The 55,830-nt window shown below is 70.8% G+C and carries 53 protein-coding genes (2 of these 53 running past the window's edge); 11 read left to right on the forward strand and 42 right to left on the reverse strand.

The genetic code is table 11. From position 1 onward, the window contains the following. Positions 1-1,035 carry the 5' portion of an alkene reductase gene (locus KV396_RS03540; RefSeq protein WP_247956837.1) on the reverse strand. It extends 54 nt beyond the left edge of the window, so 1,035 of the gene's 1,089 nt are visible here — the first part of the coding sequence; its start codon is at positions 1,033-1,035; the stop codon falls past the left edge of the window. A gap of 185 nt (positions 1,036-1,220) precedes the next feature. On the opposite strand from KV396_RS03540, the gene KV396_RS03545 reads away from it, so the two are divergent. The 5 genes from KV396_RS03545 to KV396_RS03565 are packed head-to-tail and all read left to right on the forward strand — an operon-like array spanning position 1,221 to position 5,132. Continuing rightward, on the forward strand, positions 1,221-2,000 hold the full coding sequence (locus tag KV396_RS03545) for a glycosyltransferase (protein ID WP_247956838.1): 780 nt from the start codon (positions 1,221-1,223) through the stop codon (positions 1,998-2,000). Beyond that, positions 1,997-2,857 carry an endonuclease/exonuclease/phosphatase family protein gene (locus KV396_RS03550; RefSeq protein ID WP_247956839.1) on the forward strand — a complete coding sequence of 287 codons (861 nt, stop codon included), beginning with the start codon at positions 1,997-1,999 and terminating at the stop codon, positions 2,855-2,857. The genes KV396_RS03545 and KV396_RS03550 overlap by 4 nt, the downstream gene beginning before the upstream one ends. Next, entirely contained in the window at positions 2,854-3,480 is a 627-nt protein-coding gene (locus KV396_RS03555) for a hypothetical protein (RefSeq protein ID WP_247633919.1), read from the forward strand. Before KV396_RS03550 ends, KV396_RS03555 begins: the two co-directional genes overlap by 4 nt. Beyond that, positions 3,477-3,950, forward strand: a complete 474-nt coding sequence (locus KV396_RS03560) for a DEAD/DEAH box helicase (protein WP_247956840.1) — start codon at positions 3,477-3,479, stop codon at positions 3,948-3,950. Before KV396_RS03555 ends, KV396_RS03560 begins: the two co-directional genes overlap by 4 nt. 24 nt (positions 3,951-3,974) lie before the next feature. After that, the gene (locus KV396_RS03565; RefSeq protein WP_247956841.1) at positions 3,975-5,132 is read left to right on the forward strand and encodes a DUF3553 domain-containing protein; all 1,158 of its coding nucleotides are present in this window, start codon (positions 3,975-3,977) and stop codon (positions 5,130-5,132) included. Between the two features lie 74 nt (positions 5,133-5,206). Here the strand turns inward: KV396_RS03565 and KV396_RS03570 are convergent, their stop codons facing one another. The 10 genes from KV396_RS03570 to KV396_RS03615 form a co-directional block, all read right to left on the reverse strand. Further along, the gene (locus KV396_RS03570; protein ID WP_247956842.1) at positions 5,207-9,376 is read right to left on the reverse strand and encodes a PQQ-dependent sugar dehydrogenase; all 4,170 of its coding nucleotides are present in this window, start codon (positions 9,374-9,376) and stop codon (positions 5,207-5,209) included. Between the two features lie 197 nt (positions 9,377-9,573). Next, complete coding sequence (locus KV396_RS03575) at positions 9,574-10,701, reverse strand: glycerate kinase (protein WP_247956843.1); 1,128 nt, start codon at positions 10,699-10,701, stop codon at positions 9,574-9,576. 10 nt (positions 10,702-10,711) lie between these two features. After that, the gene (locus tag KV396_RS03580) at positions 10,712-11,659 is read right to left on the reverse strand and encodes a sugar phosphate isomerase/epimerase family protein (protein WP_247956844.1); all 948 of its coding nucleotides are present in this window, start codon (positions 11,657-11,659) and stop codon (positions 10,712-10,714) included. A gap of 13 nt (positions 11,660-11,672) precedes the next feature. After that, the gene (locus KV396_RS03585) at positions 11,673-12,875 is read right to left on the reverse strand and encodes a dihydrodipicolinate synthase family protein (protein ID WP_247956845.1); all 1,203 of its coding nucleotides are present in this window, start codon (positions 12,873-12,875) and stop codon (positions 11,673-11,675) included. Positions 12,876-12,880: 5 nt separating this feature from the next. Then, complete coding sequence (locus tag KV396_RS03590; protein WP_247956846.1) at positions 12,881-14,083, reverse strand: Gfo/Idh/MocA family protein; 1,203 nt, start codon at positions 14,081-14,083, stop codon at positions 12,881-12,883. A gap of 38 nt (positions 14,084-14,121) precedes the next feature. Next, entirely contained in the window at positions 14,122-14,871 is a 750-nt protein-coding gene (locus tag KV396_RS03595; protein ID WP_247624612.1) for an ABC transporter ATP-binding protein, read from the reverse strand. Beyond that, positions 14,861-15,613, reverse strand: coding sequence for an ABC transporter ATP-binding protein (locus KV396_RS03600; protein WP_247633911.1), 753 nt, complete (start codon positions 15,611-15,613; stop codon positions 14,861-14,863). Before KV396_RS03600 ends, KV396_RS03595 begins: the two co-directional genes overlap by 11 nt. Next, on the reverse strand, positions 15,610-16,728 hold the full coding sequence (locus KV396_RS03605; protein ID WP_247633910.1) for a branched-chain amino acid ABC transporter permease: 1,119 nt from the start codon (positions 16,726-16,728) through the stop codon (positions 15,610-15,612). Before KV396_RS03605 ends, KV396_RS03600 begins: the two co-directional genes overlap by 4 nt. After that, entirely contained in the window at positions 16,712-17,596 is an 885-nt protein-coding gene (locus KV396_RS03610) for a branched-chain amino acid ABC transporter permease (protein ID WP_247624609.1), read from the reverse strand. The genes KV396_RS03605 and KV396_RS03610 overlap by 17 nt, the downstream gene beginning before the upstream one ends. A gap of 10 nt (positions 17,597-17,606) precedes the next feature. Continuing rightward, positions 17,607-18,842: an amino acid ABC transporter substrate-binding protein gene (locus KV396_RS03615; RefSeq protein ID WP_247956847.1), complete on the reverse strand. Its 1,236-nt coding sequence runs from the start codon at positions 18,840-18,842 to the stop codon at positions 17,607-17,609. 128 nt (positions 18,843-18,970) lie between these two features. Between KV396_RS03615 and KV396_RS03620 the strand changes: the two genes are divergently transcribed. After that, complete coding sequence (locus KV396_RS03620; RefSeq protein WP_247624607.1) at positions 18,971-19,999, forward strand: LacI family DNA-binding transcriptional regulator; 1,029 nt, start codon at positions 18,971-18,973, stop codon at positions 19,997-19,999. Positions 20,000-20,078: 79 nt separating this feature from the next. Here KV396_RS03620 and KV396_RS03625 read toward each other — a convergent pair whose 3' ends face one another. The 5 genes from KV396_RS03625 to KV396_RS03645 form a co-directional block, all read right to left on the reverse strand. Beyond that, on the reverse strand, positions 20,079-20,864 hold the full coding sequence (locus KV396_RS03625) for an ABC transporter ATP-binding protein (protein WP_247956848.1): 786 nt from the start codon (positions 20,862-20,864) through the stop codon (positions 20,079-20,081). Continuing rightward, positions 20,861-21,913, reverse strand: a complete 1,053-nt coding sequence (locus KV396_RS03630) for a FecCD family ABC transporter permease (RefSeq protein WP_247956849.1) — start codon at positions 21,911-21,913, stop codon at positions 20,861-20,863. The genes KV396_RS03625 and KV396_RS03630 overlap by 4 nt, the downstream gene beginning before the upstream one ends. Positions 21,914-21,917: 4 nt before the next feature. Next, positions 21,918-23,021, reverse strand: a complete 1,104-nt coding sequence (locus KV396_RS03635) for an iron chelate uptake ABC transporter family permease subunit (protein ID WP_247956850.1) — start codon at positions 23,019-23,021, stop codon at positions 21,918-21,920. Positions 23,022-23,028: 7 nt separating this feature from the next. After that, a complete protein-coding gene (locus KV396_RS03640; protein ID WP_247956851.1) occupies positions 23,029-23,985 on the reverse strand; it encodes an ABC transporter substrate-binding protein in 957 nt (318 codons plus the stop codon). A gap of 72 nt (positions 23,986-24,057) precedes the next feature. After that, positions 24,058-24,450, reverse strand: a complete 393-nt coding sequence (locus KV396_RS03645; protein WP_247956852.1) for a thiol-disulfide oxidoreductase DCC family protein — start codon at positions 24,448-24,450, stop codon at positions 24,058-24,060. Positions 24,451-24,526: 76 nt separating this feature from the next. Between KV396_RS03645 and KV396_RS03650 the strand changes: the two genes are divergently transcribed. Beyond that, on the forward strand, positions 24,527-24,733 hold the full coding sequence (locus KV396_RS03650) for a hypothetical protein (RefSeq protein ID WP_247956853.1): 207 nt from the start codon (positions 24,527-24,529) through the stop codon (positions 24,731-24,733). Between the two features lie 125 nt (positions 24,734-24,858). Here the strand turns inward: KV396_RS03650 and KV396_RS03655 are convergent, their stop codons facing one another. The 16 genes from KV396_RS03655 to KV396_RS03730 all read right to left on the reverse strand — a co-directional run bounded on the left by KV396_RS03655 (position 24,859) and on the right by KV396_RS03730 (position 38,793). Then, complete coding sequence (locus tag KV396_RS03655; RefSeq protein ID WP_247956854.1) at positions 24,859-25,785, reverse strand: PDR/VanB family oxidoreductase; 927 nt, start codon at positions 25,783-25,785, stop codon at positions 24,859-24,861. An 18-nt stretch (positions 25,786-25,803) separates the two neighbouring features. Further along, positions 25,804-26,430 carry an MSMEG_1061 family FMN-dependent PPOX-type flavoprotein gene (locus KV396_RS03660; RefSeq protein ID WP_247624599.1) on the reverse strand — a complete coding sequence of 209 codons (627 nt, stop codon included), beginning with the start codon at positions 26,428-26,430 and terminating at the stop codon, positions 25,804-25,806. A gap of 104 nt (positions 26,431-26,534) precedes the next feature. Beyond that, positions 26,535-27,044, reverse strand: coding sequence for a MarR family winged helix-turn-helix transcriptional regulator (locus KV396_RS03665; protein WP_247956855.1), 510 nt, complete (start codon positions 27,042-27,044; stop codon positions 26,535-26,537). A 66-nt stretch (positions 27,045-27,110) separates the two neighbouring features. Then, positions 27,111-27,566: a MarR family winged helix-turn-helix transcriptional regulator gene (locus KV396_RS03670; protein ID WP_247624597.1), complete on the reverse strand. Its 456-nt coding sequence runs from the start codon at positions 27,564-27,566 to the stop codon at positions 27,111-27,113. 1 nt (position 27,567) lies between these two features. Further along, positions 27,568-29,220 carry a DHA2 family efflux MFS transporter permease subunit gene (locus KV396_RS03675; RefSeq protein ID WP_407665592.1) on the reverse strand — a complete coding sequence of 551 codons (1,653 nt, stop codon included), beginning with the start codon at positions 29,218-29,220 and terminating at the stop codon, positions 27,568-27,570. Between the two features lie 183 nt (positions 29,221-29,403). After that, the gene (locus KV396_RS03680) at positions 29,404-30,132 is read right to left on the reverse strand and encodes a helix-turn-helix transcriptional regulator (RefSeq protein WP_247956857.1); all 729 of its coding nucleotides are present in this window, start codon (positions 30,130-30,132) and stop codon (positions 29,404-29,406) included. Then, positions 30,129-30,662 carry a gluconokinase gene (locus KV396_RS03685; protein WP_247956858.1) on the reverse strand — a complete coding sequence of 178 codons (534 nt, stop codon included), beginning with the start codon at positions 30,660-30,662 and terminating at the stop codon, positions 30,129-30,131. The genes KV396_RS03680 and KV396_RS03685 overlap by 4 nt, the downstream gene beginning before the upstream one ends. Then, the gene (locus KV396_RS03690) at positions 30,662-31,699 is read right to left on the reverse strand and encodes a zinc-binding dehydrogenase (protein WP_247956859.1); all 1,038 of its coding nucleotides are present in this window, start codon (positions 31,697-31,699) and stop codon (positions 30,662-30,664) included. The genes KV396_RS03685 and KV396_RS03690 overlap by 1 nt, the downstream gene beginning before the upstream one ends. Continuing rightward, complete coding sequence (locus KV396_RS03695; protein WP_247956860.1) at positions 31,699-32,466, reverse strand: glucose 1-dehydrogenase; 768 nt, start codon at positions 32,464-32,466, stop codon at positions 31,699-31,701. The genes KV396_RS03690 and KV396_RS03695 overlap by 1 nt, the downstream gene beginning before the upstream one ends. A 16-nt stretch (positions 32,467-32,482) precedes the next feature. Beyond that, complete coding sequence (locus tag KV396_RS03700) at positions 32,483-33,547, reverse strand: D-2-hydroxyacid dehydrogenase (RefSeq protein ID WP_247624591.1); 1,065 nt, start codon at positions 33,545-33,547, stop codon at positions 32,483-32,485. After that, on the reverse strand, positions 33,544-34,776 hold the full coding sequence (locus tag KV396_RS03705) for an aspartate transaminase (RefSeq protein ID WP_247956861.1): 1,233 nt from the start codon (positions 34,774-34,776) through the stop codon (positions 33,544-33,546). The genes KV396_RS03700 and KV396_RS03705 overlap by 4 nt, the downstream gene beginning before the upstream one ends. Further along, complete coding sequence (locus tag KV396_RS03710) at positions 34,773-35,459, reverse strand: 4-carboxy-4-hydroxy-2-oxoadipate aldolase/oxaloacetate decarboxylase (protein WP_247633893.1); 687 nt, start codon at positions 35,457-35,459, stop codon at positions 34,773-34,775. The genes KV396_RS03705 and KV396_RS03710 overlap by 4 nt, the downstream gene beginning before the upstream one ends. Positions 35,460-35,490: 31 nt before the next feature. Beyond that, a complete protein-coding gene (locus tag KV396_RS03715; RefSeq protein WP_247956862.1) occupies positions 35,491-36,282 on the reverse strand; it encodes an SDR family oxidoreductase in 792 nt (263 codons plus the stop codon). Then, a complete protein-coding gene (locus tag KV396_RS03720) occupies positions 36,279-37,307 on the reverse strand; it encodes a 5-oxoprolinase subunit C family protein (RefSeq protein WP_247956863.1) in 1,029 nt (342 codons plus the stop codon). The genes KV396_RS03715 and KV396_RS03720 overlap by 4 nt, the downstream gene beginning before the upstream one ends. Beyond that, positions 37,304-38,026 (reverse strand): 5-oxoprolinase subunit B family protein, encoded by a 723-nt coding sequence (locus KV396_RS03725; RefSeq protein ID WP_247956864.1) that lies wholly within the window; start codon positions 38,024-38,026, stop codon positions 37,304-37,306. Before KV396_RS03725 ends, KV396_RS03720 begins: the two co-directional genes overlap by 4 nt. Next, positions 38,023-38,793 (reverse strand): LamB/YcsF family protein, encoded by a 771-nt coding sequence (locus KV396_RS03730; RefSeq protein WP_247956865.1) that lies wholly within the window; start codon positions 38,791-38,793, stop codon positions 38,023-38,025. The genes KV396_RS03725 and KV396_RS03730 overlap by 4 nt, the downstream gene beginning before the upstream one ends. A gap of 198 nt (positions 38,794-38,991) precedes the next feature. On the opposite strand from KV396_RS03730, the gene KV396_RS03735 reads away from it, so the two are divergent. Beyond that, complete coding sequence (locus KV396_RS03735) at positions 38,992-40,017, forward strand: LacI family DNA-binding transcriptional regulator (RefSeq protein ID WP_247956866.1); 1,026 nt, start codon at positions 38,992-38,994, stop codon at positions 40,015-40,017. Between the two features lie 100 nt (positions 40,018-40,117). Here KV396_RS03735 and KV396_RS03740 read toward each other — a convergent pair whose 3' ends face one another. After that, on the reverse strand, positions 40,118-41,470 hold the full coding sequence (locus KV396_RS03740) for an MFS transporter (RefSeq protein ID WP_247633887.1): 1,353 nt from the start codon (positions 41,468-41,470) through the stop codon (positions 40,118-40,120). A 335-nt stretch (positions 41,471-41,805) separates the two neighbouring features. Between KV396_RS03740 and KV396_RS03745 the strand changes: the two genes are divergently transcribed. Next, positions 41,806-42,672: a DUF2510 domain-containing protein gene (locus tag KV396_RS03745; protein ID WP_247956867.1), complete on the forward strand. Its 867-nt coding sequence runs from the start codon at positions 41,806-41,808 to the stop codon at positions 42,670-42,672. A 25-nt stretch (positions 42,673-42,697) separates the two neighbouring features. Here KV396_RS03745 and KV396_RS03750 read toward each other — a convergent pair whose 3' ends face one another. Both KV396_RS03750 and KV396_RS03755 read right to left on the reverse strand, forming a co-directional pair. After that, entirely contained in the window at positions 42,698-43,735 is a 1,038-nt protein-coding gene (locus KV396_RS03750) for a methionine synthase (RefSeq protein WP_247956868.1), read from the reverse strand. A 20-nt stretch (positions 43,736-43,755) separates the two neighbouring features. Then, positions 43,756-44,748 carry a DUF1852 domain-containing protein gene (locus tag KV396_RS03755; protein ID WP_247956869.1) on the reverse strand — a complete coding sequence of 331 codons (993 nt, stop codon included), beginning with the start codon at positions 44,746-44,748 and terminating at the stop codon, positions 43,756-43,758. A 120-nt stretch (positions 44,749-44,868) separates the two neighbouring features. On the opposite strand from KV396_RS03755, the gene KV396_RS03760 reads away from it, so the two are divergent. Then, the gene (locus KV396_RS03760; protein WP_247633883.1) at positions 44,869-45,810 is read left to right on the forward strand and encodes a LysR family transcriptional regulator; all 942 of its coding nucleotides are present in this window, start codon (positions 44,869-44,871) and stop codon (positions 45,808-45,810) included. 83 nt (positions 45,811-45,893) lie between these two features. Here the strand turns inward: KV396_RS03760 and KV396_RS03765 are convergent, their stop codons facing one another. Then, complete coding sequence (locus tag KV396_RS03765) at positions 45,894-47,267, reverse strand: APC family permease (protein WP_323131839.1); 1,374 nt, start codon at positions 47,265-47,267, stop codon at positions 45,894-45,896. Between the two features lie 133 nt (positions 47,268-47,400). Further along, entirely contained in the window at positions 47,401-48,498 is a 1,098-nt protein-coding gene (locus KV396_RS03770) for an alcohol dehydrogenase catalytic domain-containing protein (protein ID WP_247956871.1), read from the reverse strand. A gap of 116 nt (positions 48,499-48,614) precedes the next feature. Here KV396_RS03770 and KV396_RS03775 point away from each other — a divergent pair, with 116 nt between their 5' ends. Next, positions 48,615-50,003 (forward strand): helix-turn-helix domain-containing protein, encoded by a 1,389-nt coding sequence (locus tag KV396_RS03775; protein ID WP_247956872.1) that lies wholly within the window; start codon positions 48,615-48,617, stop codon positions 50,001-50,003. 14 nt (positions 50,004-50,017) lie between these two features. Here the strand turns inward: KV396_RS03775 and KV396_RS03780 are convergent, their stop codons facing one another. The 5 genes from KV396_RS03780 to KV396_RS03800 all read right to left on the reverse strand — a co-directional run. Beyond that, on the reverse strand, positions 50,018-51,028 hold the full coding sequence (locus tag KV396_RS03780) for an alpha/beta fold hydrolase (protein WP_247956873.1): 1,011 nt from the start codon (positions 51,026-51,028) through the stop codon (positions 50,018-50,020). 33 nt (positions 51,029-51,061) lie between these two features. After that, positions 51,062-52,609 carry a GMC family oxidoreductase gene (locus tag KV396_RS03785; protein ID WP_247956874.1) on the reverse strand — a complete coding sequence of 516 codons (1,548 nt, stop codon included), beginning with the start codon at positions 52,607-52,609 and terminating at the stop codon, positions 51,062-51,064. Next, complete coding sequence (locus KV396_RS03790) at positions 52,606-53,991, reverse strand: alpha/beta fold hydrolase (protein ID WP_247956875.1); 1,386 nt, start codon at positions 53,989-53,991, stop codon at positions 52,606-52,608. The genes KV396_RS03785 and KV396_RS03790 overlap by 4 nt, the downstream gene beginning before the upstream one ends. Further along, positions 53,988-54,887 carry an SDR family oxidoreductase gene (locus KV396_RS03795; protein ID WP_247633875.1) on the reverse strand — a complete coding sequence of 300 codons (900 nt, stop codon included), beginning with the start codon at positions 54,885-54,887 and terminating at the stop codon, positions 53,988-53,990. The genes KV396_RS03790 and KV396_RS03795 overlap by 4 nt, the downstream gene beginning before the upstream one ends. A gap of 76 nt (positions 54,888-54,963) precedes the next feature. Next, positions 54,964-55,830, reverse strand: the 3' portion of a protein-coding gene (locus tag KV396_RS03800) for a glycosyltransferase family 2 protein (RefSeq protein ID WP_247956876.1). The gene runs 432 nt beyond the window's last position; only the last 867 of its 1,299 coding nucleotides appear in the window; its start codon lies beyond the right edge, outside the window; its stop codon occupies positions 54,964-54,966.

Below are 55,830 nucleotides of genomic sequence, written 5' to 3' on the forward strand. Positions count from 1 at the left end.
GGTCGAACCGTAGAACAGCTCGGGACGGGGCTCGTTGAGCTCGGCCCGCGTGCGCCAACGCTCGACGAGGTCGGGGTTGGCGATCACGGGGCGCCCGGCGGCGACGGCATCCGCCCAACCCTCGTCGACGAGCTCCACGGCCTCCTCACGGGTGGTCGGGGTCGCGAAACCGGAGTTGACGATGAGCGGGGCCTTCGACGCCGCCCGGATCGCCTGCACCAGATCGGCGCGCGGGTCGGCGTTGAGCACGTCGACGAACGCGAGTCCGAGGGCGGCGAGACCGTTCGCGACGGCGGTGTAGGTCGCCCGCACGTCGGCATCGTCCTCTTCGAGCACGCCCTGGATGTTGTGCTGGGGAGAGAGACGGATGCCGGTGCGCTCCGCGCCCACCGCCGCCGCGACGGCGCGGGTCACCTCGACGGCGAAGCGCGCACGGTTCTCGGGGGATCCACCGTAGGAGTCGTCGCGGACGTTCGACACCGGCGAGAGGAACTCGTGCACGAGGTAGCCGTTGGCGCCGTGCACCTCGACCCCGTCGAAGCCGGCCGCGATCGCGTTGCGCGCCGCCTGGGCGAACTGCTCGATCACCACGGGGATCTCGTCGAGGGTCAGCGCGTGCGCGACGGGCAGGTCGACCTTGCCCTCGGGCGTGCGGGTCTGGCCCGGAGCGGCGAGTGCACTGGGGCCGACGACACGGTCCTCGCCCGAGATGAGCGGGTGCGAGACGCGTCCTCCGTGCATGAGCTGCATGACGATCGTCCCCCCGGCCGCGTGCACGGCGTCGGCGACCCGACGCCAGCCCTCGATCTGGGCGGGGGTGACGATGCCCGGCTGACCGGGGTACGACTTGCCCTCGGCCGCGGGCCACACACCCTCACTGATGATCAGGCCCTGGCCCGCGCGCTGGCGGTAGTACTCCACCATCGTGTCGGTGGGCACGCCGGCGTCGTCTGCGCGCGTGCGGGTCAGCGGCGCCATGACGACGCGGTTGGACAGGTTCAGGGCACCGAAGACGGCGGGATCGAAAAGACTCACACCGGGAGTCAAGAGGCGTCGGTCCTTCCGTATTCCCGATGGCGGTTCCCGATGGCGGTGCCCGATAGCGGCGGGATCGGCGGGCGTCAACCCGATGCGCCACTCCGCGCCGCCCGCCTACCGTGGGACGAGACGATCACGCCGAGGATCTCGACGACGATCGGCACCACGGGAGACGGGAACCGATGCAACCGCCGCGCACGCTGACCACCTCGATCGTGATCCCGGTTAAGGACGACGCGGATCTCCTCGCCCTCTGCCTCGCCGCGCTCGCCGGTCAGACGACGCCGGCGGACGAGATCGTCGTGGTCGACAACGCATCCAGCGACGCATCCGCCGTCGTCGCCCGCGCGGCCGGTGCCCGCGTGATCACCTGCGCCGACCCCGGCATCGGCGCCGCCGCGGCCGCCGGGTACGATGCGGCGCACGGCGATCTGATCCTTCGCCTGGATGCCGACTGCGTCCCGGGCGCGGGATGGGTGGACGAGGTCTCGCGCGCTTTCGCCGCCGCGCACGACGTCGCCGCGTTCACCGGTCGGGCGCACTTCACCGACGGCCCGAGCGCTCTCCGCGCTCCCCTGGCCGCGCTGTACCTCGGCGCCTACGCGGCCGTGACCGGGCTGGCGCTCGGACACCGCCCCCTGTTCGGTTCGAACCTCGCATTCCGCCGCGACGCCTGGCTCGCGGTGCGCGACGAGGTGCACCGCCAGGACCCCGAGGTGCACGATGACCTCGACCTCGCCTTCCACCTCGGCGAGAGACACCGCATCCGCGCGCTCCCCGGACTGTCGATGGGCATGTCGATGCGCCCGTTCACCGGCGGCCACTTCGGCCGGCGCGTGCACCGCGGCATGCGCAGCGTGCTCGTGCACTGGCCGCACGACTTCCCGCCGCTGCGGTGGGCACGGATGCTCGCCCATCGCACCCGCCGACGCACGTCGTCGCCCCGCGGGAGCCGCCGATGAACGCCGACGCGACGCTCATCGGCCCGACCGCCCCGCCGGAGCTGCACGTGATGACGCTCAACGTGCGCCGCGCGATGGAGGGGCCGCTGATCGCGCGCGCCGATCGCTGGAGCACGCGTGCTCCCGCCGTGCATGCGCTCCTCACCTCGGAGCGCCCGACGCTGCTGGGGGTGCAGGAGGCGCTGCCCCGCGTGATGCCGTCGATCCGGAGAGCGCTCGGCGACGGCTACCGGTCGCTGGGACGCGGACGCGGGCGCGGGGGAACGGGAGAGGGCACGCCGCTGCTCTACGACGGCACGCGCCTGCAGCTCGTCGACGGCGGCCAGCGGGCGCTGTCCGACCGCCCCGACGTGCCGGGTTCGACCGGGTGGGGCAACGCCATCCCGCGCATCGCCGTGTGGGCCGAGTTCGTCGACCGCTCGACCGGAGCGCGCCTGCTCGCCGTGAACACGCACCTCGACCCGTTCTCGCGGCGATCGCGGCGCCGATCGGCCGCGGACATCGCCGCATTCGTCCGGGAGCGGGGCATCCCCGCCGTCGTGACGGGCGATCTCAACGCCGATGTCCGCTCGGCCTCGGTGCGCGCGCTGTTCGACGGAGAACGGCTGACCGATGCCCGGGCCGTCGCCGACGTGCACCTCTCCCCGCACTGGGGGACCTACACGCATTACCGACGCCCCCGGGTCGGGGACCGCCGCATCGACGCGATCGCGGTCACTCCCGGCGTGCAGGTGCGCGCGGTGGGGGCGAATGCGCGCACCTTCGACGGGGTGCATCCGTCCGACCACCTCGCGGTGCAGGCGGTGATCCGCGTCGGCGCCGTCGACGCGAGCAGTGCGAGGAGAACGACACGATGAAGGAAGACTTCCTGCGCCCGCCGCGCACCGCGGCGGAATGGGCGGCCGACGGCCTGCGCGTCGTGGGGGTGCTGGCGGTGATCGCCGCGGCGGTGTGGCTGAAGCCCACCGATGCGGGCATCGCCGCCCTCGCGCTGCCCGCGCTCATGCTGCCGCGGATGCTGGGACTGCGAGCGTGGTTCGACGTCGTCGCGTGCGCCACCGTGCTCGTCGCGGCCTGGAGCAACGTCTTCGACCTCTACCGGACGATCACCGGGTGGGATCTGCTGCTGCACGGCGTGTGCACGGGGGTGCTCGCGGTCATCGCCGCCGTCGTGCTCGAGCGCTGCGGCGTCGTGGCCCTCACCCTCGACACCGGTGCCCGACCGCGCACGCCGCTCGTGCTGCTCCCCCTCATCGCCCTCGCGATCAGCGCGGTGTGGGAGATGATCGAGTGGCTCGGCTGGGCGTTCCTGAGCGACGAGATCTTCGTGACCTACCAGGACACGATCGGCGACATGGTGTTCGGCGGGCTCGGCGGCATCCTCGCCGGGGTCCTGCTGGCCCGCGTGCGACTGGCGCGCCGTCCCTCGCCCGAAACCGCGGGCGCCCTGCCAGCCACGAACGGAGGATCCCACCCGTGAGCTGCACCCTCACCCTCGCCGAGACACGGCAGACCGCCCGCGAGGCGTTCGGTTGGTCCGCCCTCCTGCCGGGTCAGGCCGAGGCCATCCAGGCCGTCGTCGGCGGACGCGACACGCTCGTCGTTTTCCCGACCGGCGCCGGCAAGTCGGCGGTCTACCAGATCGCCGGACTCGAGCTCGGGGGCGTCACACTGGTGATCTCTCCTCTTCTCGCCTTGCAGCGCGACCAGGTCGCATCGATCGACCACGCCCCGGATGCCCCGGCCGCCGTCGCGATCAACTCGCGCACCTCGGCCCGGGCCGTGCGCGAGGCCTGGGCGGCGGTGGAGAGCGGTGAGCCGGTGTACCTGTTCCTCGCGCCCGAGCAGCTCGCCCGATCCGAGGTGCGCGACCGTCTCCTCGCCGCCAGCGTGGGGCTGGTCGTCGTCGACGAGGCCCACTGCGTGTCGGCGTGGGGGCACGACTTCTGACCCGACTACGCGCGCATCGGCGACATGGTCGACGCCCTCGGGCATCCGCCGGTGCTCGCCCTCACCGCTACCGCCTCCTCGCCCGTGCGCGACGACATCGTCGAGCGTCTGGGCATGCGCGATCCGCACCTCGAGATCCGCGGAATGGACCGCCCCGAGATCCATCTCGCGGTGCGCCGCTACGAGGACGACGCGCAGAAGCGCCGAGCCGTCGTCGACGATGCCGCGGACGAGGCCGGTGCCACGCTCGTCTACGTCGCGACCCATAAGGAGACGCGCGAGTACACCGAGGCGTTGACCGAGCGCGGACGGCGGGCCGCGGCGTACCACGGCGGCATGTCCGCGCGGGATCGGGAGGCGGTGCACGCCGCGTGGAGCGCCGGGCGGCTCGACGTCGTGGTCGCCACGTCGGCCTTCGGCATGGGGATCGACAAGCCCGACGTGCGCCGCGTCGTGCACGCCGACGTCACCGAGTCGCTGGACTCCTACGCCCAGGAGATCGGCCGGGCCGCGCGCGATGGAGAGCCGGCGCACGCCGTGCTGCACTACCGTCCCGAGGACTTCTCCGTGCGGTCGTTCTTCGCCGGGGGACGCACCCGACCCGCCGAGGTGAGAGCGGTCTGGGCCGCCCTTCGGCGTGCCGACGGACCCGCGCGCACCACGGCGATCGGCGATGAGGCGGGCCTGACGGCGCGGGCAGCCGGACGCGTGCTCGGATCGCTCGTCGAGATCGGTGCCGCGGCATCCGCTGCGCAGGGATTCACCGCGGCGGATCGCCGCACGCCCGCCGCGATCGTGACGGCCGTGCGCGAGCACGAGGAGGCGCAGAGACGGATCCGCGAATCGCGCATCGCGATCATGCGCGGCTACGCCGAGGCGGTGCGCTGCCGCCGCATCGCCCTGCTGGAGTACTTCGGTGTCGAGGCCCCGGAGGCGTGCGGGGCGTGCGACCGCTGCGACGCGGGAGAGACGAGCTCCTCTCCCCGATCGACATCGGGGGATGCGAGGAACGACCGGGATGCCGGCGACATCCGCCCCGACGACGCCGTGCAGCACCGCGAGTGGGGCGTCGGCACGGTCGTCAGCGTCGAGGACGATCGGATGACGGTTTTCTTCGCGGAGCAGGGCTACCGCGTCGTCGCCCGTGAGGCGCTGGAGCGCGGGATCCTCGACGTCGCCTGATGCGCGCCGAGACCCACCACCCCCGACGTGTGGGGTGATGGGTCTCGGCGGTGGTGATGGGTCTCGCCGCAGGATCACGGCACGAGCGTGAACCTCACCTCCGTCGCGTTGCCGGCCACGTCGAGCACGACGAGGGTGTTCTCCCCGGCGACGGCACCGAAGCGCCCGGCCTTCACCGCGTTCAGATCCGACCACGCGTTGTCGGTCAGGTCGGTCGTCACACCGTTCAGCACCACGCGGTCGACCTTCAGCGCGTCGTACAGCTTGAACGACACCACTTTGTACGCCCGCTCCTGGCCCGCGCCCTTCGACTCGGGCTTGGCCGTGACGGTGGGCGGCGTGACGTCGAGCGTGAAGGTCACCGTCGTCTCGTTGCCCGCCGCGTCGCGCACGACCAGGGTGTTCGCGCCCTCCACCGCGCCGAAAACCCCGGGCTTCACACCATTGAGGTCGGACCAGACGGCATCCGTCACGTCCTTCTCGACGCCGTTGAGCGCGAGGCCTGCGACCAGCCCCTCGTCGTGCAGCTTGAACGAGACCTTCGAGTAGACGCCGTCACGGCCCACCGTCGCCCCGGCATCCGTCTTGACCGTCACGGCCGGAGCCGTGGCGTCGGTCGCAGCCGCCGTGACCGTCAGGTCGCGCAGGCGCCCGAAGTTGTCGAACGAGCCGAAGCCCACCCGCCCCTCGGGGAACGTGGTGTCGGTCGCGGTGAGCAGCGGGGTGTCGAGTCCGTCGAGATAGACGGCCACCTCACCCGTGTCGCAGCGCACCACACGCACGTCGTGCCACTCCTCGTCGGTGATCGCCGGCGGGGCGCCGACCGTGCCGTCCCACTGATCGTCGACCCGCACGCGGTCGGCGTTGTTCACGGTGAAGATGCCGTTGTGCGGGTAGATCGTGTTGTCCTTCGACAGGTGCACGTACGAGTACTCGGTGTCGGACTTCCACCCGAACACGATGATGACGTCGCGGTTGTTGACCGACGCCTTCTCATCGATGCGCACCTGGGCCGAGAGATCGAACGACCCGAGCTCGGGACCCTCGTTCAGCACGGCGTACTCGAAGGGACGACGGATGCCGTCGTTCGGGTTCGTGCCCGCCTCGGTGAGCACGATCTGATCGCCGGGGAAGTCCCACTTCGCCGGCGTGCGCGGTGCCCAGTTCTCCTCACCCATCACGTCGGTGATCACCTGCCCGTCGGGCGTGCAGGCGGCCGGGGCCGGCGGCTCGACGGGCGGAACCGCGTAGAGCGCGTACTGCGCCGCGATCTGCTCGGCGGTCGGCACCGTGTCGAGCAGCATCACGTCGTCCATGCGGCCGTGGAACGGGTTGGCCTCGCGCGTGTTCTGCGGGAAGCTGCCGCCGATCTTGATGCCCGCGGGCGTGGTGTCGCTCGTCGCGCCCCCACCCCACGGGTTCGCCGCGGTGTACCGCCCGGCGAGTTCCTCGCCGTTCATGTACAGCTTCATCTCGCCGCCGGCGAAGTCGAAGGTGGCGGCGAGATGCACCCACTGCCCCTTCTTCAGGATCTCGTCCCACGGCAGGTCGGCCGCGAACGTCCACGACCCCGCCCCGTCGACCCGGCGACCGAGCGCGACGAGCTTGAGCTCGCCGTCGACCGTGATGACCTCGAGCAGCGCGCGCACCGCATGGCCGTCGGAAGTGCCGGTGAGCACGCCCGCGAGACCGATCGCGTTGTAGACGTCGTCGGGGTTGGCGGTGCCGGAGTTCAGCGCCGGATGATCGCCGGTGGGCTTGAACCAGCCCATCACCGAGATCTCCTCGGCACCGGCGAAGTCACCGAGCGAGTCGACGCCCGCGGCGTCGTAGACCCCCGCCTTCCAGTCGTCGTTCGAGGCCGTCGTCGGGCTCATCTGCTGCGTCTGCAGCGCCTTGCCCGCCCCCGGGTACGCCCGGTCGGCGACCCGCTGCTCGACGCCGCCGTTGATCAGCGCGATGTCGGTGCCCGAGCGCCCCTGGTCGACCTCGACCGTCGGGTCGGCGCCCGGGTGGTCGAAGTCGTGGTGGGTGACGACGTTCGGTGCCAGCTCGGGCAGCACGAACGGCGACGACGGGCCCGCCTCGCGGGCGCCCGTCACCTTCCAGATCTTGCCGTTCGCCTTCGAGACGAGGTACAGCTCGCCGTCGGCATCCGATCCGAAGCGCAGGTCGACGCGCGTGTCGCCCACCAGCTCCTGGAAGGTGGTCTCCTCGCCGTCCTCGAACACCCGCAGCTGCTCGATCGTGGCGAGATCGTCGATGTCGCCCGCGTTGCGGACCATCTCGTCGGCCTGCGTCGAGAGCACCCATCCGCGCACCAGATCGGTGAAGAGGTACCGGCCCTGCAGCGCCTCGATGTCACCGCGGTAGACGAAGCCGCCGTTCACGGCCACGCCCGCGTCACCGGTCTGGCCGGGGTCGCGGTTGTGGTCGTAGGCGGCGACCGGGTAGGTGAAGCCGAACTCGGCGTCGTTTTCGGGCAGCGGGAAGATCTGCCGGTTCTCGGCGAGGAACGAGCCCTCGCGCACCGACCAGCCGAAGTTGTCGCCCGGCTCGACGGCGTAGATCGACTCGACCTGCCACTCGCCGATGTGGGCGAGGTACATGGTGTGGTCGCCCTCGGGATCCCAGCTGATGCGGTGCGGGTCGCGCAGACCCACCGCGTAGATCTCGGGCAGCGCGTCCGCGTCGTCGAGGAACGGATTGTCGGCGGGGATGCCGTACGCGCCGTTCTCGCTGTCGTCACCGGTCGGGTCGATGCGCAGCACCTTGCCCTGCGGGGTGGCGAGATCCTGCGGGTTGCCGTTGCCGACGCCGTTACCGCCGTCGCCGACGAGGATGTACAGGATGCCGTGCTCGGCGGTGCCTTCGGCAGCCGTCGGGTTGAACGCGATCTGCTGCACCGTGTGCACGCGTCCGCCGAAGGGGATGCGCATGACCTCGCGGTGCGTGCCGGAGAACGTCTCCGCCGAGGGGTCGGATGCCGTCCACTCGGTGATCACGCTGTGGAACTGCGTGTTGCCGTAGGCCGGGAAGTCCGGGGTGTCCTCGGTGAGGGCCGTGCCGCCCTCGGTGTGCACGGTGTAGAAGAGCCCGTTCTCGGCGAAGTCCGGGTGGAACTCGGCCGCGCCGAGTCCCGTGCCCAGCCCTGCGCTGTTGTGGAAGTTATCGACGAACTCGTCGCGCACGTTGAGATACGGAACGTACTCGCCCGACTCCTTGTCGACGAGGTACAGGATCGCGTTGTTGTCGGGCACCATCAGGCGGCCCGAGTCGTCGGGGACCTCGTCGAGGTGCGTGATGCGGTTGTGCCGCACCAGACGCGGGTCCTGCGTGGCCGGGGTCGTCGTCGACTCGGGCAGCTGGGCGAGCTCGGTGACCTCGATGCCCAGGCTCGAGAGCTCGGGGTCGGGCAGCGGGTTCAGCAGCGGCTCGGTGGGGGTCTCCCCGGGAGCACAGTCGCCCTCGTTGCCGGTGGCGATCGCGAGGTTCTCGCCCGTCGTGTCGACCGCGACGTCGTCGAGCAGCAGACGCCCGGTGCTGGTGGCGCCGTTCTTCCAGAAGAAGCGGTCGAGGTCGCCGTTCACGGCCTGACGGAAGCCGAACTGCTGCTCGGTGCCCTCGGGCAGGCGGGTGATCTCGTCGTAGGCGCCGCCCTGGCTGTAGACGGCGACCTTGTCGGTGGCGTTGTCGGCGACGATCCAGACGCACTGCCAGGCGTCGCGCGACCAGACGCCGGCGGACTTGAACGCGTTGCCGTCGCGGACGCGCAGCACGTCGTCGTTCTGGTTGTTCACGTATGCGCGGCTGTGCGTGTAGTCGTTCGGGGCGTCGACGTCGGTCAGGCCGAACGAGGTGTCGACGCTGCCCGTGCGCAGGAAGCGGAAGAACAGCGTGCCGGTCGTTCCCTCGGCGATCGCCGGGATCTCGCGGAACGCCTGCTGCCCGCCGCCGACCGACTCGACGACCTGGTTGTTGCCGTTGAGCGGATCGGCGACGACGCGGGGAGCAGCGGATGCCGTCCACCCGTCCTGCCCGTTCAGCGCCGAGCGCTCGTAGCCCTCGAAGTCGATCACCTCGGGGAACGTGGCATCGGCCGTCGCGGGGGTGGCGGCGAGCAGGGTGCCGATCATGGCCGCGGCGATGGCGGCCGCCCCGGCTCTGCGGTGGCGCCTCCCGCCCGGTGGCACGGCATCCGTTCGCCGGTGCGCGCTCGTCGACCGTGTGTTTCGCTTCTGCATCAGAGACCTCTCAACGTCATCGTCGTGTGGTGTCGTGCCGGTGTGGTGTCGCGCTCCTCCCCGGGGCGGCACTGCAGAGGGGAGGGCGATCAGCGGTACGGAAGCGCATGCGTAAGCGCTTTCGCAACCGCTTTCGTCGAGGCTAGCGTGGAGGGTGGAGTGAGGCAAGGGTCATCTGCCGGAGACTGCGGCCGCGGTCAGCCCAGCGAGCGCGCGAGCACTGCCCCGGCATCCCGCAGCCAGCGCGCCGGGTCCTGCATCGCGGCCTCGCCCGATCCCGCGAGCTCGGTCAACGAGGCATGCGCGGCGAACGCCGAGGTGTCGGCATCCGCATCGATCCGCCCGGCCACGAGGAGAGCATCGACCCCGGCGTCGACCGCAATCGCCGCGACGTACGAGGGCACCTTGCCGGCGCCCGACTGCCCGTCGAACGCGCCCTCGCCGGTGATCACGACGGTCGGACCGACAGCGGATGCCTCGGCCAGCGCACCCGGGAGCCCCACGAGTTCGCCGACCTCGGCCGAACCGGCCACGAGTCGCGCACCCCAGGCCAGCAGGCCGAAACCGGTGCCTCCGGCCGCGCCGGCACCCGGGGTCTCGGAATCAGCCGGCAGCAGAGCGGCGAGCCGCGCGAGCGCCGCATCAGCGCGCTCGATTGCATCGCCCGCGAGCCCCTTCTGCGGGCCGAACACCGCCGCCGCCCCGAGCGATCCCACCAGTGGATTCGTCACGTCGCTGAGCACGAGAACGCCACCCGGGGGCAGAGCGCGCAGCCCGGTCAGATCGACGGACGCGAGCTCGGCGAGCCCGCGGGCACCGACCGCGATCGGCGCCCCGGACGCGTCCAGGAACCGCGCGCCCAGCGCCGTCAGCATCCCGGTCCCGCCGTCGGTCGACGCACTCGACCCGATCCCGAGCACGAGGCGCGAGACCCCGGCGTCGAGGGCGGCGGCGATCGCCTGTCCGAAGCCGAGCGTGTGCGCCTCCTCCCCGATGCGCCGCTCGCCGAGCAGTTCGATGCCGCTCGTCGAGGCGAGCTCGACGACACCCGTGCCGCCCGGGGCGTCGGGCGTCGCCGGCAGCCTCAGCCACGCGGCATCCGTGGGCGCACCGTCCGGACCCGTCACCCGTACCGGCACGCGCACCGCACCGTCGACCGCGGCGGCGAAGGCATCGACCGTGCCCTCTCCCCCGTCGGCCATCGGCCGCAGCACCACACGATCGCCGGGGCGCACCGAGCCCCACCCCGCGGCGAGCGCGGCGGCGACCTCGGCGGCACCGATCGTGCCCTTGAAGCTGTCGGGGGCGAAGACGACGGTGTGCACGCTCTCGACCCTATGCCGGTCGAGAAGGGGCCGGTCGAGAAGGGGCCGGTCGAGAAGGGGCCGGTCGAGAAGGGGCGGCGCGAGAGTCCGCCGGCGCGAGGAACGGCGAGACGCTGCGCCCGAAGGTCTCGGCCGTGCGCCGCACGACGGCGGCCGGATCGTCGGCCCAGATGTCGGCGTGGAAGATCTCGACCTCGACGTCGCGGTCGTACCCGGTGGCGACCACGGCCTCGGTGAGGGTGCGCAGGTCGATCACGCCCTCGCCCGGATAGTGCCGGCTGAGCAGCACGTCGGCGGGCAGCGGGGTCTTCCAGTCGCACACCTGATAGGTCGCGATGCGCCCCTCGCGTCCGGCGCGGGCGATCTGGGCGAGCACGTCGGGGTCCCAGAAGATGTGGAACGTGTCGACGGCGGCACCCACCACCTGCGGGTCGAAGTCGGCGGCGATGTCGAGCGCCTGCCCGAGGGTCGAGACGACGCAGCGGTCGGTCGCGAACATCGGATGCAGCGGCTCGATCGCGAGCGTCACCCCCGCTTCTGCGGCGTAGGGCGCGAGATCGCCGATCGCATCGCGCACCCGCTCGCGGGCTCCAGCGATGTCGCGCGAGCCCTCGGGCAGCCCGCCGGCGACGAGCACCAGCACGGCGGTCGATCCGGCAGCACCGGCGGCGGCGAGCGCCGCCGTCTCGTCGATCGCGACGCGGTTGTCGTCGAGCGATGCATGCCGGGCGTCGCCGTCGGGCACCGTGAAGAATCCGCCGCGGCAGTGGGTCGTGAAACGCAGTCCCGAGTCGGCGAGCATCGCCGCCGCGGTCTCGAGCCCCACGGCCTGCACGGGCTCGCGCCACAGACCGATCGCCTCGATGCCGGCGTCGCGCGTGACGTCGAGGGCGGTGCGGAGGTCGGCGTGCTTGATGGTGGCCTGGTTGATCGACAGACGGGGATCGGGCGCGGTCATGCGAGCACTCCATTCATGCGAGAACACCGTTCAGCTTCAGCAGCGCGTGCCAGCGGCCGGCCGCGAGGTCGGGGTTCTCCAGCGCGCGCGCCTCGTTGGCGAGCTCGACGATGCGCGACAGGTGCGGCAGGCTGCGCGCGGAGTGCAGGCCGCCGACCATCTGAAACGCGGGCTGGTGACCGTTCAACCACGACACGAACGCGACGCCCGTCTTGTAGTAGAAGGTCGGCGCCGCGAAGATCTGCCGGCTCAGCGCCTCGGTCGGGCCGAGGATCTCGAGGTAGCGGCCGGGGTCGCCGGCATCCAGCGCCTGGATCGCCGCCGAGGCCGACGTCGTCAGTGCCGCGAAGGCTCCGAGCAGCGCGTCGGAGTGCCGACGCGGCTCGGCCGCCTCGCTCACGGGCTGCGCGGCGTCCGGCACGTCCGCTCCACCGATGAGGCCGACGTAATTGAAGTCGTCGCCGGTGAACATGCGCACGCCCTCCGGCAGGCGGTCGCGCACAGCGACCTCGGATGCCGCGTCGAGCAGGCTCATCTTGACGCCCGACACCTTGTCGGGATTCTCGCCGATGATCTCGATCAGCACATCGGATGCCGCGCGCCAGTCGTCCGACCCGAAATACCCCTGCAGCACGGGGTCGAAGGCGGTGCCGAGCCAGTGCAGCACGACCGGGGTCGTCGCCGCCCCCAGCACCTCGCGGTACACCCGACGGTAGTCGTCGGCCGACCGGGCGGCGCGTGCCAGGTGGCGCGACGCCATGATCACGGGGCCGGCACCCTGCTCCTCGGTGAAGTGCAGCTGCGTCTTGTAGGCGTCGATCACGGCATCCACCGTGATCTGCTCGTCGTCGACGTGGTCGGTGTTGACCCCGACGACGACCGCACCGCCCTCCTCGCGGGCGACCGCGGCCGAGCGCGAGATCAGCTCGCGGGTGGCCGCGGCATCCAGTCCCATGTTTCGCTGGGCGGTGTCCATCGCGTCGGCCACGCCCAACCCCCACGCGTAGGCGTGGCGGCGGAAGGCGAGCGTCGCATCCCAGTCGATCTCGGCGGGACGCCCCGGGGTGTTGTCTCCCGCGACCTTCGGCACGACGTGCGCCGCGGCGTAGGCCACGCGGCTCCGCAACGGGCCGTCGGGGCGGGTGTAGGCGGGCGCCTCGGACAGCTCGACCTGCGAGGTCGAGCCGTCCGGGGCGAGCAGGGTGAGCGCGCCCATGGTCGTCACCCCTCGGCGAGCGGGGTCAGTTCGATCTTGCGCCCCTCGCGCGACGACGCGAGTCCTGCCTCGGCGAGCTGCACGCCGCGGGCACCCGCGAGCAGGTCGAACGCGTAGTCGGTGCCGAGAACGTACGACTCCAGGAACTCCTCCCACTGCTGCCGGAAACCGTTCTGGAAGACCTCGTTCGTCGGCACGCCGGCCCAGTCAGCCGCGTAGTCGTGGTCGTCGGCGAGGTCGGGGTTCCACACCGGCTTCGGGGTGGCGTTGCGGTGCTGGATCTTGGCACCGAAGAGCCCGACGACCGCCGAGCCGAGCGTGCCGTCGACGTGGAACTCGACGAGCTCGTCGCGGTTGACGCGCACGGTCCACGAGGAGTTGATCTGCGCGATCGCCCCGCCCTCGAGCTCGAAGATGCCGTACGCGGCGTCCTCCGCGGTGGCGACGTAGCGCTCGCCGTGCTCGTCCCAGCGGTCGGGGATGTGCACGGCCGCCTGCGCGTAGACGCTCTCGACCGTGCCGAACAGGTTCTCGAGCACGTAGTTCCAGTGCGGGAACATGTCGACGATGATGCCGCCGCCGTCCTCGGTGCGGTAGTTCCAGCTCGGGCGCTGCGCGGGCTGCCAGTCGCCCTCGAAGACCCAGTAGCCGAACTCGCCGCGCACCGAGAGGATGCGCCCGAAGAAGCCCGAGTCGATCAGTCGCTTGAGCTTCTGCAGACCGGGGAGGTAGAGCTTGTCGTGCACGACACCGGTCTTGACGCCGGCCTCACGGGCGAGGCGGGCGAGTTCGAGCGACTCCTCGAGCGACTCGGCGGTCGGCTTCTCGGTGTAGATCGTCTTGCCGGCCGCGATCGCCTTGCGCAGCGCCGTGGCGCGCGCCTTCGTCACGAGGAAGTCGGCGTAGATCTCCCACTGGGGATCGGCGAGCGCCGCATCGAGATCCGTCGTGTAGTCGGCGATGCCGTGGCGCTCCGCGAGCTCGGCGAGCTTCGTCTCGCTGCGGCCGACGAGGAGCGGCCGCACCGTCACCCTCGTGCCGTCGGAGAGTTCGATGCCGCCCTCGTCGCGGATCGCGAGGATCGAGCGCACGAGGTGCTGGCGGTAGCCCATGCGTCCCGAGACGCCGTTCATGATGATGCCGATCTCGCGCGTCTTCGCGGGAGCGGATGCGGGAGCCTCGGGAGAGGCGGTGGTGGTGAGTGACATCTCGTTCCGTTCTTCCGTCAGGGTGCTGTTCATGCGAGTCAGTTGCCGGCCGCGGCGGGCTTGCCGCCGAGGTAGAGCGCGGCGAGGGTGGGGTCGGCGAGCAGTTCGGATGCCGGGCCAGAGATGTGCACGCGACCGAGGTCGAGCACGCAGCCGATGTCGGCGGTCTCGAGCGCCCGTCGCGCGTTCTGCTCGACGAGCAGCACCGCGGTTCCGGCATCGCGCATGCGCACGATCTGCTCGAACACCTTCTCGGTGGTCTTGGGGTCGAGGCCCATCGACGGCTCGTCGAGGAGCACGACCTTGGGGCTCACCATGAGCGACCGGGCGAACTCGACCTGCTTCTGCTGGCCGCCCGAGAGGAGCCCGGCGAGCTGCTTCCACCGCTCCCCCACGATGGGGAAGAGGTTCTGCACGAACTCCACGCGCTCGTGGATCACCTTCTGGTCCTTGAGGGTGAAGGCACCGAGCATCACGTTCTCGCCGACCGTCATCTCGCGGAAGACGCTGTGGCCCTGCAGCACGTGGGCGAGGCCGTGGCGCAGCATCGACTGCGGGCCCTCACCGGTGATGTCGCGGCCGTCGACCTCGATCTTCCCCGAGCGCGGCTTGAGCATGCCGCTCGCGACCTTCAGCACGGTCGACTTGCCGGCGCCGTTCGGCCCCACGAGGCAGACCACCGATCCCGGCGGCACCTCGACGGTGAGACCGCGCAGCACGAGCGCCGCCCGGCCGTACCCGGCCTCGATGTCGCGCAGCTCGAGCAGGTTCTTCGCTTCAGACTCCAAGGTAGGCCTCCAGGACTCGCGGGTCTTGCTGGATGATCTCGGGGGTGCCCGCGGCGATCGGACGCCCGCGGTCGAACACGATCACGTGGTCGCACAGGCTCATGACCATCTCCATGTTGTGCTCGACGATGATGAAGGTCTTGCCCTCCTCGTTGAGCTCGCGCACGAGGGTGGCGATGCGCCCGATGAGGGCGGGGTTCACGCCACCGGCGGGCTCGTCGAGCATGATCGTGTCGGGCTCGCCCATGAGCACTCCCGCCAGCTCCAGAAGCTTCTGCTGGCCGTAGCTGAGGTTGCGGGCCTCGGCGTGCTCGAGGTGATCGATGCCGACGCGACGCAGCCAGCCGCGGGCCCGCTCCAGCTCCTCCGGATCGTGCGCCGAGCGCAGCTGCTGGCGGATGCTCGTGCTGCGCACCGCGACCAGCAGGTTCTCCATCACCGTCATGCGCGGGAACACCCGGCACAGCTGGAAGCTGCGGCCGATGCCCGCACGGGCGATGCGGTCGGGCGACTTGCGGGTGATCGCCTGCCCCCGGTACCGCACCTCGCCGGAGTCCGGCTTGATCATGCCGGTCACGCAGTTGAAGAAGGTCGTCTTGCCCGAGCCGTTCGGCCCGATCAGGCCGTTGACCTTACCCTCCTGGAAGGTGACGGTGGCGGCGTCGACCGCGGTCACGCCGCCGAACCTCTTGGTCATCGAGGCCGTGCTGAGGCTGTCGAGCGTGGTGGTGGCGGCGTTCATGCTGACGTCTCCTTCGCCGCGGCATCCGCTGTTCGCTTCTCGTTCTGCTCGAGGAGCTCGCCGGCGGTCACCTCGCGGATCGAGGCCTGGTCGGATTTGCGGGTGACGAGGTTGCGCACCGCGGGGATGACGCCGTCGGGCATGAAGAGCACGACGATGCCGAGCAGGATGCCGGTGGCGATGAGGTGGAACTGCGTGTCACCGAACTCGAGCTTGAAGTACTCGAGGGCGACACCCACGACGACTGCTCCGAGGAGCGGGCCGAAGAGGTTGCGCACCCCGCCGAGCAGCGCCATGAGCACCATGTACGAACCGATGAGGATCGAGAACTGGAAGATCGGGTCGAGGTCGCCGAACCACAGGGCGTAGAGCCCGCCGCCCAGCGACACGAACAGCGCCGAGAGGATGTAGGCGATGAGCTTGTAGCGGGTGGTCGGCACACCCAGCGACTGCGCCTTGTCCTCGTCCTCGCGGATGGACTTGAGCGCGGTGCCGAACTTGGACCGGTCGATGATCCACCACACCAGCAGAGCGAACGCGAGCAGGGCGACGAACAGGTAGAAGAACACGCGGTGGTGCTCGGGGCGCAGCATGCCGGGGAACGGACGGGGGACGTTGAGTCCCTCGGAGCCGCCGGTCACCTCGCGCCAGCTCTGGAAGACCAGCAGCATGATGAGCACGAAGGCGATCGAGACGATCACGAACGACGCTCCGCGCACCCGGAGGGCGGCGATGCCGATCGGGATCGCGATGACCGCGACGAGCAGAGCGGCGAGGATCCAGGCGACGAAGCCCGGCAGCGCCAGGTACTTGATCAGGAGCGCGGTGCCGTAGGCCCCGAGTCCGAAGTACGCGGCGTGCCCCAGCGAGATGTACCCCGTGAACCCGCCCATGAAGTTCCACCCCGTCGACAGCACGGCGTAGTTGAGGATGACGACGCCCGCCGACAGGATGTACGGGTTCGGGGCGATGGTCGGGAACGAGAGGATGAGCGCCGCGCCGATGACGAGAGCGGCGAGCTTGATCCACGTCGTCGAACGACGACGGGTGGGAGCGGGCGGAGCGATGACGACCGTCTCGGTCGCGATCGGTTCGCGGCTAGAAACGCTGGGCAAGACGACCTCCGAAGAATCCTTGCGGGCGGAACATCAGCGTGGCGAACAGGGCGACGTAGAAGATCGTCTGCGCCCACGTGGGTCCGAGGGGGAGCTGCAGCAGGCTCTGCGCGACTCCGAGGACGAGCGCCGCGATGGCCGCGCCCGGGATGCTGCCGAGACCGCCGACGACGATGATCGCCATGAGCGGTCCGATCCAGTGCCAGTGCAGCGACGGGTAGATCGTGGCGTCGAGCGAGAGCGCGGTGCCGCCGATCGCGGCGGTCGCGAGGCCGAGGCCGAAGCCGTAGCCCGCGACGCGGTCGGTGTTGATACCGACCAGGCGCGCCGCCTCCGGGTGCTGGATCGTGGCGCGCAGCGCCTGCCCGAACCGCGTGTACTTCAGCAGCACGAAGAGGCCGGCGAGCGCCACGGCCGCGAGACCGAACGCGATGAGCTTGACGACCGGCACCTGGGCGCCGAAGAAGTCGAGGCTCGCGCTGGCGTACGGCAACGGGATGCGCCGCTGGGTGCCCGAGAAGAAGAACCCGAGCGCCCCCTCGATGATCAGCGCCACCGCGAAGGTGAGCAGCACCGACATCATGGTGAGCGTCAGCGGCTTGAGCCGTGACACCAGCAGACGCTGCATCACGACGCCGGTCACGAAGAACAGCGGCACGGTGACGACCAGCGAGATGAGCGGGTCGAGCCCGGTCTCGCGGTTGAACCACCAGGCGAGGTACGCGGCGAGGATGAGGAACGCGGAGTGCGCGATCATCACGACGCGCATGATGCCGAAGTAGAGGGTGAGGCCTGCGGCCAGGAGGGCGTAGAGCCCTCCCAGCAGCACGCCGAGGATCAGGCTTTGAAGTAGCAGTGCTCCACTCACGATGTGCGGATCACCACGTCGGCTTCGGGAAGAGGAAGTCGGTCTCCTTGACGTCCTCGGGGAGGACGATGCGGATCTCGCCGCCGACCCACTGCTGGATGAGGTGGGCGCCGGTGGGCTTGCCCGTCTCGTCCCAGCTCAGGGGGCCGACCACGGTCTCCACCTCGTTGTCACGGAGCCAGTCGATGAGCTGCTGCTGGCACTCGCCCTGCTCGGCGCAGCCGACGGCCTCGACGGCCGCGGCCACGACCTGGCCGGTCGTGTAGGCGTTCGCCTCGTCCTCGGCGGGCGGGTTGCCGTGCATCTCGGTGTACTTCTCGACGAACTCGATGTTGCTGGGGAACTGCGAGTCGGGCGAGTAGCCGGTGGGAGCGAGGATGCCCTCGGTCGCCCCGCCGATCGCCGCGGCGAACTCGGGGTTGGTCGGAGCGGTCGAGAACGCGGCGAGCTCGGGCTGGTAGTTCAGCTGCTGCAGCGCGATGATCAGGTTGACCGCGTCCTGGTACTGGGTGCCGCCGATCACGATGTCGGCATCCGACTGCGCGATCTTCGCCGCGATCGTCGAGAAGTCGGTCGTGTTGGGCGGGTAGACCTCGTCGACGAGGATCTCGACCCCGGCCTCTTCGAGCTTGTCGCGAAGACCGTAGGCGGTGCCCTGCGCGAAGGGGTCGTCCATCGCGGCGACGGCCGCGGTCTCGGGACGCTGGTCCTCAGGGAGGGCGAGCAGGTAGTCGGCGAGGTTGTTGTAGTGGTCGTTCGCGATCGCGGGGGCGGCGTAGAAGAGGTTGTCGAAGCCCTGCTCGAACACCTCGGCCGCGGCGCCCGCCGGCTCGACGAAGAGCATGCCGTACTCCTGCGCGACACGCGCCGAGGGTACGACCAGGCGGGTCGAGAACGGGCCGAAGACCAGGTCGACGCCGTCCTGCGCGATGAGCGACTCGTAGTCCGAGACGACGCGGTCGGCGTTGGACTGGTCGTCGAGGATCTTCAGCTCGACCTGGCGACCGAGCAGTCCGCCGTTCTCGTTGATGATGTCTCGCCAGGCCTCGTAGCCCCGCTCGACGCCCTTGCCCGGCTCCGAGAAGTCGCCGGTGAGCGGCAGCGAGATGCCGATGACGATGGGGTCGTCCGATCCACCCCCTTCCGCCTGGTCACCGGTTCCGGAACAGGCCGAAACCGTGAGGGCGGCGATCGTCAACGATCCGATCGCTGCGGCAATCCGTCGACCTTGGCGGCGTACAGTCATGCGGGTGTCTCCTACGTCATCGTAAGCGAAAGCGCTTTCGTAAGCGCTTCCGCCACTATACTTGCGTGGAAGAACGAGAGCAACCCACAGCGCGATCAGCGTCGATTTTGCTCCAGGGGGAGGTTTTCGTGAAGCGTACAGGTACGCCGCGACTCGTGGACGTCGCCGAGGCGGCCGGGGTCTCCCTGGCGAGCGCCTCCCGCGCCATGAGCGGGGGTTCGGGCATCTCACCCGAGGTCGCCGCCCACGTGCGACGCGTCGCGCAGGAACTCGGCTACGAACCCAACCTGCACGCCCGCGGGCTGGCGGGCGGGCTCGTGCCGACCATCGGACTGCTGGTGCACGAGATCGGCGACCCCTACTTCTCCGAGATCGCCAGCGGCGTCATCCGCAGCGCCACCCTCGAGAACCGCTCCGTGCAGATCGCCCAGGCCGACCGCACCCCCGAGAGCGAGCTCGCCCAGGTGCAGGCGCTGCTCCGGCAGAGAGTGGGGTCGATCATCATCGCCGGCTCCGGGTACGCCGACCCCGAGCACGAGCAGAAGATGACCGCCGCCCTCGCCGAGTTCGCGCTCGCCGGGGGCCGCGCCGCCGTCATCGGCCGCCACTACCTGCCGATCGACGCCGTGCTGCCCGACAACCATCGAGCCGGCGTCTCGGTCGGCGCGCACCTCGCCGCGCTCGGGCACCGCCGCATCGGCGTCGTCGCCGGCCCGCTCGAGCTCAACACCGTCGCCGATCGCATCGCCGGGCTCCGCGAGGGCATCGCGGATGCCGAGGTCGAACTCACCGTGGTGTCGAAGGAGTTCACGCGCGAGGGCGGTATCGCCGGCGCCCGCGAACTCGTCGACGGCGAATTCCGCGGCCGCGACCTCACCGCGATCGTCGGTCTCAACGACGCCATGGCCATCGGCATCCTGAGCGAACTGCGCCAGCAGGGCATCCGCGTTCCCGACGATCTGTCGGTCGTCGGCTTCGACGACATCGCGGTCGCCGCCGACGTCGCCCCCGCGCTCACCACCGCCCGCATCCCGATGTTCGAGATGGGGCAGCACGCCGTCGCGCTGATCCTGCGGCCCGCGAGCGACGAGGCCCGCACCGTCAGCACCTCGCACGAGTTGATCGTGCGCGCGTCGACGGCGCCGCCGCGCGGCTGACGCCCCTCGCCGAGGAGTCACGACACGCCGCGCCTCGGCATCCGTTCGCGGCGTATCGTGACCCCTCGCGCCCCGGAACTCAGCCGTGCGGCCAGCGCGGCACGACCAGCGGGCTCCCCGACTCGGGATCGGCGATCACCCGAGCGTCGAGCCCGAACACGTCGGCGACGAGCGCCTCGGTGATCACCTCACCGGGGGCACCGGTCGCGACCACTTCGCCGTCCTTCATCGCGATCACGTGATCGGCGTAGCGCGCGGCCTGGTTGAGGTCGTGCAGCACGGCGACGAGCGTGTGCCCCTGCGTGCGGTTGAGCGTGCGGCACAGCTCGAGCAGCTCGATCTGATGACTGACGTCGAGGTAGGTCGTCGGCTCGTCGAGCAGCAGGATCGGCGTCTGCTGCGCCAGCGCCACCGCCATCCACACGCGCTGCCGCTGCCCGCCCGAGAGCTCGTCGACCATCCGACCCGACAGCTGGCGGATGCCGGTGGCGTCCATCGCCTCGGCGACGGCGGCCTCGTCCTCGGGCGACCACGGCGCGAACAGACGCTGGTGCGGGTACCGCCCCCGCGTGACCAGATCGACGACGCGGATGCCGTCCGGCGCCACCGGTCCCTGCGGGAGGAGGCCGACCTCGCGCGCCACGTGCTTGGTGGGCAGATCGTGCAGGCTCTTGCCGTCGAGCAGCACGCTCCCCCGGGTCGGGGGCAGGAGCCGCGTCAGGCTCTTGAGCAGCGTCGACTTGCCGCAGGCGTTCGGCCCCACGATCACGGTGAACGCGCCGTCGGGGATCTCGACGGACACATCGGCGCACACGAGCTTGTCGGCGTAGCCGAGCGCGGCGCCATCGACCATCAGTCGGGTCATCTCTTCTTTCCCTCTCGCAGGAGAAGCCACAGGAAGTACAGTCCGCCGATCGACACCGTGACGATGCCGACGGGCAGCGGGGAATCGGGATGGATGCGCTGCGCCACGACGTCGGCGAGGAGCAGCAGCAGAGCCCCGACGGCGGCGGTCGGGCCGAGCGCGAGCCCGTCGGAGCGCACCACGCGGCGCGCGATCTGCGGGGCCGCGAGCGCGATGAACGAGATCGGTCCGACGGTCGCCGTGGCGAGGGCGGTGAGTCCGACGCCGATCACGATCGCCGCCACCTGCACCGCGCGCACGTTCTGGCCGAGGGCGGTGGCGAACGGCATCCCGATCTGCATCAATCGCATCGGTCTGCTCAACGCCAACGCGGCGATCAGGAAGACCGCCGATCCGCCGAACGCCCCCAGGAACGTCGCCCACGAGACGCCCGACAGGTTGCCGGCACCCCACAGGCTCGCCATGATCGCGTCTTCGACGGTCGCCGTCAGCAGGATCCACACGTTCACCGAGGCGAGCATCGCGCTGACCGCGATCCCCACGATGATGAGCCGCACCCCGCGAACCGCCCCGCGTTTCGACGAGAGCAGGAACACGAGGAACGCGGTCGCCACACCCCCGGCGAGCGCCCCGGCCATGGTCTCGACCGAGCCGCCGCCGAGCAGCAGCATCACGACGATCGCGCCGGTGTACGACCCGGTCTGGAATCCGATCACGTCCGGCGAGCCCAACGGGTTGCCGGTGAGGTTCTGGAAGATCGCGCCGCTCATCGCCAGGCACGCGCCGAGCAGCACCGCCATGAGGATGCGCGGCGCGCGCCACTCGAGCACGACCATCGAGGTGAAGGCGTCGCCCTGGCCGACGAGCGCCGTGAGCGCCTCGACCGGGGTGATCTGCGCGGAGCCCGAGAACACGGCGAAGACGGCGAGCAGCACGATCGCGATCCAGAGTCCTGCGCAGATGCGGGCCGAGCGCGCGTCGACGAGCAGGAACGGGCGGGAGCGCGGACCGATGCGGTGCACGCGTCGGCCGAAGTCGAGGTCGGTCATCGCCTCACACCTCCGAGACGCGGAAGCGCCGCACCATGTAGATGAGCACGGGTGCTCCGATGAACGCGGTCACGACACCCACCGGCACCTCACCCGCGGTGATGACTCGGCCGAGCACATCGGCGAACCCCATGACGGTCGGCGCGATGAGCACCGAGTACGCGAGGATCCACCCCTGGTGCGGGCCGACGATCATGCGCGCGAGATGCGGGGCGAGCAGGCCCAGGAAGCCGATGGGCCCGGCCGCGGCCGTCGCGCCGCCCGCGAGCAGCGCGATCGCGACGAGCACGACGAGACGGATGCGGTTCGGATGCGCCCCCATCGCCACGGCGGATGCCTCGCCCAACGACAGCACGTCGAGGGAGCGCGAGCTGAGCAGGGCGATGACGAGGCCCACGACGATGAACGGCACGATCGCGAGCGTCGCCTCGAGCGGCTGCGAGGCCGTGGTTCCCGCCGACCACCCGCGCATCTTCTCGAGGATCTCGGAGTGCGTCAGCAGCACGGCCGACGAGAACCCCATGAGCACCGCGCCGAGCGCGACGCCCGACAGAGTCATGCGCACGGGGTTGCCGCGGGCGGTGCCGGTGTTGCCGATCACGAAGACGAGTACCGAGGTGATCATCGCCCCCGCGAACGACCACCACATGTACTGCGAGATGTCGGTCGTGCCGAAGAACGCGAGCCCCACGACGACGGCGAGCGAGGCGCCCGCGTTGACACCCAGGATGCCGGGGTCGGTCATGGGGTTGCGGGTGACGGCCTGCATGAGCGCCCCGGCGACGCCGAGCGCGGCACCGGCGACGAGGATGAGCACGGTGCGCGGAACGCGCGAGAACCAGACGGTCTGCGAGATCGCGTCGGCGGGATCGGGATGCAGGAGGGCCTGGATCACCTCGGCCGGCGGAACGGCACGAGAGCCGACGAGCATGCTGGCGGCGAGGGCTGCGATGCAGAGGATCGCGAGCGGCACGAGCCCGACCCAGCGCCGCCCGGCGGAGGAGCGGGCGGCGGAGACGGGCGAGGAGCGGGGCGAGGGCGGGCGCGGGTCCGCCCCGGACACGAGGGTGTTCGGGGCGGGCCCGGATGCCGCGGGCTGCGGGTTCATCCGACGGTCAGGAGACCTTCGTCGACGACGAGACGAGGTCGGCGACGTCGTTCAGCCAGGCCGCGTACGTCGTGGCCGTCATGGCGCCCTTCGAGCTCCAGGCGCCGAGCTGGTCGGCCTGCACGGCGGGCAGCGCGTCCCAGAGGTCGGCGGTGAAGGAGAAGTCGTCGCCGTAGCCCTCGATGAGCAGGATGTCGGCCGGGTAGGTCGAGGCATCCTCCCAGGCGACCTGCCCCCACGGGTTGCCGGTCTCGGGGGCGTCGGCGCCGACGATGGTCGCGCCGAGCTCTTCGAGCAGCTCGGCCTGGGCGAAGCCGACGCCGGTGTACAGCATCTCCTTCGCGGGGCTGGTGAGCATGATGTTCAGACCGCTGCCGGTGATCGCCGCACTGAAGGCCTCCTTCGCGTCTTCCAGGTCGGCGTCGGACTGCACGATGGCGTCGGAGGTGACGTCGGCACCGAAGAACGCGGCGATCGTGCGGGTGTCGGCGATGCGACCGTCGATCGTCTCGCTGCCCGGCAGCGGCACGAACGGGGCGACGCGGGTGATCTGCGCGTTCACGTCCTCGTCGAACCACTGCCAGCCGTCGGCGGTGCCCTGGCCGATGATCGCGTCGGGGCGCAGCTCGGCGAGCTTCTCGACGTCGATCTCGCCGTCGGTGCCGATCTTCGGGATGTCGAAGATGTCGGCATCGCCCATCACGAAGGGGTTGTCGCACTCGTAGCCGAAGAGGGCGACGGGCTCGATGCCGTACTCGTGCAGCGAGCTGTAGGCGTAGCAGTCCATCACGATGCCCTCGGGCTGCGCAGCGAAGTCGATCGACAGGCCCTCGAGCGAGGGGTGTTCGAGCGTGACGCTTTCCCCCGATTCCGGTTGTTCCGCGGTGTCTCCGGTCGAGGCGCAGGAGGCGAGGAGCAGGGCGGAGGCGGCGACGAGGGCAGCGAGAGAGGACCGGCGGAGCACGGCGAAGACCAATCTGTCGGTGGGAGGGGGAGCCCTTCGACCGTAACAAGAATTTAGTTAGGGTAGGTAATCCTAACTAGAGTCTCGAGCGTGTCCCCTCGGCATCGCGCAGGCGGCCGTCCCGCCCGGGAGGCGGTGCCGGAAGCGTGCGACGAGTGCGTAGCCGAGCGCCGCCGCCCACGCGAACGGCGGGGTCACCAGCATCCATCCGAGGAATCGCATCCACCGGCCGGGCTGCATCCGCAGCAGTGCAGCGAAGGCCGCGTGCCCGCGGAACCGCTGCTCCCCCACGACCAGCCAGACGTAGTGCGTGACGTCGTGGTTGCTCAGGCCGAGCACATCGAGGTCGAGCCACTGCCAGGGCTCGACCTCGGGGAAACGCGCGAGCCGTTTCTCGAGCACGCTCACCGCGGTCGTGCAGAACCCGCAGTCGCCGTCGAAGACGAGCAGGGGTCGCGAGCGCATGCCTCCGACCCCATCACAGCCCCCGCGGGTTCTCAACCCCCTGGCCTGCGAACCACCGGGCAGCGGATGGTGAGGTATGAGCCACAACCCCGATGACATCAAGCAGCCTCTCGACCATCTGCCCCCGCTCGATGAGCGCGACAAGGCCGTCGAGATCGACGAGCCCAGCTACCCGACTTCGGGCGAGCCCGCCGAGCACGGGAGCGTGTCGCCCGACACGGCCGCCGAGCCCGGCAAACCGAACCGGCACGGCGTCGACAAACTGCCGCCGACCTCGCGCTGAGACCCCCGCGACGGGCGGAGTTCTCGGCGTCGGGCGGATGTTTGTTCCCGGAATCTCCGCCCCTCACGGAGTTCTCCGCCCATCGCGGAGGCAGCGGAGGCGGCGCGGAGGCGAGCAGCTCCGCCTCAGGCGTCGATCACGAGCGTCGGCGACAGCGCCCGCGAGACGCACGGGTACATCATCATCGACGCGTCGTCACCGGTGAGCGAGTCGCGATGCTCGGGGATACCGTCAAGCACGGTCACCTCGCAGGAGCCGCAGATGCCGCGCAGGCATGAGCCCTCGACGGGCACGCCCGCACTATGCAGCGCGCCGAGCATCGAACGCTCGGCGGGCACCTCGACCGTGGTGTCGCTGCGCGCGCAGATCACGGTGAACGCCTCGTTCGGCCGGAACTCGCGCGGCTTCGGCTCGAAGCGCTCCACGTGCAGGTTCGCACCGCCGGGCAGGGCACGCGCGAGGTCGTCGAGCGCGTCGACGAAGCGCTGCGGTCCGCAGGCGTAGACCGCGGTGCCGGGCGCGAGGCCGGCGTAGAGCTCGGCCAGATCCAGCCGCCCGGCTTCGGCGCCGACATGGATCGTGACGCGATCGCCGAGGGCAGCCAGATCGTCCGCGAACGCGACGTCCTCGCGCCGACGCACGAGGTAGGTCATCCGCCAGTCGGCATCCTCGGCGGCCAGGTGCCGCGCCATCGCCAGGATCGGCGTGATGCCGATGCCCGCGGCGAGCAGGTGGTACGCCGGAGCGTCCGACAGCGTGAAGAGGTTGCGGGGCGGGCGCACCCACACCCGGCTCCCCACCCGCAGGAACGAGTGGATGTAGTGCGAGCCCCCGCGCGAGAACTCCTCGCGCAGCACGGCGATCCGATAGCCGTGCGCATCGGCGGGGTCGCCGCATAGCGAGTACTGGCGCTCGTGCCGCGTGATGAGCTGCACGTCGACGTGCGCCCCCGGCTGCCACGGCGGCAGCGCGGTGCCGTCGGGCGCGGCGAGACGGATGCTGACGATCGAGGGCGTCTCACGGACGATCTCGCTCACGACGAGGGGGAGCATCCCCGCACGGGACCGCATTCAGTACAGGTTCCGGTAGGCGCCGGCCATCGCGTCGTCGATCACGTCGCCGACCGAGGGATCGAAGCCCGACATGCTCGCCCAGATCGTGCCCGAGGTCGGCACCTCCTCGGCGAGGTCCTGCATCTCGGCGTCCCAGAGACCCGCCCGCACGAGCGCGCGCCCGCAGTGCAGGTACACCTGCTCGGTGCGCACGACGATCGCGAGATCGGGAACCGCGTGGTCCTGCTCGAGCATCGCCAGCAGCGAGGGGTCGTTCGTGACGGTCGCCGTGCCGTTGATGCGGAGCGTCTCGGTCATGCCCGGCACGAAGCACAGCAGTCCGATGTGCCCGTTGTCGATGATGTTGGTCATCGAGTCGGCGATCTTGTTGCCGAGCCGGTCGGGGATCACCAGCGTGCGCGGATCGAGCGCCCGCACGAAACCGGGATAGTCGCCGCGCGGCGAGCTGTCGCAGTTGCCCGCGGCATCCGCGGTCGCCAGGCTGCAGAACGGCGAGTGCGCCAGGAAGGTCAGGCAGTTCTCGTCGAGGAAATTCGTGATCTTCTGCGTGGTCGGCGCCTCGGGTTCGCCGAGCGTCGACCTGAGGTACGCCAGATCGACGGAGGGGAAGTCGAAGCTCTCCATTCCTCCAGGCTAGCCAGGCGGACGCCGGTCGTCACCGTCGCGACGCCACAGCGTCACCCCCACCGGCTGTGCTGAGCGCCCACCCCGATGACGGCAGCCGGGCCTCAGTCGCCGAAGGCGGCCAGCAGTTCCGAGAACCGATCGAGGTCTTCGGCCGACCAGCGGCTCAGCCGCTCGGCTAGGCGCGCCTCGTAGCGGGAGCGGGCGAGCGCGACCCGCTCCTGCGCGAGATCGGTGGCGACCAGCACACGGGCCCGGCGATCGTCGGGGTCGGGAACGCTCTCGACCAGTCCCAGCTGCTCGAGCTGGCGTACGTGACGACTGACCGCCGACTTGTCGGTCTGCAGGCGCTCGATGATCGCGCCGGCCGAGGTCGCCTTGCCCGTCGCGATCGACGTGAGCACCTGGTAGCCGAGGGGCTGCAGATCCGGATGCACGGTGGTCGCCGCCTCGCGCCAGCTCACCCGGATGCGCGCGAACAGCCGACCCAGCTCGTGCTCGACGCGCGAGACCGCCTGGTCGATGTCGACGCTGCCGGGCTGCGTGCCGGGCTGCGTGCCGGACTGCGCGGCGGGCGCGCCCTCGCGGGCGGGTTCGTCGGTCGAGGCGCTCATGACCGCCAGCCTAACGGCGGCGCACGACGAAGCCCCGCCGTCGACCGCCCGGCGGGGCTTCGTGCGTCACACCTCCGACAGCAGCCGGAACACCTTGGATGCCGCGTGGATCTCCTCAGGTGTGAGCTCGGCGACCACCGCGCGCAGCCGCACACCGTGGTCGCGGCGCAGCTCGGCGAGCGCCGCACAGGCCGACGGCGTCGCCGTCAGCACCCGCAGGCGCCCGTCGCGCTCGTCGGGGCGGGACTCGATCAGACCGAGATCTTCGAGCATCCGCACCTGGCGGCTCACCACCGACTTGTCCATCTCGAACCGCTCCGCCAACTCGTGCGCGCTGACGGAGCCGGCCCGATCGATGAAGGTCAGCAGCTTGTAGCCGCCCACCTGCAGCTCGGGCGAGATGCGGGCGGCGGACTCCCGCCACAGCGTCCGCGTGCGGGCGAAGATGAGGTTGAGGTGCGTCTGCAGGTCACCCAGCGCGGTCTCCGCGTCGGGCGATGCGACGGCATCCGAGCCGATCATCTCAGCCCCTCGACTCCCGGCCGTCGCGTTCGAGAACGGTCGTCACCGAACCGGTCGACGGAGCAGACGGAGAGGAGGGAGGAGCGGATGCCGTGCCCGCGATGCGGATCGCACCGGTCGACATCGTCGCACCGACCTCGGCCTCGGAGACCTCGAGCACCGACTCCTCGGCCTGCTCGCGCAGCTGCTCGGCGGCATTCTTGGTCGATAGCGGCTTGTTCTTGAGGAACGCGATCGCGATGACGGCGATGACCGCGAGCGGGATGGCGATGATGAAGGCATCCGCGATGCCGTGGCCGTAGGCCCCCTCGACGATCGCGCGGATCGTGTCGGGCAGCTGACCGACCTTCGGCACGTCACCCGAGGCGAGGTGCTGCAGCGCGTCGATCTCGTCCTGCGTCGACGGCACGAAGTCCTTCAGCGAGTCGGTCATGTACCCGGCGACGCTCGTCGAGAGCAGCGAGCCCATGACGGTGACGCCGATGGTGCCGGCGATCGTGCGGAAGAAGTTCACGTTCGACGAGGCCGCACCCAGCTGCTGCGGGGCGGTGTCGTTCTGCACGATGAGCGTGAGGTTCTGCATGACCATGCCGAGGCCCGCGCCGAGCACGAACATGTACACGGCCACCAGCGGGAACGGGGTGTCGTAACGCAGCGTCGACATCAGGCTCACGCCGATCGTGGTGAGCACGGAGCCCGTGAGCATCCATCCCTTCCACTTGCCGAAGCGGCTGACGAGCTGGCCGATGATGATCGACGCGCCCATCTGGCCGATGATCATCGGGATCGTCATGAGACCCGACTCGGTCGGCGTGGCGCCACGGGCCAGCTGGAAGTACTGCGCGAGGAACACCGAGGTGGCGAACATGGACACGCCGATCGCGATCGACGCGATGACCGAGAGCGTGAAGGTGCGGTTGCGGAACAGCGACATCGGCACGATCGGTTCCTTGACGAAGAACTCGACGGTGATGAACGCGGCGATCGCGACGCCGGCGATGACGGCGAGCATGATGCTGGTCGACGAGTCCCACTCGAACTGGCTGCCGCCCATCGAGACCCAGATGAGGAGGGTCGAGACGCCGACCGCGAGCAGCACGATGCCGAAGTAGTCGATCGAGACCTTGCTGTCGCGCTGCGGCTTGGGCAGGTGCAGCGTGAACTGCAGGAGCACGAGGGCGAGGAGGGCGAACGGCACGCCGACGAAGAAGTTCGAGCGCCAGCCCCACACGTCGGTGAGGAGTCCGCCGAGCAGCGGGCCGCCGATGGTGCCGAGGGCCATGATGCCGCCGACGACGCCCATGTACTTACCGCGCTCACGGGGCGAGATGATGAGGGCGACCGCGATCATGACGAGCGACATGAGGCCGCCGACGCCGATGCCCTGGATGACGCGCACCGCGATGAGCATGTTCGTATCGGTCGAGAATCCGGCGATCACGGTGCCGGCCGTGAAGAGGATGAGCGAGATCTGCACGAGGATCTTGCGGTCGACGAGGTCGGCCAGCTTGCCCCAGATCGGGGTGGAGACGGCGGTGGCGAGCAGGCTCGCGGTGATGACCCAGGTGTACTGGGACTGCGTGCCGCCGAGGTCGGCGATGATGACCGGCATCGAGGTCGACACGACGGTGCCCGAGAGCACGGCGACGAACATGCCGACGACGAGCCCGGAGATCGCGGTGAAGACCTCGCGCGGTGAGCGCACGGTGTCGTGCGCGGGTGAAGAGATGGTTGTCACAGGGGAACGCTCCAGCGTAGAAAGTTGATAAGTGTCAACCATACGCCGTTAGTTGTAAAAGTGCAACTGTTGACGGGATGCAACCACCCGCCCTGCGATCTACCCCGCGGCCACCCCCAGGATCCGCTGCAGGGTGTCGGCGGTGACGCGACGCCGTACCGGGCCGTCCTCCACGGCGAGCTCCGCGATCGTCGTGCGTCCGCACCCCGTCGCCGCCGCGATCCGCCGCAACGACCAGCCGCGCGAGCGCAGGTCGCGGATGCGCGCGGCCGCCGCCCCGGAGTCGAGGGTCTCGGCCCGCGGCGCGACTCCGGCCGCTCGGGCGAGGCTGCGTCGATGCTCGGCCCGCGCCTCGGCGCACGAGATGCCGTCATCGCCGCGCGGGCACAGGCGCCGGTCGCGGCACCCCATGAAGTAACCGTTCGGGGTGCCGTGATCGATCGGCGCCCCCTCCCCCGCCGCCCGGCGCGAGACGTAGTCGTGCACGTAGCGACGACGCGACTCTGCGCAGGTCACCGCGCCCAGACGCCGGTTCGGGCACGACTGCGGGTCGCGGCATCCCCGGGCATAGCCCCAGGGCGTGCCGTGCACCTCGCGCACACCGCCCGGCGAGACGACGACCTCGTCGACGTCGCCCGAGCGCGGCACGGGCTGATCGAGCGGCATGCGCGCCAGCCGGTAGTCGCCGCGCCGCCGCAGCGCCGCCTCGGCGCACGTGAGGATGTCGGAGTCGGGCCCCATCGGGCACATCGCCCGGGTGCGGCATCCCGCCTCGTAACCGGCGACGCTGCCGTGCGGCGCCGACACCCAGACCGCGCGCCCGCTCATGACCGTCGGGCGGCCGGTTCGGCTCGGAGCACCCGTTCTGCCGCACCGATGATCTCGTCGACGCTGCGCCGCGCGTCGATCGCGAATCCGTTCTCATCGCCCGCGAGAGGCTCGAGGGTGTCGAGCTGCGAGTTGAGGAGCGCGAGCGGCATGAAGTGCTCGGAGCGCACCAGCATCCGCTGGGCGAGCACGCGCTTGGTGGTCTCGAGGTGCAGGAAGAACACCTCGGGCGCGTGCGCGCGCAGCACGTCGCGGTAGGCGACCTTGAGCGCGGAGCAGGCGATCACGAGCCCCGGTACGCGATGCCGGGCGATCTCCTCGCCGACGGCGTCGAGCCAGGGCGCGCGATCCTCGTCGGTGAGCGGGATGCCCTGCGACATCTTCTCGACGTTGGCAGACGGATGCAGATCGTCGGCGTCTCCGAACGGCAGCCGCAGCCGGTCGGCCAGGGCGGCACCGACGGTCGACTTGCCGGAGCCGGCGACGCCCATCACCACGACGAGCGGACGGGAGGCGGTCAGCACGGTCATCACGCCTTCCCGAACTGCAGCAGCACCTTGCTCGACACCGTCGGATCGGCGGCGATCGCGAAGGCGTCGGCGGCGGAGCGCCAGCGCTTGACGTGACTGATCACGGGCGCGATGCGCAGCGTGCCGTCTGCGAGAGCCGCGATCACCTCGTCGATCTCGTCGTTGAAGCGGAAGGAGCCGAGCAGATCGAGCTCGCGGGCGATCGCGAGCGCGACCTGCACGGGCTGCGGACCGCTGGGCAACAGCCCCACCATCGCGACGACGCCCCCGCGGGCGGCACCACGGATCGCGGTGTCGAGTCCCTGCGGACTGCCGGACGACTCGATCACCACGTCGGCGTCGATCGCCGCGACGTCGGCGGCATCGGGCTGCTGCAGCACGACATCGGCCCCGAGCTCCCGAGCGATGCGCAACGGGCGCTCGTGCAGATCGACGGCGGTGATGTGCCGCGCACCGCGGGCCCGGAGCACCGCGACCGCGAGCAGTCCGATCGGCCCGCATCCGACGACGAGCGCCGAGAGGTCGGAGACGTCGCCGATCCGGTTGACGGCGTGCCAGGCGACGCTGGCGGGCTCGATGAGCGCCGCCTCCTGCAGGTCGATCCCCTCGGGGAGGGTGCGCAGCATCCGCGTGGGCATCGCGACCCGGTGGGCGAACGCGCCGTCGCGGTGCGGGAAGCGCGCGGCCGAGCCGAGGTACCCGCCGCCCGCGATGTTGGGGCGGTCGATCGGATGCCGGACGTGCTCCTGCGCCGGGGTCGCGGGGTGCACGGCGACGCGCGCGCCCTCCCACGGCCCGCTGCCGTCGGCGGCGGCCCGCCGGACCACGCCGACGACCTCGTGCCCGAGCACCATCGGCGCGCGCAGGATCGACTCCCCCGCGGCTCCGTGCTTCCAGTAGTGCAGGTCGGACCCGCAGATGCCGCCGTAGACGATGCCGATCACGGCCTCGTCGGGGGCGGGCACGGGCTCGGCGATCGGGTCGATGCGCAGGTCGCCGGCCTCGTGGATCACGACGGCGTGGAGCGCGGCGGCCATCAGACGACCGCCGTCATTCCGCCGTCGACGAAGACGACCTGGCCCGACACGAAGCGCGAGGCGTCCGACGAGAGCCACACCACGGCACCGCCGATGTCCTCCGGCTCGCCCCAGCGCCCGACCGGGGTGCGACCGAGCACCCAGGAGTTGAACGCGGGGTCGTCGACGAGCGCCTGCGTGAGCTCGGTGCGGATGTACCCGGGGGCCACGCCGTTGACGCGCACGCCGCTGCCCGCCCACTCCGCCGTCATCGCCTTGGTGAGGTTGCGCAGCCCGCCCTTCGCGGCGGTGTACGCCCCGATCGTCGGGCGGGCGAGGTCGGTCTGCACCGAGCAGATGTTGACGATCGCACCGCTCCCCCGCGCCACCATCGCACGGGCGGCCGTGCGCCCGACGAGGAAGGCGCTGGTGAGGTCGGTGCGGATGACGCGCTCCCAGTTCTCGAGGCTCACCTCCAGCAGCGGCTCCCGGTGCTGCAGGCCCGCGTTGTTGACGAGGATGTCGAGGGGGCCGGCGGCCTCGATCCCGCGGATGCCGTCGATCACGGCCTCCTCGGAGGTGACGTCGAAGACCGCCGTGGAGACGGCATCCGCTCCGAAGTCCCGGGCGAGGGCGTCCGCCGTCTCGCCCACCGTGGAGGTGTCGCGCCCGTGCACGACGACGTGGGCGCCGGCCTCGAGCAGCGAGCGCGCGATCGCGAGCCCGATTCCGCGGCTGGAACCGGTGACCAGGGCGCGACGCCCGGTGAGGTCGAAGGGGGTGCTCATGGATGCTCCGTCCCGATCAGTAGAACTCGATGGTGTCGACGACGTTGCGCTGTGGCGTGCCGTCGAGGAGGCGCGTGGCGTTGTCGGCGAACAGCTCGGCGATGCGCCCGTCTTCTCGGGCGTCGAGCGCCGCGGTGTGCGGGCTCACCAGCACGTCGGGGTGCGACCACAGGGGGCTGTCCGACGGCAACGGCTCGACCTCGAACACGTCGAGCGCGGCGAAACCCACGGTTCCGGCGTCGAGCGCCTCGAGCAGGGCGGCCTCGTCGATGACGGTGCCGCGTCCGACGTTGACGAGCGTCGCGCCCGGGCGGAGCGCGGCGAAGAAGTCGCGGCCGACGAGGTGGTGCGTGGCGTCGGTGCCGGGCAGGGTCGCCACGACCGCGTCGACCTCGGGCAGCACCTCGGCGACGTCGTCCGGGTGGATGACGCGCGAGACGCCCGGAACGGATGCCCCGCTGCGCGAGGTGCCGATCACCGTCGTGCCGAGGGCGGCGAGCTGGCGTGCGACGGCCTGCCCGATGCCGCCGAGACCGAGCACGAGCACCGTCTGGTCGGCGACCTGCGACATGACCCAGCGGCCGCTCCACTCGCGCTCGCGCTGCTGGCGCTGCAGCCGGGGCAGGTGCTTGGCGCCGGCGAAGACGCCGAACACCGCGAACTCGGCGAGCGCATCGCCGTGCACACCGGCCGAGGTCGTGAAGGTCACGCGCCGCAACTCGTCGTCGGTGAGCTGCGCGGCGCGCACCTGACCGCCGCCACCGGCCGCCATCGTGTGCACCCAGCGCAGTGCCGGGTTGGCGCGCACCGTGCGGGCGAGGGCTGCGGGGTCGACGTCGGGGATGCCGTACAGCGCCTCGGCCGAGTCGATCAGCGCCTCGTAGGCGGCCTGCTGCTCGGGCGTGCGACGGAACGACGGGTCGCCGGAGAAGTCGGCGGGATGCCGCATCGGCGGCAGCAGCGTCTGATCGACGACGAGGTCGATGCGAGGCTCGCGGGCGACCAGCAGGTCGCACAGCTCGGGGGCGAGGGGCGCGGCGACGACGACGCGCAGGCGGTCGCTGGCCGTGGCGTCGCTCATCGCAGCGCCGCCACGGCTTCGGCGATCTTCTCGACCGCGGCGGTGATGGTGCCGAGGTCGGTCGCGAACGAGATGCGGAAGAAGGGCGAGCTGCCGTAAGCGGAACCCTGGATCACGGCGACGCCGGCCTGATCGAGCAGGTAGAACGTCACGTCCTGGTCGTCGGCGAGCACCTTTCCCTCCGGCGAGGTGCGCCCGATGAGTCCTGCGCAGTCGACGTAGAGGTAGAACGCGCCGTCGGGCACGAGCGGGGTGAGTCCGTCGATCGCGCGGAGACCCGCCACCGCGACGTCGCGACGCTCGCGGTACACCGGCACCGACTCGGCGATGAAGTCCTGCGGACCCTCGAGCGCGGCGGCCGCGGCGGCCTGGCTGATCGACGACGGGCACGAGGAGGTCTGCGACTGCAGCGTGTTGATGGCACCGACGAGGGCGGGGTCGCCCGCCGCATAGCCGAGGCGCCAGCCCGTCATCGCGTACGACTTCGAGACGCCCGACACCACGAGCACGCGGTGGCGCAGGTCGGGGGCGACCGCGGCGAGGCTCGGGGCGGGGGTGCCCGTGAACGAGATCTCGCTGTAGATCTCGTCGGAGAGCACCGACACCGCAGGGTGGCGGCGCAGCACCTCGGCGAGGGCCGACAGCTCCTCCTCGGTGTGGATCGCACCGCTCGGGTTGCCCGGGCTGTTCAGGATCAGCCAGGTCGTGCGGTCGGTGATCGAGGCCTCGAGCTGCGCAGCCGTGACCTTGTAGCCGTTCTCGGCCGACGTCGGCACGATCACGGGGGTTCCCTCGTTCGCGCGCACCATGTCGGGGTACGACACCCAGTACGGCGCGGGGATGAGCACCTCGTCGCCGGCATCCACCGTCGCCATGAGCGCGAGGAAGATGACCTGCTTGCCTCCGCCGCCGACCGTGATCTCGGCATCCGAGTACTCGATGCCGTGCGTGCGCTGCAGCGCGCCGCGGATCGCCTGGCGCAGCCGTGGCGTGCCGTTCACCGGCGTGTACTTGGTCTCGCCGGCCTCGATGGCCGCGATCGCGGCCTGCTTGATGTGCGCGGGGGTGTCGAAGTCGGGCTCGCCGACGGTGAGGTCGAGGATGCTGCGCCCCTGACCCTTCAGCTCGCGCACGCGTGCCGCGGCCGCCGTGCTGGGCGAGGGCTTGATGCGTCCGAGGCGCTCGGCGGCGCGGAACGACGACGCGGGGGTCTCGGTGCTGGCGGTCACGATGCGTCCTCGATATCGGAGGTGAGGCCCTTGGCCTTGAGCACCTCGGTGAGGTTGCACAGCTCGATGGTCGTGCCGCCGGCCCAGTACTTCGTGATGAGCTCGGCCTCGTGCGCGTCGCGCGCCGCCGACAGCTCGGCCGCCTCGCGCACCTCTTCGCGGCGCACGACGACGATGCCGTCGGCGTCGCCCTTGACGATGTCGCCGGGGCGGATCAGCTCGCCCGCGAAGACGACGGGCTGGTTGAGCGCCCCGAGGGTCTCCTTGACCGTGCCCTTGATCGAGACGCTGCCCGAGAAGACGGGCAGGCCCAGCTCGCGCAGCTCCTGCGTGTCGCGCACACCGGCGTCGGTCACCAGTGCGGCGATGCCCTTGGCCTTGCAGGCGTTGCCGAGCACGTCGCCGAACATGCCGGCCTCGGCGAACTCGCCCGCCGAGACGATGAGCACGTCGCCGGGCTGCGCGTAGTGGATGGCGACCTGCAGCATGAGGTTGTCCCGCGGGGCGCAGACGACCGTGAACGCCGAGCCGACGAACGACATGTCTCGGTCGATGGGCGTGATGTTCGAGTTCAGCGCGCCGCGGCGGCCCTGGGCCTCGTGGATGGTCGCGGCGGTGAATTCGCCCAGACGGGCGATGTCGGATGCCTCGGCGCGCTCGATCTTGGTGGTGACGTGAACCATGGTGTCGTTCCTCTTTATTCTGCGTTCTCGTTTACTCGGCGCTCGCGGCGGTCGCTGCGGACTGCACGAGCTCGGCGTCGCGGCGGTCGAAGGTGAGTCCTCCGGGCACCTGGAAGGTGGGCATGAGCTCGATGAGCCCGATGTTCACGTGCGAGGGGGCGTCGACCGCGTAGTCGATGGCCGCGACGATGTCGTCGACCGTGAGCGACTCGAAGCCCTCGTAGTAGGTCGCCCAGGCGGCGGCATCCGTCTCGGGCGTGCCGCCCAGGTTGCGCGAGAAGATCTCGGTCTCGATGCGGCCCGGGCTCAGCTCGGTGACGCGCACCCGCTTGCCGAGGGCGTCGTTGCGCAGCTGGCGCGACAGCTGGTGCACGGCGGCCTTGGTCGCGTGATAGGCCGTGTGGCCGAAGAAGTTGTAGTGCCCGGCGATCGACGAGATGTTGAGCACGTGGCCGCGGTCGCGCTCGACCATGCCCGGGTAGAGCAGGCGCAGGATCTGCATGACCGCCGTGAGGTTGACCTCGACGAGGTCGTCGAGGTCGTCGGCCGAGGCGTCGAGGATGTTGCCCGCGCGGCTGACACCGGCGCTGTTGAGCACGATGTCGGCTTCGACCCCGTCGAGCGCACGCGTGAGGGCGGCGGTGTCGCGCACGTCGAGCGCGTGGGTGATCACGCCCTTCTCGGCGAGGGCCGCCAGCCTCTGCTCGTCGCGGGCGATCGCGTGCACGGTGAGCCCCTTCGCGAGGAAGAGGTCGATCGCGCCGCGGCCCACGCCGCTCGTCGCGCCGGTGACGACGGCGGTGCGGTAGTCGGAGAAAGTCATAGGAGGGTCCTTCCGGTGGTGGCTGTGGAGAGGGCGTCCAGCGCGTCGAAGACGGAGCGGACGCGAAGGCGGAGCGCTTCGAGCTCGACGAGTTCGGCGCGGGCACGGGCCGCGGCATCGGATGCCGAGAGCCGCCGGAAGCGGAGGTGCTGCCCCGGGCGCACCTGGGCGAGCACATCGAGCGATCCGGAGGTGACGACCGCGAGCACCGGGTACCCGGCGGTGACGCCCCGCCCGCGGTGCAGCACGAGCAGTTCGTCGCCCGGCGGAACCTCGACCGCCCCCACGGGAACGCCGCGCGAGAGCACCTCGCCGTGCGTCCGCCGCTCGGGCAGCGGCCCGGTCATGCGCAGTCCGATGTGGTTGCTCTTCGGGGTGACCAGATAGGGCTGGGCGAACAGTCGGTCGGCGGTACCCGCGAAGTCGTCGAGGTCGGGGCCGTCGGTGACGTCGACGATGAAGCCCGTGGGCAGTCGCGGCACATCGAGGTCGTAGAGCTCGGCCGTGAAGTGCGCGTTGAAGACCGGCGCCGTGGCGGTGCGCAGCGCGATCCGCTCGCCGACCACGAGGCGCCCGCCGAAGCCGAGCACCGAGTCGGGAGCGCAGCTGCCGAGCAGCTGCGGCACGTCGAACGACCCGCGCACCGCGAGGTAGGAGCGCAATCCGCCCTGGATCTGCCGCAGGGCGATCGCCTCGCCCGCGCGCACCGAGACCGGCTGGTTCGTGGGCCGGCCGACGCCGTCGACGGTGAGGTGCCCGTCGGCGCCGGAGACCGCGATGAGGATGTCGATGTCGGCGACGAACTCGGCGTCGAGGGCGGTGATCTCGAGCACCGGGGCGGTCTCGGGGTTGCCGACGAGGATGTTCGCGATCCGCGCCGAGCGCTGATCGAGGGCGCCGTTGACCGGCACGCCGAAGCGGGGACCCCGGCGACGGCCGAGGTCGGTGACCTGGGTGGATCCGGCCTCGATGACCGTCAGCGCCCCGGCGTTCACCGCATCCGCGTTCCCCGCCCCGGCGTTCACAGCGCCACCATCCGGGTGCCGAGCAGGGCGTCGTACTCCGCCTGATCGATCGCGCGGAAGCGGATCAGGTCGCCGGGCTCGTAGGGCACGAACGGTTCGGCCGCGAGGTCGAGCACGACGAGCGGCGTGCGCCCGATGAGCGGCCAGCCGCCGGGGGCCGCGGCCGGGGTGATCGTCGCCTGGCGTCCGGCGACCGACACCACGCCCTGCGGCACGTGCGCCCGCGGGCTCGCGAGACGCGGAACGGGCAGGGGGAACGGCGGGCCGTCGAGCATGGGCGAGCCGCCGGGAGCACCGAGGCAGCGCACCACGTAGGTCGGTTCGGAGTGCAGGCGGATGACGTCGGCGACGCTGAGGCCCTGGGCATCGGCGACGGTGCGGAGGTCGAGCTCGCCGTCGATGTCGTAGAGCACCGGCACGTCGAAGGTGCGCGGGCTGTCGGTGAGCGGGCGGTCGTGATCGAGGCTGTCGACCACGTGCGCGAGGTACTCGCCGAGGCGCTCGAGCGACACCTCGGCGGGATCGATCTCGATCAGCGCCGCGTCGTAGGTGGGGATGACGCACTCGACGCCGGGCACGTGGGCCGCGTCGACGAAACGGGCCAGGTGGTGCACGAGGCGCCAGCCCGCTTCGCGGTCGGCGAGGGTGCTGGCGACGCGCAGCGCGGAGTTGCCGCTGGGCGAGATGACGACGGATGCCGATGACATGGGGTCGCTCACTCCAGCCAGTCCGCGAGCGGGGCGATCTCGACGCCCGCCGATTCGAGGCCCGCGCGGATCTGGCGGGCGAGCTCCACCGCGCCGTCGGTGTCTCCGTGCACGAGCACCGTGTCGCAGGCGACGGGGATGAGCACGCCGTTACGGCTCTCGATCACGCCGTCGACGACCATCCGCACGGTGCGCCGACGGATCTCCTCGGCGTCGTGGATCACGGCGCCGGGCTCGGTGCGGCGCACCAGGGTGCCGTCGTCCTCGTAGGCGCGGTCGGCGATGCCGACGATGCCCACGCGCAGACCCGCGGCCCGGGCGGCGTCGGCGAGCTTGCCGTCCTGGGCGAGCACGATGAGCTCGGGGTCGAGGCGTGCGGCGGCGGCGGCGACGGCATCCGCGTAGTCCTCGCGCACCGCGACGAGGTTGCCGAGCCGGCCGTGCGGGGCGAGGTGGGTGACCTGAGTGCCGTGGAAAGCGGCGATCGCCTGCAGCGCACCGAACTGGTAGAGCACGTCGGTGCGCACCTCGTCGGCCGTGAGGCCCATGTCGCGACGCCCGAAGCCCTGCAGATCCGGGAAGGAGGGGTGGGCGCCGATGCCGACGCCGCGCTGCACGCAGGCGCGGACGGTCTCGTCCATGATCTGCGAGTCGCCGGCGTGGAAGCCGCACGCGATGTTGGCCGAGGTGAGCACGTCGAGGAGGGCGGCGTCGTCGCCCATCCGCCACGGGCCGAAGCCCTCACCCAGGTCAGCGACCAGGTCGATCCTGCGGGTCATCGCCAGCTCCTCTCGTCGTCGATTCCGCCGTCGGGAAAAGGCTAGGACGGTCGGCACCGGAGGGTGCAGGATCGTGCCGCTTCCGTGCCGGATACCTCGCTCGAATCCCGTGTTTCTCGGGCATTCGGTTCGGTTGAATGGCAAAATCCGTGCCAGCGATGGGTACCGATGACGGCGCCGCTTCGCTACCATCGAGCCATGGCCGTTCCCGCCCGCCGCGTGCAGCGCCGCGTCACCCTCACCGAGATCGCCGAGGCGCTCGGCGTCGCCCCCTCGACGGTCTCGCGCGCCCTCTCGAACCCCAACCGCGTGAGCCCGGCGATGTACGAGCGCATCACCAGCAAGGCGCAGGAGATGGGCTACACCTCGGCGCTCCTGCCCGCCGCCGAGAACCGCCTCGCGCGCGGCACGATCGCGCTCGTGCTCCCGAACCTCACCAACCCGTTCAACCTCGACGTGACCCGGGGCGCTCAGGCGCAGATCCGGGCGGCGAGCTACCTGCACCTGCTCGTCAGCACCGAGGAGTCGTTGCCGATGGAGGAGCAGTGGCTGCGCGAGCTCGCCCGCACCGTCGACGGCATCGTCGTGTCATCGCCGCGCATCGATGACGAGGCCCTGCGCGCGGTCGCGCAGATCGCGCCGACCGTGGTGATCAACCGCCAGTCCCCCGGGCTCTCCGGCGTCGTGATCGACACCCCCGCCGGCCTCGCGCAGGCGGTGCACTACCTGCACTCGCTCGGACACACCCGCATCGCCTACGTGCGCGGCCCGCACGGCTCCTGGACCGACGGCACGCGCTTCGACGCGATCACGGCTGCCGCCGAGGAGGACGGCGTCGACCTCGTCGCCGTCGGCCGCTACCACGTGACCCTCGCGAACGGGGCGGCCGCAGCGGATGCCGTCGTGCTCACCCGCGCGACCGCCTGCATCTTCTTCAACGACGTGCTCGCGATCGGGGCGCTCGACCGGTTTCGCCAGCTCGGCGTCTCGATCCCCGACGACCTCAGCGTGGTCGGCTGCGACGACATCTTCGGCTCGTCGTTCTCGCATCCGCCGCTGACCACCGTCACCTCGCCGGGCGAGAGCGCCGGTCGCGCCGCGGTCGACATGCTGATCGGCCGCTTCGCGACCCGCGATCGCTCCGACCGCATCGACCACATCTCGGCGCACCTCACGGTGCGGGCATCCACCGGCCCCCGCAAGGGGGGTCAAGACACGCCCTGAACGGATGCCGCGTTGCGGCGTGTCCTGACCCCTCACGGCTTCCCGGGCGCTCGAAGGGCCCGGGAAGCCGAAGCATCCCGGGCCCTCGAGGCATCCGTCGTCAGGGGACGAGGATCGACGCGGTGACCGCGTCCTTCTCCTTCTGGGTCTGCTGCACGTCGTCGACCTCGTCGAGCGAGTAGCGACGGGTCTCCTTCGCGGTGAGCGCCGCGATCACGGCGATCGCCATGAGTCCGAGCCCGAGGAGGGCCGGTCCGAACCAGTTCTGCAGGTCTTCTCCGGCGAGTGCCGTGGAGGCCACCGGGCCGATGGCACCGGCGATCGCGAAGCCGATCTGCGTGCCGACCGCGAGACCCGAGACGCGGACGCGGTTCGGGAACATCTCGGCGAAGAACGCGGGCCACGCGGCGTTGGCCGTGGAGTAGAAGAACCCGTTGCAGAGGATGCCGAGGGTGAAGATCAGCGGCCAGTTGCCCTCGCTGATCGCCCACAGGTACGGCACGGTCGTGACACCGGCGCCCACGGCTCCGATGATGAAGACCGTCTTGCGGCCGATGAGGTCGGAGATGTACCCGGCGAACGGTGTGTAGAGCAGGGCGAGCAGGCTGGCGAGCACGGGCACCCAGAGCATGGTCGACTTGTCGAGGCCGTATCCGGTGGTCGCGAAGGCGACCGAGAACGTGGCGAACAGGTAGCTGACGCCGGCGATCATGGCGCAGGCGGCGACGCGGATGATCGTGCGCCAGTGAAAGCGCAGCACCTGCTTGATCGGCGGCAGCTGCGCCTTGATCGCCTGGGTCTCGACGAACGACGGCGGCTCTTCGAGGTTGCGGCGGATGAGGTACGCGACCACGACGACGACGGCCGAGAGCCAGAACGGGATGCGCCAGGCCCAGCCGAGCAGGTCTTCGGTCGGCAGCGCCGCGAAGGGGATGAAGACGGCGGTCGCGAGCAGGCCACCCGAGGCGGAACCGCTCGTGACGAAGCTCGTCGTGAAGCCGCGGCGGTTGTCGGACGCGTGCTCGAGGCTCATCGAGATCGCGCTGGCCTGCTCGCCCGAGACCGACAGGCCCTGGATGATGCGGATGACCACCAGCAGGATCGGGGCGAGGACGCCGATCTGCTCGAAGGTCGGCAGGCAGCCGATGATGAATGTGCAGATGCCGATGCCGAACAGCGTCAGCATCATGACGAACTTACGGCCGAAGCGGTCGCCGAGCGGGCCGAGGATGAAGGCGCCGAGCGGGCGGACCACGTAGCCGACCGCGAGCGTCATCATGCTGAGCAGCACGCGCACACCCTCGGGGAGCTCAGGGGGGAAGAACAGCTGATTGAGCACGAGCGCTGCGGCCGTGCCGTAGACGGCGAAGTCGTAGTACTCCAGGGTCGTACCGACCCAGGAAGCGATGGCCGCCTTCGCGGGCGTCTTCTTGGGAATTGCAGTATTCGTCATTTCGCCTCCATTGGCGGACTCTCAACAGGTACCACGATCGAGCGTCAGGCGCCGATGTCGGGGGTGCGCGGGTCCGCTAGCTGATTCATGGGCGGCGCTTTCGCTCGCTTGAGGGAACTGTATGGATCGCCGATCCGACAAGACAAGCGATGTGCCACGGATGTGCCACGCATCCCTTGTGATACCGCGCTTTTTCGATGGGTGCGTCATGTGATCGTCACGAACTTGCCACGAGATTTGCCAAGGATTGCCCGCTCTCGGCCCCGCGTCAGAGGCGGCCGCGGGAGCCGAGACGTTACGCTCGAACCGCTACAGCCGACGGGGAGGGTCGCTTCATGAACGCAGCACCGGGATGGTACGACGCGGGCACGCCGGGGCGTGTGCGCTGGTGGGACGGCACGCAGTGGACGGCGCATGAGGCGGATGCTCCGGCTGCCGTCGCGGCATCCGCACCGCCCGTCGGCCCGACGTCGACGATCGCTGCCGGCCCCCTGCCCGGCTGGTACGTCACCCCCGCCGGCCCCGCCCGCTGGTGGGACGGGAAGAAGTGGACGGCGATGCGCACGAAGACCGACGGCTCGCACGGCACGGACTGGGCGAGCACCGAGCAGGTGGGTTTCGCCTGGGCTTTGGGGGCGGTCTTCGCCTCGCTGGGCACCGTGCAGTTCGTGCTCGGCACGCTCGCTCCCGGCGTCTCGTTCGCCGGAATCCCGATGCTGCTCGTGGCCGCCCTGTGGTTCGGCATCGCGATCCAGACGACCGCCGTGCTGCGCATCCCGGTGCCGACCTCCGCCCCGCTGATGGCCGAGGCGTTCCGCCCGCTTCCCGGCGAGCAGGAGGGCCCCGGGGCCGGCTGGTACCCGATCACCGGCACCACCGGTCGCTGGTGGACCGGCGCGCGATGGAGTCAGTACACGAACTCGAAGTTCGGCATCCGCCCGACGTTCCACGCTCCGCAGGCTCAAGCCGCCCTGCGCTGGGTCGGCATCGGGGTGTTCGCCCTCGCGGCGATCGCTCTCATCATCGGGGTGTTCTTCATCATCGTCGGGGCGAACGATCCGTCCGACTATGCGTCGTCGGTCATCGGCTGGGTCACAGCGGTCGGTGCCGTGGTCTTCGCCGGTCTCGGGGCCGTCGTCTTCGCGATGACCCGCTACCAGACGCGCCTGCTCTTCCCGCCGAGCGAGCCGCCTCGGGTGTGACCCCCACCCGCGACGCCGGGCGCGGTCACCGTGCGTTCGCGGACAGCTCGTCGCGGAGCAGCGCCGCACCCGCGCTGAGCGCGCTGAGCTTGCCGAGGGCGACGTCGCGCGGCAGGGGCGCCATGCCGCAGTTCGTGCTCGGCACGAGCTTGTCGGCGTCGACGAACGCGAGCGCGTCGCGCAACGTGTCGGCGACCTGCTCGGGCGTCTCGACCGTCGTGCTCGACACGTCGATCGCGCCGAGCATGACCTTCTTGCCGCGGATGAGCTCGATGAGGTCGAGCGGCACGTGCGAGTTCGCCCGCTCGAGCGACACCGTGTCGATGATCGACTGCTGCAGCAGCGGGAACGACTCCTCGTACTGGCGCCACTCCGATCCGAGCGTGGCCTTCCAGTCGTTGTTGGCCTTGATGCCGTAGCCGTAGCAGATGTGCACGACGGTCTCGGCGCGCAGTCCCTCGGCGGCCCGCTCGAGCGTCGCGACGCCCCAGTCCTTGAGCTCGTCGAAGAACACGTTGAAGGCGGGCTCGTCGAACTGGATGACGTCGACACCGGCGGCCTCGAGCTCGCGCGCCTCCTGGTTGAGGATCGTCGCGAACTCCCAGGCCAGCTTCTCGCGGCTGCGGTAGTGGCGGTCCGAGAGCGTGTCGATCATCGTCATCGGGCCGGGAAGGGCCCACTTGATCGGCTGATCGGTCTGCTGGCGGAGGAAGCGCGCGTCGTCGACGAACACCGGTTTCTCGCGGCTCACGGCACCGACGACGGTCGGCACGCTCGCGTCGTAGCGATCGCGGATGCGGACCGTCTCGCGCTGATCGAAGTCGACGCCGCTGAGGTGCTCGATGAACGTCGTGACGAAGTGCTGGCGGGTCTGCTCGCCGTCGCTGATCACGTCGATGCCGCGTCGGGCCTGTTCCTGCACGGCGCTGCGCAGGGCGTCCTGCTTGCCCTCGGCCAGGGCATCGCCCTCGAGCTTCCAGGGCGACCAGAGGGTTTCGGGCTGCGCGAGCCAGGAGGGCTTCGGAAGGCTGCCGACGATCGAGGTGGGGAGAAGCGTGTTCATATCGGGTGATGCTCCGCGGCTCACGCGGCCGCGACCGGGTAGCCGGCGGCCCACTGAGCGAGCACCTCGCCGTGCGGCTTCATGAAGTGCTCCTCGGTGTGCTTGCCCTGCGCGAGCGCGAGCTGGCTGCGCTCCTCGCGGTCGTAGGCGATCTGGGTCGACGAGTAGTCGTTCTGGCCGAGGCTCGGACGGTAGATGCTGGCCGCCGCCGAGTTGGCGTTGTAGACCTCCGGGCGGTAGATCTTCTGGAACGTCTCCATCGTGGCGATCGTGCCGATCAGCTGCAGGTTCGAGTAGTCGTTCAGCAGGTCGCCCTCGAAGTAGAACGCCAGCGGCGCCACGCTTCCGGGAGGCATGAAGTACCGCACCTGCAGACCCATCCGCCCGAAGTACTCGTCGGTCAGGGAGTGGTCGTCCTGCAGGTACTCGACGCCGAGCACCGGGTGGTGGTTCTCGGAGCGGCGGTACTCCTTGCTCGTCGAGACGCTGATGCAGATGACCGGGGAGGTCGTGAAGCGCTCGCGGTAGGCATCCGAGGCGAGGAAGCGACGGAAGAGCTTGCCGTGCAGACCGCCGAAGTCGTCGGGCAGCGTGAACCTGCCCGCCGCCTCGGTCACGGCCGGCAGCAGCACGCTGAAGTCGTAGTCGCGCACGTAGGACGAGAAGTTGTTGCCCACGATCCCGTGGTGACGGCGGCCGGTGAGGCGATCGACGATCTGGATGTCGAGCACCTCGAGCAGCGGGAACCGCTGGTCCTCTCCCTCGGCCTCGAACTCCAGCCCGGCCGAGATGATCTCGAGCTCGAGCGTGTAGCGGTCGCGGGCCGGGTTGTCCCAGTGGGCGAGGTCGTTGAAACGTCGGTCGATCATCGTGAGCGCGTTGCGCAGGTTCTGCTGACGGTGCTCGCCGCGCGCGAGGTTCGCGAAGTTCGTCGTGATGCGCGAGTCTTCCGACGGCGAGTAGTCCTCGTCGAAGCGCGTGGTGGTGATGTGGAACGTGAAGTCGTTCGCCATGGGACGCCCATCTGCTGGATGATCGGCCGAGAGGCCGGGGAAGTCTGTAGCTCCATCGTGCAACCAGACACCGGTTATCAGGTAACTTGCCTGGCCTATGCATCCATATAGGCTCTCCCTATGGCTCGCTCGTCCAGCGGAATCACCCTCCAGCAGCTCCAGTACTTCGTCGAGGTCGCGGCGGAGGGCTCGATCAGCGCGGCCGCCGACCTGCTCTACGTCTCGCAGCCCACCATGTCGGCCGCGATGAAAGACCTCGAGTCGCGGGCGGGGCGCACGCTCCTGCTGCGATCGGCGCGCGGCGTGACGCTCACCTCCGACGGCGCGGAGTTCCTCGGTTACGCACGGCAGGTCACCGAGCAGGTGGAACTGCTCGAGCAGCGCTACCTCGGCCGGCCGCCGTCCCGGCGCTTGCTCGGCGTCTCGGCGCAGCACTACTCGTTCGTGATCGACGCGTTCGTGCGGATGGTCAAGACCAGCGGCGCCGCGGAGTACGAGTTCTCGCTGCGCGAGACGCGCACGTGGGACATCATCGAAGACGTCCGCACGCTGCGCAGCGAGATCGGCATCCTGTATCGCAACGACTTCAACCGCAGCGTCATCGACAAGCTGCTGCGCGACTCGGGGCTCGCGTTCCGCCCGCTCTTCCTCGCCGACCCGCACATCTTCATCTCGCGCAAGAACCCGCTGGCCGCCCGCGAGCGCGTCACGCTCGACGACCTCGCCGGTTTCCCGCGGCTCACCTTCGACCAGGGCGCGAACAACTCGTTCTACTTCGCGGAGGAGATCCTCTCCACCCTGTCGACGCCGCAGGAGATCCGCGTCTCGGATCGCGCCACCATCTTCAACCTCATGATCGGCCTCGACGGCTACACGATCTCGACCGGAATCATCAGCGACGACCTCGACCCCTCCATCGCCGCGATCCCCCTCGACATCGACGAGCGCATCGAGATCGGGTGGATCGGCCAGTCCGCGATCCCCCTCACCGAGCAGGCGCAGCGGTATCTGGAAGAACTGCGCGCCGTGGTCTCGGACTTCGGGGTGGAGTTGATCGACTAGGCGCTCGAAGACGGGTCCGCCCGGACACGACGATGGCCAGGACCCTCATCGGGTTCCTGGCCACCGTCGCCCGGGGGGGTCTATCAGCCGATTCCGTCCATCGCCGACGTCTCGGTGTTGCCGATGCGGGCGATCACCTCGGGGCGACGCGCCTTGAGGAACCAGTAGCGGCTGAGAGCGGCGAGCACGCAGACCACGAACACGTAGGGGATGACGTTGAACGGGAAAGCGGGCACGGGGAACACGTTCGCGAAGAACACGTAGGCCATCGTGACCACGGCGATCGTGGCGCAGACCCAGACGAGGCCGTTGCGCATGCCGGCGCGCTGCGTGTAGACGACGCAGGCGATCGCGACGAGCGCGTACGCGACCATGTAGCCGTAGGTGCCCCAGGTGTTGACCCACACGAGGATCTCCATGGGGTCGGCTCCCGCGACGAGGAACACGATGTCGACGACGACGGCGAGCGCCCCCGCGGCGAGCAGCACCCGGTGCGGCGTCAGGTGGCGGTCGTGCGTGCGACCGAACCGCTCGTGCACCACGCCCTCCTTGCCCATCACGTAGACGATGCGCCCGATCACGTTCAGCGGGGCGACGACGACGGCGAAGAACGACGCCGCGACGCCGAAGGTCAGCACCGGCGCGAACCACAGCGGCATGCCGATGAGCTCAGACATGCTCTCGAGCGGGCTCGCCGCGGTGGCCAGGTCGTCGCCGAGGACGGCGATCTGCGTGTACGCCGCGAAGACGTAGAGGATGCCGACGGTCAGCGCGCTCCACATGATCGCGCGGGGAATCGCCTTGTAGGGGTTCTTCGCCTCACGTCCGAGCGCATCGGCCGACGAGAACCCGACGAATCCGAGGATGCCGAGCACCATGCCGGCCGCGATGCCCTGGAACGACGAGCCCTCGGCGATCAGCTGGGCCGGATCCCAGGCCGCGGGCCCGGCCCACACGAGCGCCGAGATCAGCAGCACGAGGATGATCGCGACCGACAGCAGCTCCAGCACCAGCGAGACGCGTGCCGACAGTCGGATGCCGCGGATCGTGAACAGCGTCGCGAGCCCGCCGAGCACGACGGCGAGCCCGATGCTCCACCCCAGGCCCGAGGCGGGGATGCCGAGGAGGGTGAGGAACTGACTCATGTACGACACCGAACCCATGAGGGAGGCGGCGGCGATGCCGAAGCATCCGATCAGGAGCGTCGCGCCGGCGAGGTACGCGCCGGCCGGACCGAGGCCCTTCGACACGTAGGTGTAGAGCGATCCGGCCGAGGCGTGCTTGCGCGCGAAGACCACGACGCAGTAGCCGACGCAGAGGATCACGATCGTGGCGAGGGCGAAGGCGTAGATGGTGCCGTTGCCGGCGCCGAGGAAGATCGCGGCGGCGGTGAACGCGATGACCGCGCTGGGGGCGATGTTGGCGATCGCCTGGGCGGCGAGCTCCGGTCCGCTCATCACGCCGCGGCGCAGCCCGGCATCGACCGGGGCGCCGGCGGCGGGGCCGGGCGGGCTCTGGGGGGTGGTCGTGGTCACGGGGTCTCCTTCGTATCGGGGTCGGCGGAGTAGTGCAGGGAGGGGAGGGAAGAGGTCAGGGGATGAGGAGCGTGCGCAGGGCCTGGCCGGACTCGAGCTCCTCGAACGCCTCGGCGGCTTCGGCGAGCGGTCGGCGCGAGGAGATGAGCGGATCGAGGATCAGCTGACCGTCCATGTACCGGTCGACGAGTGCGGGGATGTCGATGGCCGGGCGCACCGAGCCGTAGTTCGAGCCCAGGATGCGCTGGTCGGCCTCGGCCAGCACCAGCGGCTCGAACGAGGCGCGCGCACCGGTCGGGGGAAGCCCCACGATCACCGCGGCTCCGCCGAGGCCGAGCATCTCGATGGACTGCTCGGTGGTGACGGTGCGACCGATCGCGTCGAAGGCGTAGTCGACGCCGTCGGGAAGCAGCGCGCGCAGCTGGGCGACGGCGTCGCCGTCGGGTGCGACGATCTGGTCGGTGGCGCCGAACTGCGCCGCGAGGCGGGTCTTGTCCTCGCGCACGTCGATCGCGACGATGCGCTCGGCCCCGGCGAGCCGCGCGCCCTGGATGACGTTGAGGCCCACGCCGCCGCATCCGATCACGGCGACGAGCGCTCCGGGTTCGACGCCCGCGGTGTTCATCACCGCGCCGACGCCGGTCGCGACCGCGCATCCGACGACGGCGATGACGTCGAGCGGTGCGTCGTCGCGCACCTTGATTGCGCCGGATGCCGGAACCACGACCTCCTCGGCGAACGACGAGACGCCCAGGTAGTGGTGCACCGTCTCGCCGTCCTTGCTGAGACGGGAGGTGCCGTCGAACAGCACGCCGAGCGGCGCGACGACCGTGGCGACCTTCTGGCACCGCGCCTCGTGGCCCGAGCGGCAGTACCGGCACTCGCCGCACGGCGGCACCCAGCTGAGCACCACGTGGTCGCCGACGGCGAGCGAGGTGACGCCCTCGCCGAGCTCGGTGACGATGCCCGAGCCCTCGTGCCCCATCACCATCGGCGCCGGGGCGGCCCACTCCCCCCGCTTCACGTGCAGGTCGGAGTGGCAGACCCCGGCGGCGGCGATCTTCACCCGCACCTCTCCGGCAGACGGAGGAGCGAGCTGCACCTCGGTGTGCTCGATCGGGCTGTCGCTGTCGCGGAAGACGATGGCCTGCATGGGGCCCCTTTCGTTCGTGTGGGTCGCGCCTCATCGTAGGAACAGCGGCGCAGCGGTGTCATTCACAAAAATGATGAGGAGCAAGCATCCGAATCGACATTCCTTATACTTCGGATATGGCACGAGACCTGGCATCGATCGCTCGGCTCCTCGGCGCGACGCTCGTCGCCGGCGGCGCTCTCGGCCCGAAGGCCACGGTGGCGAGCGCCGTGCCGGTGGGCGACTTCGCCGTCGTGCCGCATCCGCAGTTCGCGACGCTCGTGGTCGGCAGCCCCGACGAGATCGCGCGCGGACTCGACGACCCGGAGCGCGGTGATCTGCTGCGGCTCGCCGTGGTCGTGGCGACCGGGCCTCTCTCCGCCGTGCCGGACGGGGTCACCGCGCTGATCGCGCCCACGGTCGACCCGTCCGTCGTTCTGCCCACGCTGCAGGCGGTGCTCGCGACGGACGCCGCTGCCGAGGACCGCGCCGTTCTCGCCGCGACGAAGGTGCTCGCGCTCGCCGCCCGCCGCAGCGGAGTGGCGGGGGTGGTCGCCGAGCTGGCCCGACGTCTCGACGGGTGGGCCGTGCTGCTCGACCGCGACGCGCAGCCGATCGCCTCGGCGGGTGCCGGCGCGCTGCACATCGGGGATGCGGTCGCCGTGGCCTTCAATCGCCCGGTCCGCGTGCGCAGTCGGGCGCTGCAGGTGCATCCCGTCGGCACCGACGAGGACATGTCCGCGTTCCTCGTGGTGACCGCCCGTAGCGGCTCGACCAGCCGCGCCCGTGACCTCAGCTCCCAGGCGGCGGCGCTGCTCGATCTGCTCCTGCGCACGCACGACGGCAGCCGGACCGAACGCCTCGGACGCGCCACGATGATGCGCGTGCTGGAGGACGGCGGACCGAACGCCGTCGCGCTGGCGAAGGAGTGGGGCGTGCGCGACCGCGCCCTGGCCGCGTTCACCCTCTCGGCCCGCTCGTCGAGCGTCGACGCCGAGCGCGCCGTCATCCACTGGCTCGAAGACCTCGGCGCGCCGCATCTGCTGACCGCCGCGCAGGGGGTGGTGACGGGCTTCGTGCGCGCGGAGCACATCGACGAGATCGCGGATCGCGCGACGACGTTCTCCGTACCCCTGCATCTGGGGCTCGGCTCCCCGTCGGCACTCGACGCCCTCGCGCGGTCCGTCGAGGAGGCGCGTCGCGCACACCGCGTCGCCGCGACCGAGGGGCGCTCCGTCGTGCACTACCGCGCGATGCCGACCGTCGACCTCGTGCTCGACCGCCTCGCACCCGGTGACGCACGCACGCTGGCCGCACTGGTCGATCCGCTCGACGACGACCTCGTCGACACCCTGCACACGTTCCTCGCCGAGAACGGCGCCTGGGGAGCCGCGGCCGCACGCCTGGGCGTCCATCGCCAGACCCTGGCGGCACGGGTGCGACGGATCGAGCACGTCACCGGGCTGTCGATGTCGAGCGCCGACGACCGTGCCGCGGCCTGGCTGGCGCTGCGCGCACGCCGCTGAAAAAACGCGACCCCTCAGCCGTCCGAGCGGCGGCGGCGCAGGCGACCGTATGCCCGACGCAGGATCCGCGCGTGGCGTTCCTTGGCGCGTTCGACGCCCGCCTCGTCGCGGCGCAGCGCGCTCACCCATTCCGACACGCGCGCCGTGAACGCTCCCCAGACCAGCCGCGCATCGACGTGCAGGGGCGGCGGGGTCACGGCATCCTCGTCGTCGAGACGCCCCCTCCGCCGCAGCCGGTCGTCGATGTGCGCGAGCGTGAGCTGGGCGACCCCCACCGCGTGGCCGTTGATGATGGAGTGCGAGGCGCCCTCGATCTCCCAGCGTCGCGCCGACGCCGACGCCGCCGCAACGAGACGGGAGTGGAACCGGCGCGGCGAGGTCGTGTCGAACTCGCCGCGGATCAGCAGCAGGGCAGCGTCGGCATCCGCGATCCGCTCGGTGATCCGGTAGCGCAGCACGTGCGGGAGCACACGCACGAAATAGACCGGTCCGCACAGAAGATACGCCGACACCGCGATCATCGCGAGGTGCACCGACTCCCGCGTCGCCGACTGCGCGAATCGCACGGCCTGCCGGAAGACCGTCGCCTCGGCCTCGTTGACGACCGGGCTCACGAGCACCGCGTGCGAGAGGCCCGACCTGCGTCCCAGCACCTCGGTGACGATCTGGGCCCCCATCGAGTGCCCGATCAGCACGGGGTCGTCGAGCCGGTAGTGGTCGAGCACCGCCTCGACCTGATCCGCGAAGAACGCGACGTCGGGGGTGTGCCCGGGCGCGGCCGACATCCCAGCGAAGCCGGGAAGATCGAGGGCGTAGACGTCGCCCCTCTCCGCGAGGGTCGGCGCGAGGAACTCGAAGTAGCTGGCCGCCACCCCGAGGCCGGCGACGAGCACGAATGCGCGCGACGACGCGGGATCGGCGGCCTCGACGCGCGTCACCCGGGTGACGACGCCGTCGCAGGAGACGTGATCGACCGAGAGGTCGATCGGGTCGTCGGCGTCGTGCCGGGCGTGGCTAGCGGGCATCGATCCATTCTCGTCTCCTCCGCCGCCGATCGATCACAGGCCCGCCAGCATCCGGTCGGCCGTGCGCAGCGACAGGGCCATCTGCGTCAACCCCGGGTTCGCCGTCAGCGCGCTCGGGTAGGTCGAGTTGTCGCACACCCAGAGGTTGTCGATGTCGTGCGAACGACCCGAACCGTCGACCACGCCCTCCGCGGGGTCGTCGCTCATCCGGCAGGTGCCGAGGGTGTGCGCCGACCGCGCGAGCACGCGGGTGCTGCGCGCGCCCGCCGCCGTCAGCAGATCGATCATGGTCGCGATCGCGTGATCGTCGATGGCCTTCTCGTTGGCCCCCGGCGAGAACGTGATCGTCGCCCGCGGCAGCCCCCACTCGTCCGTCTCCGACGAGAGCTCGATGCGGTTCTCGTCGGATGGCAGGCATTCCGCATTCATCCCGATGCCGGCGCTGTACCTCGCGGTTTCCAGCTCGTCGACGAGATCGGTGCCCCAGACCCCTCCCCCACGCACGAGCGAGGTGGCGTACGTGAAGGGCATGACCCCGAGACTCTGCAGCAGGTAGCCGCCGACGAAGTCCGCGCCGGCGGGGCGCACGAAGTCCTCGGTGATGACCGCCGAGGGGTAGCCGCGGTATCCGCGGATCTGCTCGTCGAAACGCCCCCAGACCTGCACGGCGCCGTGGGCGAGGAAATTGCGCCCGACCTGTCCGCTCGAGTTCGCGATCCCGTTGTGCAGCAGCAGCCGAGGAGTCTCCACGCCGCCGCCCGCGAGCACGAGCGCGGCGCACCGCTGCCGCCGGTCCTCACCGTCCTCGCGGTACACGACACCGGTCACCCGCCCGCGCGCATCGCGCTCGATCGTGTGCACGACCGCATCCGGGCGGATTTCGGCACCTGCGGCGACCGCGGCCGGAAGGTAGGTGATCGCGGTGGTCGCTTTGGCGCCGTGGCGTTCGCCCTGGTGGATCGACCCGACGTTGGTGGTGGCGTGCCGCAGACCGTGGTGGGGCTGCAGACGGTCCCGCGTGAGGATCGCCGCCGGGGCGTCGGCCGCGCGGATGCCGAGAACCGCCGCACCCGCGAGCATGAGGTCTGCCGGGGCGTTGCGCCGGGGCGGAGGGTACAGGTAGGTGCGCGACGGGTCCCACGGGTACGGCGTGGGACCCGATACCCCGATGTCGGCCTCGACCTGCGCGACGTAGCGGATGAGCTCGTCGTGGTCGATCGGCCAGTCCGCACCCTCACCGGTCTCGGTTCGCAGCCGCAGATCGCGGGCATCCGGACGGGGAGTGAACGCTCCCCAGTGCACGGTTCCTCCGCCGACACCGAACCCGCTGTTGTTCGGGCCGAACGCGGTCGGAGCGTCTCCGCCGCTGAATCGGCTCGACATCCAGTTGATCGCGGTCGCCTCGACCTCGTCGGGGGTGTAGTCGGCGGGATCGTGATTCGGCCCGGCTTCGAGCGCGACCACGCGCAGCCCCCGCTCCGCCAGTCTCGCCAGCAGCGGCGCGCCCCCCGCGCCGGTGCCGACCACCACGACGTCCACGATCTCGTCGCGGTCGAACCTGCGCATGCCGTCGAGGTTCATGACGCCCCTTCCGTTCCGTCCACGACCGCTCCGAGGTCGGAGGGCTCCCACCCGTCGCGCAGGCCGGCTCCCAAGGCGAGATACCCCGCGAAGGAGACCTCCTCCGCACCCGTGGCGAACCCGTCGTAGCCGACCCGGGCGAGGGAGGCGGGATGACACAGCCACTCGCGCACGAGGTCGACGCGCACGTCTTGGAACCAGCGGCGCAGGTCGTCGGCATCCGCGGTGATGCCCGGAATCGCGGTGCCGGCGATCACCTCTCGGAGCACCCCGTCCCGCTCCTCGGCCCCCTCGGGCCACACCCGGGCGAGCTGGTCGAGGCCGGCGCGATACGCCTCGTCGTCCGGCAGCGCTCCGGCCGGACGCCAGCCGTCTCCGCCGCCGGCGGCGAGATCGGCGTCGACGCGCGCCGCCAGATCGATGCTCCCGCCGGGCGGTTGAGGCACCACGCGGGCGGCGACGGCGCGCAGGAGGTCCAGCTGTTCCGAGGAGAGCACCCGCGGGCGGTACGCGGGATCGTCGGGCAGTGCACGGCGCGCGAGCGTGCTCCGCACGCGCGCCGAGACCCGCGGCGAGGCGAGCAGAGTCCCCCATTCCGCGGGCACTCGCACGCTGTGCTCCGCGATCTCCTCCCACAGCTCGGTGATCGCCGCCGCCACCTCGCCGGGGCGCTCCTGCAGGAGCAGGTGCCCCGCTCCGGCCAGGGCGATGAACCGGGCGCGCGGATACACGTCGGCGAGCAGGTCCGGCTGCGCGTCAGCGCCGAGTGCCTCGTCTTCGCCGCCGGCGAGCACGCGGCAGGGGAGGTCGAGCGTCCCGACGGACGCCGTGATGTCCTCGACGCTCCCCTCCTCGAGCCACCGCCGCCACGCGAGGGGCGACATCCGGGCCACCGCGTCGACGGTCTCGCGCTGCCGCTCGGGCGGAAGCCCGCCGCCGACGTTGTCGTCGACGAAGGTCTGCGCGTCGCTCTCGGAGATGCCGCCCTCGGCGACCCAGGAGAGCATCTGCCGCCTCTTCTCGGCGGGCATCGGCTCGGGGGACGGTGGCGACGGCGCCAGCAGAACCGCGCCGAGCAGGCCGAAGATCTCGGGCTCGCCGTCGCGGATCCGGGCGGCGACGGCCGCGGCGATCTTGCCTCCCATGCTGTGCCCGCACAGCATCCAGGGTCCTCCGTCGGCGGCTTCCCGGATCACGGCGAGGGCGGCGTCGACCTGGGCGGCGACCGATCCCTCGGGCGCATCCGGAGCGGATCCCTGACCCGGGAGCTCCACCGCGATCACGCGGAAACGGTCGTCCAGCTCGGCCTGCAGCGGCTGGGCGGAACGGGCGTCGAGCCCCAGGCCGGGCAGCACGAACACCGTGCACCTCTCGGCGGTCACGGGGTGACCATGCCCCCGTTGACGTTCAGCGTCGCGCCCGACACGTAGCCCGACTCCTCCGAAGCGAGGAAGACGTAGGCGGGCGCGAGCTCCGCGGGCTGCCCCGCGCGCTGATACGTGTTCTCGTCGTCGAAGTGCAGCATCTGCTCGTCGGAGACGCCGTCCGACACCTGCAGAGCCGTCCAGACCGGGCCGGGCGCCACGACGTTCACGCGGATGCCGCGCTCGGCGAGCTGCAGCGCGAGGCCCTTCGCGAGGTTGTTGACGGCGGCCTTCGTCGCAGCGTAGTCGAGCCGGTCGGGCGAGGGCTTGTACGCCTCGAGGGATGCCGTGCTGATGATGCTGGCGCCGGGTCCGAGGTGCGCGAGAGCCGCCTTGGTGATCCAGAAGTTGGCGAACACGTTCGTGCGGAAGGTGGCCTCGAACTGCTCGTCGCTGAGGTCTTCGACCCGCTCGACCGCGATCTGTCGACCGGCGTTGTTGACGACGACGTCGAGGCCCCCGAGGAAGTCCACCGCCTCCGCGACCAGCCGGCGGCACTCCGCGGCCTCCGAGATGTCGGCGACCACGGCGCGTCCGCGGCGCCCGGCGTCGGCGATGAGCGCGAGCACGTGCTCGGCATCCTCCTCCTCACCGGGCAGGTGCGCGATCACGACGTCGGCACCCTCGCGGGCGAAGGCGATGGCCGTCGCCGCTCCGATGCCCGAATCCCCGCCGGTGATGAGCGCCCGCCGGCCGGTCAACCGGGCGGTGCCGCGATACGACTCCTCGCCGAGATCGGGGACGGGGGTCATGCGCGCCTGGATGCCGGGCTCGGGCTGGTGCTGCAACGGCGGCTCGACGCGGGCGTAGCGGGTCACGGGGTTCGTCGGGGAATGCTCATCCGATTCAGGCATGCCGCCACGTTAGGCGAACCGGCTCTCTCGTGAGGAGGGCTTGCGCTCGACCCCTCCGATAGGCCAGGGCCTCGGGTCAGATGAAGGCGGACGGTCCACCCCAGCCGCCGACCCATGCCTCGACGCGCGGATCCGAGCGCATCCGGTGCACGCCGTCGACCACCCTGCGCTCGGTGGCGAAGGCGGCCTCCGTGCCCCAGCGCTGCGCGCGACGCTCCGCGCGTCGGGAGCGCAGAACGCCGAGCGGTTCGCCGTCGACGTCCACGAGCTCCACCGTCCCCACGTCGCCGACCCCGCAACGAGCGAGGAGATCCGTGATTCCCCGCGGGTCGAGGACCACCAGCGGCACATCGACCTCCCAGGTCACCCGGGCGTCGGCATCCGCTCCGTCGACACCCACGCGCGGATCGTCGATCGTGCCGGCGGCACCGGGATCGAGCACCACCCGGCTGCGCGGCAACGCCGCGAGCAGCGAATCCACCGCGATGAAGAGCGCGGCCGGCGCGTGCGATCCGCGCAGCCGCAGCACGACATCGGCCGCCCCCGCCCACAGCGCCCGTGGCGCGGAGCCCGGCACGGGAATGGCCGAGACCAGACGCAGCGTCTGAGCGTTCGCTCGTTCGAGGCCGGCTCCATCGCGCTCGGCCCATTCCGGCCCGTCGTGCCACGCCACGGCCTCGGGAACATGCGCGAGGAGAGCACCGGCCCGCCACATCCGATGCGCCCATTCCCAGTCCTCCCCGCCGTAGGCGGTGAACGACTCGTCGAACCCGCCCGCCTCGTCGTACAGCATCCGCGAGCAGGCGATCACCGCCCCGATCACGAAGCGGTACGACCGGTCGTCGGCGTCGCGAAGATCGGCGGTGCGGGCGTACTCCTCGGCGAGCCAGGACGGCTCCGACAGCTCACGACCGACGGCGGCCTCGGCGACGGCGACCGTGGC

It is taken from the genome of Microbacterium galbinum (genome assembly GCF_023101185.1).
In the GTDB taxonomy this organism is placed as follows: domain Bacteria; phylum Actinomycetota; class Actinomycetes; order Actinomycetales; family Microbacteriaceae; genus Microbacterium; species Microbacterium galbinum.

What these genes read in the sequence shown, in the direction of transcription:
- KV396_RS03580 (WP_247956844.1), bottom strand. Translation starts at nt 11,659, where the DNA reads ATGACCGCGCCCGATCCCCGTCTGTCGATCAACCAGGCCACCATCAAG.
- KV396_RS03690 (WP_247956859.1), bottom strand. Translation starts at nt 31,699, where the DNA reads ATGGCCGCCGCGCTCCACGCCGTCGTGATCCACGAGGCCGGCGACCTG.
- KV396_RS03585 (WP_247956845.1), bottom strand. Translation starts at nt 12,875, where the DNA reads ATGGGCGCGCTCACCCTGCTCGCCCCGGACGGCTCGACCTCGCAGGTC.
- KV396_RS03735 (WP_247956866.1), top strand. Translation starts at nt 38,992, where the DNA reads ATGGCCGTTCCCGCCCGCCGCGTGCAGCGCCGCGTCACCCTCACCGAG.
- KV396_RS03635 (WP_247956850.1), bottom strand. Translation starts at nt 23,021, where the DNA reads ATGAACCCGCAGCCCGCGGCATCCGGGCCCGCCCCGAACACCCTCGTG.
- KV396_RS03600 (WP_247633911.1), bottom strand. Translation starts at nt 15,613, where the DNA reads ATGAACGCCGCCACCACCACGCTCGACAGCCTCAGCACGGCCTCGATG.
- KV396_RS03695 (WP_247956860.1), bottom strand. Translation starts at nt 32,466, where the DNA reads ATGAGCACCCCCTTCGACCTCACCGGGCGTCGCGCCCTGGTCACCGGT.
- KV396_RS03700 (WP_247624591.1), bottom strand. Translation starts at nt 33,547, where the DNA reads ATGAGCGACGCCACGGCCAGCGACCGCCTGCGCGTCGTCGTCGCCGCG.
- KV396_RS03745 (WP_247956867.1), top strand. Translation starts at nt 41,806, where the DNA reads ATGAACGCAGCACCGGGATGGTACGACGCGGGCACGCCGGGGCGTGTG.
- KV396_RS03680 (WP_247956857.1), bottom strand. Translation starts at nt 30,132, where the DNA reads ATGAGCGGGCGCGCGGTCTGGGTGTCGGCGCCGCACGGCAGCGTCGCC.
- KV396_RS03750 (WP_247956868.1), bottom strand. Translation starts at nt 43,735, where the DNA reads ATGAACACGCTTCTCCCCACCTCGATCGTCGGCAGCCTTCCGAAGCCC.
- KV396_RS03715 (WP_247956862.1), bottom strand. Translation starts at nt 36,282, where the DNA reads ATGACTTTCTCCGACTACCGCACCGCCGTCGTCACCGGCGCGACGAGC.
- KV396_RS03665 (WP_247956855.1), bottom strand. Translation starts at nt 27,044, where the DNA reads ATGAGCGCCTCGACCGACGAACCCGCCCGCGAGGGCGCGCCCGCCGCG.
- KV396_RS03755 (WP_247956869.1), bottom strand. Translation starts at nt 44,748, where the DNA reads ATGGCGAACGACTTCACGTTCCACATCACCACCACGCGCTTCGACGAG.
- KV396_RS03675 (WP_407665592.1), bottom strand. Translation starts at nt 29,220, where the DNA reads ATGTTCGTCGCCGTGCTCTCGGGCACCGTCGTGTCGACCTCGATGCCG.
- KV396_RS03670 (WP_247624597.1), bottom strand. Translation starts at nt 27,566, where the DNA reads ATGATCGGCTCGGATGCCGTCGCATCGCCCGACGCGGAGACCGCGCTG.
- KV396_RS03550 (WP_247956839.1), top strand. Translation starts at nt 1,997, where the DNA reads ATGAACGCCGACGCGACGCTCATCGGCCCGACCGCCCCGCCGGAGCTG.
- KV396_RS03765 (WP_323131839.1), bottom strand. Translation starts at nt 47,267, where the DNA reads ATGAGCGGACCGGAGCTCGCCGCCCAGGCGATCGCCAACATCGCCCCC.
- KV396_RS03565 (WP_247956841.1), top strand. Translation starts at nt 3,975, where the DNA reads ATGGTCGACGCCCTCGGGCATCCGCCGGTGCTCGCCCTCACCGCTACC.
- KV396_RS03555 (WP_247633919.1), top strand. Translation starts at nt 2,854, where the DNA reads ATGAAGGAAGACTTCCTGCGCCCGCCGCGCACCGCGGCGGAATGGGCG.
- KV396_RS03740 (WP_247633887.1), bottom strand. Translation starts at nt 41,470, where the DNA reads ATGACGAATACTGCAATTCCCAAGAAGACGCCCGCGAAGGCGGCCATC.
- KV396_RS03545 (WP_247956838.1), top strand. Translation starts at nt 1,221, where the DNA reads ATGCAACCGCCGCGCACGCTGACCACCTCGATCGTGATCCCGGTTAAG.
- KV396_RS03615 (WP_247956847.1), bottom strand. Translation starts at nt 18,842, where the DNA reads ATGACTGTACGCCGCCAAGGTCGACGGATTGCCGCAGCGATCGGATCG.
- KV396_RS03590 (WP_247956846.1), bottom strand. Translation starts at nt 14,083, where the DNA reads ATGTCACTCACCACCACCGCCTCTCCCGAGGCTCCCGCATCCGCTCCC.
- KV396_RS03785 (WP_247956874.1), bottom strand. Translation starts at nt 52,609, where the DNA reads ATGAACCTCGACGGCATGCGCAGGTTCGACCGCGACGAGATCGTGGAC.
- KV396_RS03710 (WP_247633893.1), bottom strand. Translation starts at nt 35,459, where the DNA reads ATGGTTCACGTCACCACCAAGATCGAGCGCGCCGAGGCATCCGACATC.
- KV396_RS03770 (WP_247956871.1), bottom strand. Translation starts at nt 48,498, where the DNA reads ATGCAGGCCATCGTCTTCCGCGACAGCGACAGCCCGATCGAGCACACC.
- KV396_RS03685 (WP_247956858.1), bottom strand. Translation starts at nt 30,662, where the DNA reads ATGACCGTGCTGACCGCCTCCCGTCCGCTCGTCGTGGTGATGGGCGTC.
- KV396_RS03625 (WP_247956848.1), bottom strand. Translation starts at nt 20,864, where the DNA reads ATGACCCGACTGATGGTCGATGGCGCCGCGCTCGGCTACGCCGACAAG.
- KV396_RS03650 (WP_247956853.1), top strand. Translation starts at nt 24,527, where the DNA reads ATGAGCCACAACCCCGATGACATCAAGCAGCCTCTCGACCATCTGCCC.
- KV396_RS03730 (WP_247956865.1), bottom strand. Translation starts at nt 38,793, where the DNA reads ATGACCCGCAGGATCGACCTGGTCGCTGACCTGGGTGAGGGCTTCGGC.
- KV396_RS03570 (WP_247956842.1), bottom strand. Translation starts at nt 9,376, where the DNA reads ATGCAGAAGCGAAACACACGGTCGACGAGCGCGCACCGGCGAACGGAT.
- KV396_RS03760 (WP_247633883.1), top strand. Translation starts at nt 44,869, where the DNA reads ATGGCTCGCTCGTCCAGCGGAATCACCCTCCAGCAGCTCCAGTACTTC.
- KV396_RS03630 (WP_247956849.1), bottom strand. Translation starts at nt 21,913, where the DNA reads ATGACCGACCTCGACTTCGGCCGACGCGTGCACCGCATCGGTCCGCGC.
- KV396_RS03645 (WP_247956852.1), bottom strand. Translation starts at nt 24,450, where the DNA reads ATGCGCTCGCGACCCCTGCTCGTCTTCGACGGCGACTGCGGGTTCTGC.
- KV396_RS03780 (WP_247956873.1), bottom strand. Translation starts at nt 51,028, where the DNA reads ATGCCCGCTAGCCACGCCCGGCACGACGCCGACGACCCGATCGACCTC.
- KV396_RS03655 (WP_247956854.1), bottom strand. Translation starts at nt 25,785, where the DNA reads ATGCTCCCCCTCGTCGTGAGCGAGATCGTCCGTGAGACGCCCTCGATC.
- KV396_RS03775 (WP_247956872.1), top strand. Translation starts at nt 48,615, where the DNA reads ATGGCACGAGACCTGGCATCGATCGCTCGGCTCCTCGGCGCGACGCTC.
- KV396_RS03660 (WP_247624599.1), bottom strand. Translation starts at nt 26,430, where the DNA reads ATGGAGAGCTTCGACTTCCCCTCCGTCGATCTGGCGTACCTCAGGTCG.
- KV396_RS03795 (WP_247633875.1), bottom strand. Translation starts at nt 54,887, where the DNA reads ATGCCTGAATCGGATGAGCATTCCCCGACGAACCCCGTGACCCGCTAC.